Source organism: Xanthomonas sp. NCPPB 2864 (assembly GCF_056675615.1).
The window spans coordinates 109,545-160,900 of the sequence record NZ_JBWWVS010000009.1 but is presented as its reverse complement, the minus strand read 5'-3'; the positions used below and the strand labels follow the sequence as shown (position 1 = coordinate 160,900).

The window sequence follows — 51,356 nt, the reverse complement described above, 5'->3', positions numbered from 1 at the left end:
GCGGGGGCGTTGACGCTGGTTGCGCCCAATACCTACAGCGGTGGCACCACCATTGCCAGCGGCAGCCTGATCGGTACCACCACCAGCCTGCAGGGCAATATCGTCAACAATGCGACACTGGTGTTCGACCAGGCAGGCGATGGCACGTTTGCCGGCAACATCACCGGCAGCGGTACCTTGATCAAGAACGGCGCGGGCGCGTTGACGCTGGATGGTGTCAACGCCTATCTCGGTGGCACCACGATCAATGCGGGCACATTGATTGGCGATACCGACAGCTTGCAAGGCAATATCGCCAATGCCGGCGCACTGGTGTTCCAGCAGACCGCCAATGGCACCTACGCAGGGATCCTGTCGGGTACCGGCAGTTTGCTCAAGGATGGTGGGGGCACCTTGCTGGTCACCGCCAACAGCAGTGGCTTCACCGGGCCGACCACGATTGCCGCAGGAACCTTGAGTGTGGGTAATGCTGCCAATCCAGGCGCCGCATTGGGCGGGCCGGTCACGGTGGGCCCGGGCGGCACGCTTACCGGCAGCGGCAGCATCGGCGGCCTGACCTCCGGTGGTACCGTGGCGATTGGTGGCACGGCTGGCACGATCAGCGTCGGCGGCAATGCCGCGCTTGGAAATGGCTCGACCCTGCAGGTCACGCCGGGCGCAGGCGGCACGGTGACACCAATCAGCGTGGGCGGGGCGGCCACGCTGGCACCGGGCAGCACCCTGCAACTGGTGCGTGCGACCGATCTGCCGTTGTTCACCGAGATCCCGGTCATCAGCGCCGCTGGCGGGCTGACCGGGCAATTCACCAACGTCGTTTCCGACTACGCCTTCGTCACGCCGAATGTCAGCGCCAGTGCCACGGCGCTGTCGGTGTCGTTTGGCCGCAACACCGTGGCCATGGTCGATGCGGTCACCGCGCCCAACCAGCAGGCCGCCGCAGCTGCGGTGGATGGCTTGCCGACCACCAGCCCGGTCTACCAAGCGGTAGTGCGTCTGCCCGACGACCCGCAAGCGATCAGCACGGCGTTTGCCTCGCTGTCGGGCGAAAGCCATGCCAGCACGGCGACCGCTTTGCTGGATAGCCGCTTCCTGCTGAGCGGCGTCGGCAATCATCTGCGTGGCGACAGTCAGGATGCGCGGGTGGGCGATACCACGGTCTGGATCACCGGCCGTAGCCTGCCCAATCGTGTCGATGGAGATGCCAACACCGCTTCGGTGCGGCGCGAGGACAACGGCATCATGGCCGGTGCAGAACGGCGCATTGGCGAGCGCAGCGTGGTCGGTGTCGCGGTCGGTAATCAGGATATCGAAACCCGCTCGCGCGAATCCTTGGATCGTTCCGATATCGATGGCACCCATGCGGGCATCTACGCCCAGGCCGATTGGTCCGCGTTCGCTGTGCAGGCTGCGGTCGACTATGCGGACTACAGCGTGGACAGCAGCCGTCGGGTGATGTTGCCCGGCGTGCTCGAAGAGCGGCTGACCAGCAATTACGATGCAAAGGCCGTCACCGTGTCGCTGGAAGCGGCCTGGAACCTGCGCACCGGCAATGCGGTGTACAGCCCGTTTGTTGCGGCGGACTACACGCACCTGGAGACCGACGGCTTCAACGAGCGCGGCGGCATAGCCGGGCTGTCGGTGGACAGTGCCAAGGACGAGTACACCACCAGCACGGTGGGCGTACGCGGGCGTTGGCAGTTGGGTGCGGCGGCCGGGGTGTACGCCTCGGTGGGTTGGCGGCATGCGTTCGGCGACCGCGCCGTGGAGCGGTCGGCCGGCTTTGTCGGCAGCGGTTCGCAGTTCTCGGTGCAGAGCGTCACGCTGGCCAAGAACGCGGTGGTCGGCGAACTGGGCGTCAGCCTGATCACCTCGCCCAACAGCCGCATGGCGTTGTCGTTGCAGGGACTCAACGGTGATGGCCAGACCGCATACGGCGGCCAGGTCACCTGGGGCTGGAGCTTCTGATTCACCGCAGACCAAAAAGCCCCGGCATTGCCGGGGCTTTTTTTTGCCTGATGCACAGTGCTGCATGGCATCGGTGGTTACAGTGACCAAGTGCGGTCGGGTGCCGGTCGCGATCAGAACTGCCAGCGCAAGCCGACATTGGCATTGATGCTGTTGGCATCGGAACGACCGCGCTCGGCGCCCACGTTGCCATAGATGGAGAAGGCATCGTTGAGCTGGTAACGCACGCCCACCGAGGCACGCGCCGACTGCTTGGACACCGGCTCGCCGGCCACGTTGAAGCGCGCTTCCGGCAGACCAGTGAACCAGGCGGTGAAGTCCGAGTTCGGATTGCCGAGCAGCGAACGGTAGGCGATCAAGCCATCGAAGCCCCACTTGCCGCGCACCAGATGACCGCGCACACCCACCTCGCCATAGCCGGCACGCAACGTGTCGCTGTTGGCGCTCAACCCCAGCCCGGTGGCCGAGGCTTCGCTGAAGGCATCCTGGGTCTGGCTGACCACGCCTGCGGCAATGAACGGCGACAGCCCTGCCTGCGGCATCAGGCCGACTTCGGCACGCAGCGACCAGTTGGTGTCGTGGCGGCGATCCTGCAGGCGCTCGCCGATGCTGCCGGCCTGCACCGTGCGTTCGGTGTCCACATTGCTCATGCCGTAGGAACCGATCCCGGACACATACGCCTGACCGATCGGCTGATACAGATACGCGGTCATCGCGTAACGGTCCGAGCGCAGGCGGCTGGCCGATGCGTCGATGTGCGCACGGTCCTGCCCCGAACTCAGCGCCGCACCCACGATGGTGCCGGCGCTGCCCATCGGCAGATCCACGCCGACGGTGGTGGCCTGCTGGGTGTAATCGGCCGAGTCGAAACCCTTGCCGCCCAGTTCGCCGTCCAGATAGCTGCCCTGCATCCAGGTGGTCAGCGTGGTGGTGTCGGCCAGGTAGGGCAGGCGATCGGCCGCCACGCGTGCATCGTTGAGTGCCGACTGGAAGCCCAGCGTGCGCTCGATGCCGTGTACCTGGCCGGCCAGGGTCGGCAGCGATGCGGCAACCTGCGCATCGTTGGCGGCCAGCAGCGCGCCGGTAGCGCTGATCAGGCCACCCAGGTTATCCGTATCGCCGGAGGCCACACGCGTATCCAGCACCTTGACCAGCGTATCGGCCTGCGTGGCACCGTTGATCACCGACTGCGGCGCACCGGCCGCCTGCGCGCTGGCAGCGGAGGCATTGCGGGTCAACGTGGCGGTGACGGTGGTGGGGTCGTAGGCGAGCGAAGCAGTCCAGAAGAAGTTGTTGGCGTACTGCACCCGATCGAAGCTGCCCTGCAACGTGCCGGCCTTGACGATCTTCTCGCTGCTGCCGACGTTGTAGCCAGCCGCTTCCGGCAGCAACAGCAGGTTGCCCTTCAGGCTGGCCTGGCCGGTGACGGTCAAGCCCTTGCCCAATTCGATGGCGGTGGTGCCGGTGTTGTTGGCCAGGCTGTAGCCGCCGTTGATGACACCGCCGCGCGATTCGAACGTGGCCGAGTTGAGCACAATGACATCCGAACGCAGGCTGCCGGACAGTGCGAGCACGCCGTCGCTGACGCTGGTGCCGCCGGTGTAGGTGTTGTTGCCGCTGAGCGTGAGCCTGCCGGCGCCGTTCTTGGTCAGGCTGCCGGCGCCGGAGATGTCATTGCTGAAGGTACTGTCGTAGCCGGAGGTCACATTCGCCGCCCAGTTGCTGGCGAACTGGCCCGGGCCCTTGATCGCCTTGGCCGCATTGACCAGGCCGAAGCCGTACAGCGCATCCACGCCGGGGTCGCCCAGGTCAGTGGCGGTGGTCAGCAGGGTCTGCTGCAGGTTGGAAGCGCTCATCCACGGATACACGCCCAGCACCTGCGCCGCGATGCCGCTTACAGCGGCCGTGGAGAACGAGGTGCCGGCGATCTGGCCCTGCAGCTCGGTGCCGGCCAGCGCGGGTGCGAAGTAGCTGCCCGGCGCCACCAGGCACCACTGTGCGGCGGCGCCGCAATGGTTGGAATAGCTGGTCAGGCCGGCGGCATTGCCGGCGCTGTCGATGTTGACCGCGCCCACGGCCAGCCAGTTGTTGCGCAGGCCGGCTTCCTGCACCGGCGTCGCCGCCGGGTAGGAGGCTTCTGCCGCGCCTTCGTTGCCGGTGGCGGCTACGATCAGCGCATCGGCTTGAACCAGCGGGGTCAGCGCATACTTCCAGGCCAGTGCGGCATTGGCACTGCTGGCTGCATCTGCGTACGAGGCGCCGATCGACAGATTGGCGATGCGCACGCCGGCTGCCGCCAGGTCCACCGCCGCGCGGCGGGTCTGCTGGGTACCGCAGGAGTTTTCGGCGCAGATGCGCGCATAGAACAGGTCCGCATCCGGCGCGACACCGCCGGCGAAGCCGTCCTGGGCGGTGCCCAGCACCAATGCCGAGACGACGGTGCCGTGGCCGCGCAACGCGTTCGATGCGGATTCCGGGGTGCCGGGGGTGTCGGTGTAATCGTTGGAGGTATCGACCTTGCCGCTGATCGGCGCGTAGCTGCCATAGAGGTTGTCGTCCAGCACCGCCAGCTTGACGCCCTGACCCTTGGCGCCGGCCTGTTGTGCCAGATCCGCATTGGTCGGCACCAGCAGGTTGCTGGCCAGGCCCTGGTAGCGGGCGGGGGCAGGTGCCGGCGTCGGCGCGGTGTTCGGCAGCGGGTCGGCCGCGGTGGTGTCCGGCGTCGTTGGAGTCGTTGGAGTCGTGGGCGTGGGCGTGGTGGGCGCTGGGGGAGTGGACGGCGTCGGGGCGACCACCGTGGTCTGCGGTGGGTCACTGCGGACATTGCCGCCACCGCCACCGCCGCCACAGGCAGTCAGGACAAGGCAGGAGGCGATCGTGGTTGCGAGTAGCGAGCGATTCATGGGTTGGTCGATTCCGGTAATTAGCGCGCCGCAACTGCAAAATTTCTAAAATTTGGCGCAGACGATTCCAGCACCGGGAAAAGCCGGTGTGGCGTTGGATTTCACGCGTTATTCACTTTATCCGCCGCGAATCTGTCCCCTCAGATAAGCGCTCCGGATAACACGGTGATGCGCCGATGCATCGAACCATGTGCTTGCGAGATTGTTTAACGGCGCTACCGGTAAACTCTAAAACATGAACGGACAGTTGCTATTCAGAGAAAAACATCCCGCATAGGGTTTTACGATTTAGTCCATAGCCAAAACAGATTAAAAAGCGCCTTATCAGGCTCGACTGCAAGGAAATGTCATAGCGAACGCGACAATAAGTCGTCACGAATCTCCGGGGGCGGTAATCCTAAATGCGATGACCATCGCAGGTAATCAGGAAATGCGTCGAAGATGTCGGTAAATTGCCCACACGGTGTAGCGGATTCGACTGTAAGTTAGCAGCTCTAACGGACTCTTCTGTATCAGGCCTGATCGGATGAGTTTTATCGCAGTGACATCGAAGTTATATTAAATTTTTTGCTGCAGAACGAATATATCCACCGCATTTATATCGACCAAAAGCGAGCGAACCCTGCCATTATGCTCAATTCCCCGCTTTTCCTGCATGAAATGCGCAAAGGGACATGCTCGAAGAAACGCTGGATATTCAGTGTGCCGAATGAAACGTCGAGACAGGCACGTCCTCGCTTCAGGCCATCAAGCTGAATGCTGGGAGAATATTCAAGCCGATCTTTTTGGGGGAAGAACCAACATTCGGCGTGCCCCTACAGCCGATTACTCTGATTCTGTTCTTATCGACGCCGCTGCGTGCGCCACACAAGGTGCGACATCGGTGTCATCGCGGCATGGCCGAGCCTGTTCAGGCCGCAGCGGTTCTGTCGGGAGTGCGCCGCTGGCGCTGCGCTAGCGTCTGCATAAATTGTTCAAGTTGCCGCGCCGCCAAATTTGGGCATCACAGCTATGCTCGAGCCCGATGAGTACCCACTGCACCGAAAGAATGTCCACGGAAGGCACCGACCAGGGCCTGCCGTACCGCGTGGTCGCTCGACAGCTCGGGCATCGGCGCATCGTGTTGGAGACCTTGCAGGTCTGTGGGCATCCCGTACCGCTGCCGGCCGCGCCCACCTTCGGCTCGCTGCAGACCGCGCTGGAGATCGGCACCAGGCTGGCCGAGCAATACATCGGCCAGTTGATCGTCAAGCAGGCCGGTGGGCGGCCGGGGCTGGCGGCTGGCCCGGCGCCGCTTTAGCGGGGCCCGATCGGTTTCGACGTGCTGCCGTGGGAAGCCGCATTCGCGCCGGCAGCACGCGCTGCGGTTGTCGAACCCCGCCGCAGGCTCATTGGGCCCTGGCTTTGGCCAGTGCCGCCTTGGCGCGTGTGCCGGCGGCCGCACCGACGCGCTTGTCCAGCACCTTGGCCAGTTCGTGCAGCTGCGCCTCGGTCACGCCGATGTTCAAGCCGATCTTCAAATGCGACTGCAGTTGCGCCTCCACGCCTTCCAGGGCGGCGAGCACGCTGATCGTGGCCAGTTCACGGCTCACCCAATCCAGGTTGTCGCGGGCAAAGATGTTGCCGAACAGATGCGTCTTGAGGTACTGATCGATTGCCGGCGCAAACGCAAACAACGGCCCGGTCACCGGCGCACCGGCCAGACGGGTCTGGTTGGCGGTGCCCAGCGCCAGCAGCGCATCGCCGCTCGGTACCGGGCCGGGCTCGTGTCCCGGCGCATCGGCGATGCCGCGCTGCTTGCGTGCATCGACGACCTGCATCAGCGCGGCCAGTGCATTGAGGCTGCGCGGAAACCCGGCATATGCATACAGTTGGACCAGTACCTCCTTGCAGTCGCTGATGCTCAAGCCAGCATCGAGGCCCGCCTCCAATGCGGTGTTCAAGCGGTCGATATCGCCGGTGGCCGCAAACGCGGCAATCGGCGCAATGGCCTGCTGGCTGGGCGACAAGGTGGCGTGTGTCGTCATGGACGTGATCTCCGAAGGATGTGCTGCCGCGGGGGAGGGGGCAACAGAGAGCAGGGCAACTGCGCCCAACAACAGCGCAGCCATGGGGAGCGCGGCGCAGCGCGCTCGCGCATGGCATCGCATCTCTCCACCGATCTAGGGGCAAGGCAACGCGAATCCAAGCATCCACTGCCGGACCGTGCGATGCAGATGGCGCCCCAGCTGCGCGCACACCATGTCGAATCGAACGCACCACGCTTGCGTTTTTCATCGCCGTCTCCTTGCCATACGTACCGACAAGCAGCATGAGGCAGATGCAACGCCGCTCCATCCATCCAGCTTGCATGGTCCTATGAATGGCGCTCATCACTGCAAACGCGCATTGGAATTCAAGCCATCCTGGATGCGTACTGCTGTGCGATCGAAAACGCAGTTGGTGCCGGAGAAGTTCTTCCGCGCCAGCCGATTGCTAAGGTTTTCATCTGTCTGTTCCTCCGGTGGATGGAGCCCAGCGTAGAGAGCGTCCTGGAGCACGCACATCTTTCTATGAAATAGGGTCATGGCAGCGGTCCAGCGGTCGCTCGGCAGGATGAGTGGTTTGGGGTCCCGATGCTTGTCCGTGCAGCCCATCGCGCAGAGAAGACCCAGCATCACCGCGCTCATCACGTGGCAGCTGGCAGCATCGGGGCACGTTTCACCAACGCGCCCAATGAGTCCGCCATGAATTCAACTGCCATGCCCGCCCGATCCTGGGCCATCCATCCGTTCCATGCAGCCGTGCTCGGCGGTGTGTGGCCGCTGTTTCTCGGTGCCTTGCTGAGCGACTACGCTTACTGGAGCAGTCATCAGATCCAGTGGGCCAACTTTGCTGCGTGGCTGCTGATCGGCGCGATGGTATTGACCACCATCGCCTTGCTGTGCGCGATCGTCGGCTTCGTTCGCGGAAGCCGCAACCTGATCTATGTAATTGCGCTCGGTGCCGCATGGATTGTCGGCTTCTTCGACGCCCTGCATCATGCACGCGATGCCTGGGCCATCATGCCGGCGGCACTGGTGTTTTCTGCGATTGCGACCGCATTCGCGCTCGTTGCAACCTGGGCGGGGCTATCCAGCCTGCGCGTGGGAGGTGCCCGATGAAGCGTCATATCGTTACCGTCCTGTCGGTTTCCATTCTCGCCGCTGTACTCGCTTCCTGCGGCAAGGCGCCCGAGCTCAAACAACACGGCGCCAGTCCCGAGCTGCCTGCGCCGGATCGCGGCCTGCTGCCCGACATGACCATCGCCGAGCCGGCAGCCTGGGGCGAGCGCAAGCCCACCGTGCCCGCGGGTTACCGCATCACTGCAATCGCCACCGGTCTGGGCATCCCACGCCAGACGCTGGTATTGCCCAATGGCGACATCCTGGTCGCCGAAGGCCGCGGCGGCAATGCACCCAACCTCAAGCCCAAGGACGTGATTGCAGGTGCGATCAAGGCCAAGGGCAACACCTCGGTCAAGAGCGGCAACCGGCTGACGCTGCTGCGCGACGCCGATGGCGACGGCACCTACGAACTGAAGACCGTATTTGCCGACAAGCTCAATGCGCCGTATGGCCTGGCGCTGATCGGCAACGCGCTGTACGTGGCAAATCAGGACGCGCTGGTGCGTTTTGATTATCAGCAAGGGCAGACCAAGGCCAGCGCTGCGCCCAGCAAGGTCACCGACTTGCCGTCGGCCATCAACCATCACTGGACCAAGGCCCTGACCGCCAGTGCCGATGGACGCTATCTGTATGTTGCGATCGGCTCCAACAGCAACATCACCGAGCGCGGCATGATTGCCGAAGTCGACCGCGCCCAGGTCTGGCAGGTGGATCCGGCAACCGGCGCCCACAAGAGCTATGCCACCGGGCTGCGCAATCCCACGGCACTGGCGATCCAGCCCGGCAGTGGCGCACTGTGGGCGGTAGTCAACGAGCGCGACGAGATCGGCCCGAATCTGGTGCCCGACTACCTCACCTCGGTACGTGAAGGCGGCTTCTATGGCTGGCCCTACAGCTACTGGGGCAAGAACGTGGACACGCGGGTCATGCCGCAGGATCCGCAGAAGGTCGCCTCGGCCATCGTGCCCGACTACGCGCTGGGCTCGCATGTCGCCGCACTCGGTGTCGCGTTTTCGGCGGCCACGATGGGAACGCAGTTTGCCGACGGTGTGTTCGTCGGTGAGCACGGCAGCTGGAATCGCGACCCGCCAGTGGGCTACAAGGTGGTGTTCGTGCCGTTCCGCGATGGCCGCCCGGCGGGCGACCCGATCGACTTCGTCTCCGGTTTCCATGGCGACGATGGCCTGACCCGCGGCCGCCCGGTCGGTGTCACGCTCGATCCACGTGGTGCATTGATCGTCGCGGACGACCTGGCCAATACGATCTGGCGAGTGACGCCGGATGCGGCGCCTGTCGCGCCGCAAGCGGCTGCACAGTAAGCCTGCCTGTCTACCCGGTTCTGCAAAGGACCGGGCAGTATTTGATGTGTTACCTGCGCCGGGGTGCGGGGCAGGGCTACCTGTAGGCCTTATCGGGAACAACCCAACTTTTCAGAGGCGCCGGTCTTCAAGGCACGAGCCTCTGTTGGCCGTCTATCAGCATCGCGATTGATCGGCCTCGAATGCAACTGTTAGGGATGTGCGTCGATGAATACCGAGCGCAGCATCGTCTTGGCGGACCAGCACAAGGGATAGGCATCGCCGTCCCGTTGACATACAGTGCCGGCCCCGCGTCGACCTGGACGACGCAGGCATCAGTGCGATGGACCTCTGGTGAGCCAATCGGCTAGACGCAATCACCAAGGCAAGAACAGACGGACCACGCTCTGCCGATCACCCGAGGCTTGTTGTTGATGTTGTTCAGATGTTCGGTAGTTGTTGTCGTGGCGCTCTTCGCTTCACCTCTTATCGCAGCGGAGTTGGTCGGCCGGGCAACCGTGACCGATGGCGACACCATCACTGTCGCGCAGAAACGTATCCGCCTGTGGGGCATCGATGCACCGGAAAGCGCGCAGCAATGCACCAGCAACGCTGGCAGCGCATGGCCTTGCGGCCGACGTTCGGCTGCCGCACTGGATGGCTACCTGCTCGACAAGACGGTTCGCTGCCAACCCAAGGACACCGATCGCTATGGACGGATCGTGGCCGAATGCTATGTGCAGGGGCAGTCGGTCAACCGCTGGATGGTGCAATCCGGTTGGGCGGTGGCCTACCGCGAGTACGCCACCGCGTTCGTTGCCGACGAGCGCAACGCGCAGCAACAACGGCGCAGCCTCTGGGCCGGCAGCTTTCAGATGCCTGCTGATTACCGACGCGGCAAGCGCACGCAATCGGCACAGCGGGCTCAGGCCGCAGTGCAGACGCAAACGCCTGCGCACTGCGCCATCAAGGGCAATATTTCCAGCAAGGGCAGCAAGATCTTCCATATGCCCGGGCAACGCGATTACACGCGGACCAGCATCTCACCTGCCAAGGGCGAGCGTTTTTTCTGCACAAGCCAGGAAGCAATCAATGCAGGCTGGCGGCGCGCGGCGCGCTGATGGCTGGCAAGGTGTGCGATTTAGCGTCGAGCAGCTGATCGCGACGCTTGTCGATCCTGCTGGGGTGTTTTGGTCAATCGACCCAGCGCGGCGCAATCACCACACCTGAGACATGCACATGCGCCGCAAGCTGTGAGCTGCGTGCTGACCGTCGCGCCAAGAGGGGCTGACAAAACATAGCCAACGTTCGTCGGTGCTATGGACGAGGGACTCTGAACCCCAAGCGTATGAGTGATGCCGATCCCGAGCACCGGCCGGGCCCGCCTGACGGCCGCGCAGTAGTTCTGTTGGCCGCTCTAATGCCCGACAAAAGCCTCAATATTCTGCACCAGGCTGCGGCGTGTGTAGGGCTTGCTTAAAAACGTCGTCCGGCTGGGTAAGCCATTGGGGGAATGCCCCAGACCCGATGTCAGGATCGCCGGCAGATTGTTGCCATCCGCGCGCAGATACGAAATCAGGCCGTATCCATCCAATAGCCCCGGCATCTGCAGATCGGTAAAAACCAGTGCAATCGCCGGGTGCTTATCGATATGCTCCAGCGCGCCCTGCGCATCGGTTGCGGTGACGACCGCATAACCGCTCTCGGTCAGCAGCAGCGTGGCCAACTCGAGCGTGTCAGCATCGTCCTCGACGACAAGAATCAGTTTTTCGTTTGTAGAGCCCATAAAGCAGGTTTTCTGAGGATGCATGCATCACACTACGTTTCCCACGCGAAAAACACGTGATCGATTTGAGAACCATGAACAGCACGCAGGACTTTCCCGACCATCGCTACCGACAGGTCGTCGAGCTGTCACTGGATTCCATCAAGGAAATTGCCTTGGACGGACGCGTCAGGTTCGTCAACGCGCATGGTCTGGCGCGTGTGGCGTTTGTCGATGCCGCCTCTGTGGTGGGTCTGCCCTGGGTGTCGTTATGGCCGAAGCGATTCAGGCCGCGCGTGCGGCGGGCGCTCGCTGCTGCCGAGCGCGGCGAGTCGCAGCAGTTCGAAACCGAAGGTACGAATGCAGACGGGCAGCTCCAGAGCTGGTTGGTGTCGACAAGCCCGCTGCGTAACGCGGATGGCCGGATCGAGGGCGTGCTGGCGGTCAATCGCGACATCACCGAACGCCGGCAGTCGCAACTGGCGCTACGCACGCTCAACCAGACGCTGCAGGCCCGCACCGAGTCTGCAATCCATCACGTTGAGCCTGCTGCAGCGGCGACGCACGACCAAGTACGTGCAGAGGCGCAGTCTCCAAGCATCGAGGTCGAGCTGGATATTGCACGTGCTGCGCAGCGCCTGGCAGAGCGCGTGGCCGAGCGAGCGCAGGAGGGTGACGCTGTGGGGCAACTGTTGGCCGGTGTCGTTCACGACCTGAACAACGTGCTGCAAACTGCAGGCGCTGCCATCGATGTGGTTCAGTCGCGCGGCGCCCTTGGCGAAGCGGATCAGAAGATTTTGCGCATGGCAGAGACCGCTCTGCAGCAGGGCTCAGTCATGGCGCAACGCCTGCTGGGCTTCGCGCGCAAGCATCCTTATGCTCCCGAACGCGTCGAGCTCAATGCGCTAGTCGCGCGCCTGCTGCCCCTGCTTCAACAGGCGGCAGGCGCTGCGGTATCGGTCGAGTGGGAGACCACGACTTGCGACAGTGCCGTATTGGCGGATCCACACACGCTGGAACGGGCCTTGTTGAACCTGGTGATCAATGCGCGCGATGTCTGCGCGGTGCTTGGCAGGGTCTGCATCACGGTGGCGACGCGGACGCTAGCAGATGTGGATGCTGCCGGTCGTCGCGCCGGCGATTATGTCACCCTCTCTGTCCAGGACAATGGCAGCGGCATTGCACCGGAGATCCGCGATCAGCTGTTCGACGCCTACTTCACCACCAAGCCGGCAGGCAAGGGCACCGGGCTGGGCTTGGCACAAGTGGATGGGGCGGTCAGGCAGGCCGACGGCTATATTGAAGTGCAGTCGATGCCAGGGCAGGGCGCCTGTTTCACGCTTGGCTTCCCGGCAGCGGAGCCGACTGGTTGCTGACATCAGCGGTGACGGCGGCGCCTAGATACTTTCGAGAATACCTAGCGGCGTCACGGTGCATCTGCCCATCCATTGTCTGGCGTAGTGGTGCGCGGCAAGTTGCGTGTCGAATCGCATCTCGCGCCTGTGCCCATACAAGGTGATCCCATCGTCGAACGACACCAGAATCTCCGGGAAGAAGACGCCGTCCAACGGAACCGTATGTGCAGTCAATCGATAACGACCAATCTGCCGGAACATCGTGGAGTCCATCATGACCTCGGTAGCGGTAATGGCCGGCGTGAAGCGATTGCATTAAGTCGAGGAGCAATTGCACCTTGATCGCTATGTTTTCGATTTGCAAGCAGCGCGGATAATGATCTGCAGGTAGCCTTGAATCGGAAGAGCACAATCGCGGTGGTTTATGCACAGCCCGCTTATGCAAATAAATGCGGGCTCCAATGTCGCGATTGCTTGTCGCGCCGAAACGATCGAGCAACGGCAGTGGCGGGGTTATCTGCGATGTTTCCACGGGGCGTTCGTCTCCAGCACCGGCCATCACTACGTGTGCTTGTTGCTGGACACATCTGACGATGTACCCGATGGCTAGACCTGACTCTCCAGTACCGGCTCGCCAGCGAGGACGGCAATCTCCAGTCGGGTCAGGTGGTCGCTGAATCCGCCGCTCGCGCGGGCGATGCGGCGAGCGCTGGTATTGACGACCGGCTTGACCAGGCGGGCAATCTGCATGCCTGCGCGCTCCAGCGCCGAAACCAGCGCCACGTCTTCGCTGCACTTGAGCGCAGAAAAACCACCGGCGGCCACGTACGCAGCCACACTCATGCCAAGATTGGCACCATGCACATGCGGATGCCCGTCGCGACGGATTTCCTTGGCCAGGAAGGCTTGCCGTGTTTCGGGACGGAAATCGTGCCAGTCGGTCACCTCCACCACGCCGCAGAACACATCCGCCGCGCAATCGAGCTGTGCCGAAAGCCAGTCCGGCGGCACGCAGGTGTCGGCGTCGGTAAACGCAAGCCAGCGTGCCCCGCGCGCAATCGCGGCCGATGCCGCCGCTGCACGGGCAATGCCGACACCACCTGCGGTAGCGACGGTTCTTGCGCCGTGCGCGCGTGCGATGGCGCCGGTGCCGTCACTGCAGCGATCGAGTGCGACATGGATTTCCACGCGCTCTCCAACCAGGTGAGGATGCGCGGCTGCAACCAGAATGGACTGCAGGCACTTGCCGATCAGATCCGCTTCGTTATGCGCCGGAATGGTGACCGCGATCATCGCAGCTGCTCCTGTTGCGCAATCGACGGCCCGGACATCCAGGCCTGCAACACGAAGTCCGCATCCTGGTAACAGCACAGCGTGTCCATCGCCAATGCCTGGTTCAGCGCGCTGTGGACCTGCTCGGCGCTGCGCAACGCGCCATCGAAGTCGTGCCGCCAGTGACATGCCACAAGGCAGCCGTTGGCGGTGAGCGAGCGGGCGAACAACGCCACGGTTTTTTCGAAAGCCGCGGCGTTCAGGTAATAACCCACCTCACTGAAGACGATCAGGTCGAACAGCCCCTCCGGCCAGTCCGACGGATGCGCCGCCTGCTGCAGCGTGACCGCAGGCAGCGCCTGCAGCCGCACGCTCGCCAGCTCGACCGCCTGCTGCGACAGATCCGTCGCCAGCAGCGTGTCACAGCGCTGCGCCAGCTGCGCGGTTAGCTCGCCATTGGAACAGCCAAATTCCCAGCTACGCGCGAACCTCGGATAGGGCAGGGCACCGAGCAGGATGTCGCGCTTGCGCTGCTCGTACCAGCGCGAGCGATAACCGAACGGGTCTGCATCGGCGTACATCTGCTCAAAATGCTCAACGCTCAGCGCGGTCATCGGACGAAGACCTCGAACGGCCGCGCAAAGCGCTCCAGCACCGGCGGCGGCAGAATCGGCTCTGCAACGGGTGGCGTGCAGTGGCCCAACTGGGTGGCAAAGCACGCAATGGCGCGCTGCTTGGCACTCAGCACTGCGGGCGATAGATCGAAGCGCACGGCAGCGCCATCGGCAAATACCCCATCTTCCGGACGCGACCAATGCCACGCCCATACCGGATATTGCAGACGCCGCGCCGACTGCGCCTTGCACGCGGCATGGGTCGCACGCGATGCGGCTTCATGATCCGGATGGCCATCGCGCTCCCAGGTCACCAGCACGGTGTCATGCGCAGTGATCAGATCGCCGAGGACATGCGCCATGCGCGCTTCGCATGCCGCCAGCGCGCCATCGCCCAGTGCGAGGTGGGTCGATGCGCCAGGCAATACACCCAACTGCTGCACGGCGGCATCCAGTTCAAGGCGCCGCGCCGGGCCCAGCACCTGCGGCTGCCAGCCGGGTTCGTCGGGGTAGGCCTGCTCCCCATCGGTCAGCGCGACGATCATTACCGGTACGCCTGCGGTACGCGCAGCGGCGATCAACCCGCCACATCCAAGCACCTCATCGTCCGGGTGCGGTGCCACCACCACCAGGCGCTGGCTACCTTGCATCAGTTGCGACAGCGTGACGCGTGGCAGCTCGCTCAGGTACGGCGCGGAGCGCCATGCTGTTTCCGGCGTGCCTGTGCCCTCGATGGGCTGCCCGGCTAGATCTTCCAAGGCAATGTCTCCTGTTGGCATAACTCGCCCAGCGCCTGCAGGTCGCGTTCTGCGTGATGCTGCCGAATAAACACCGACAGGTCGGCGCAACGCTGCGCATGTGCGCGGTTGCCGCACAGCGGGCCTGGCCCCAACGCACGCGCGACCCGATCCAGCGTGTCGCGCGCCACCGCTTCGACCACGCTGCGTACCTGCAGGACGCCACGCAGATGTGCCTGTTCCGGCTGCGCGTCGATGCGCGTTGCCAGCTGACGCAACAACGCAGCTGCAGATGCCAGGCCTGTATCGATGGCGCCCAGATGCGCGGCGGCATGCGGATCCTTACTCACACGCGCAGAGGCACGCAGCACATCGGCAACCGCAACGGTGGCGCCGAACCAGCACGCGGCGATGCCCGCACCGCCGTGCCAGAATCCAGGTCGGGTCAGGTACGCATCACCTGCGCCAATCTGCCGCGCTGGCGTATCGGAGAAGCGAACATTGGCCGTCTCGATGCCTTGCATGCCGACTGCCTGCCACGCACTGCTGTCGATCTGAATGCCGGGCTGATCCAGCGCCACGGCAAACAGGCAACTGGCGCCTGCATGGCGCGTCGTCACCAGCGCATGCGTCACTTGCGCCGCACCCGAACACCATGCCTTGGTGCCGTTAAGCACTTGTCCGGAAAAACGCATATCCGAGCCGGGCGGCTCGGCCGCCCACACCGCCCAACGCTGGGTCTGCGTGATGAGGTCCACCCCCAGATCGGCACAGATGGCTTGCGCGTCGTAATGCGCTTCCAGGAACTTGGCCGCGCACAGGTCGTCTGCCGCGATATCGGCAAGCGTCTGCCAGCGCTCCAGGGTGCGACCACGCCCGGGAAGCGGCAGCGTCGGATGTATGTGTAGCCACTTGTCCGCAATCGACTGCTTGAGTCCGTCGGTGCGGGCTGAGTCGGTGTGCGATGCAAAGGCAAGGGTGTGCGATGAAATACGTGCGCTCATCGGGCCACGCTAAGCAGCGCACGGTGCAAGGGGTGTGACGCGTGACAACGGTTCTCGAGGTGAGAAGCGAACAGAAGCGCAGGGATATCACTGCAACTTGCTGCGCAAATCGATACTCAGAAAACAACCGCGGCCCTGCCGCAGCCCGACGACGCGAGCGCACTCTCGGATCTGGATGGCGCTGCGCCCACCGCCGATTGGACGGTGCATGCCGGCGCGTCGATCCTGGTGCGGCCCGACGGCCGCATCGCCTTCTGCAGCCATGCCGATGCGCCGGAACGTCTGCACGCGGACTGCAGGCATGTCTTCGGCCCGGCGACAGAGGGCGCTGCAAGTTACGCCTGCCGTGATCGGCTTCTCCCACCGCACGATGACGCTGCGCAGGACGGTACAACGGGAACGCTGCTCCCGCTTTGCTAGGATGCGCGCACATGCTATCCAGGAGGCCAAGCGCATGACGCCCACAGTGTTTCCAGAGCCCGAGCTGTTCCTGCCGCAGCGCGGCGAGCCCGCGTTGCGGTGGGGAGTGCTGGGGCCTGGAGCGATCGCCTCGGCGTTCGTGAGCGCGCTGCGCCGCCATACCGGGCAACAACCATTTGCAGTGGCCTCGCGCACGCGTGCGCGTGCCGAGGCCTTTGCGAGCACCTGGGCGATGCAGCGCGCCTATGACAGCTACGAGGCGCTGGTCGAGGACCGCGATGTCGACATCGTCTATATCGCCACACCGCACAGCGAACATCTGCAGCAGGGCTTGCTGGCGCTGCGCGCGGGCAAGCATGTGTTGATCGAAAAGCCCATGACCACCTGCGCCGACGATGCGCGCGTGCTGGTGCAGGAGGCGCGGCAGCGCGGTCTGTTCCTGATGGAAGCCATGTGGAGCCGCTACCTGCCGCATACCTCGGTGCTGCGGAAACTGCTGGCCGATGGCGCGTTGGGCGAGCTTCGCCATGTGTTCGCCGATCTGAGCCAACGCGGCCCTGACGATGCGACGCACCGCCAGCGCAATCCTGCGCTCGGCGGCGGCGCGCTGCTGGACCTGGGTGTGTATGCGGTGCAGTTCTCTTCAATGATCCTGGGTGCACCGACCGCGATCACGACCACCGGCGCGCTGACCGACACCGGCGTGGATGCCTTCTCGACCATGGTGCTGTCGCATGGCGGCACCGCGCAATCCACGCTGATCAGTTCCATCTTGGCCCGCAGCAGTTCCACCGCCTATGTCACCGGCAGCCAGGGCCGCATCGACCTTGCCGGCGAATTCCACAATCCGACCACGCTGAGCCTGGTCGGCAACGACCACGCCAGCATGCCCGCAGTGTGGATGGATCCAACCGGGATCAGCGGCTACGCGGGCCTGTCGTGGCAAGCGACAGCCGCGGCGCGTTACATCGGGGAAGGGCGCAAGGAATCTCCACTCCATCCGCTGGATGAAGTGATCCAGATCATGACCACCCTGGATGCGGCGCGGGCACAGCTGGGATAGCGGGTAAGACGTCTGCAGCAGCCAAGGCGCGTTGGCAGAAGCGGCGTACGACCAGGCACCTGTTCACCGCCGCATCGCCAATGCAGCAGGTATTGCAGCTGATGCGAGCCCGCCTGTCTGCAAGCTGCGCAGGCGAGCGACGATCAACGCGTAGCGCGCAGCAATGCGGTTTTTCACTAACAGGAAGGGATCGACGCTCTTCAAGCGCCGCCCGACGCGCAGGGCCGGCCGCAGCAAAAACAAAGCCCCGCGTCTGCGGGGCCTTGTGGTGATCTATGTGCGCGATGCGCGATGGACGCGCTTCGGCACTGCCAGGCGCGTTTTGTTGGCCGCGCTTAGGGCAGATCGCATTTGATTTTCGCGTCCACATAATAGGGCTTTGGGACGTCCGGGTTCTTGCTGGTCCTCTCGAACACCACCTCGAACGAATCCAGATCCACGGTACCGTTGCGCGACTTGCATGCGTCCTGCAATTTCTGCTTTACCGCCGCGATACCCGCGTCGCGATTGGCGCCATCGGCGCTATTGGTCAGATTGGCGATCTCGGCAAATGCAGGCGAACTCAGACCCAGCAGGCAACCGACAGCCATAAGCGTGTGCAGCTTCTTCATACAGTCTCCTTTGCGATGTCTATGATCTTCCGGGGGCATGGACGACAACGGCGATCGATATTCAGCGCAACAGAGCGCCGCGTGCGGTCCAGCCCGGCGCAGCATAGGCCGGGCGGGTTAAGGCCTCGTGCACGTGCCGTACCTGCGGTAATGGAGCGCTTTGGCGCATGGGTCGGTTGCAGATGCGCTCAGCGCTCAAACGCAAACGGCCCGGACGAGCCGGGCCGTTTGCGATGCCGCAGATCAGAACTCCTGCCAGTCGCTTGCATCGTGCGAGGTGCCTGCAGCCACTGCGCGTTTCGCTGCAGGTGCCTGGCGTGGCAAGCTTTTGACGGCGGCGGGCCGGCCGGCAATCTCGCTGAGCTTGGCCGCAACCGGCGGTGCCGGCCGCGTGGTGCGCGTGCTGCCCTCGCTGATCTTGAACACCGATACCGCCTGCGTCAGCTGCACGGCCTGCTCTTCCATCGAGCGTGCGGCGGCGGTGGCTTCTTCCACCAGTGCGGCGTTCTGCTGCGTGGTTTCGTCCATCTGCGTCACGGTGGTATTGACCTGCTCGATACCGGCCGACTGTTCCTGCGACGCCGCGGAAATCTCGCCCATGATGTCGGTCACGCGCTGCACGCTGGCTACGATCTCGGCCATCGTGGCGCCTGCGGTATGCACCAAGGTCGAGCCTTCGGCGACCCGCTCGACCGAATCGTCGATCAGGCTCTTGATCTCCTTCGCCGCAGCGGTGGAGCGCTGGGCCAGGGTGCGGACTTCCGATGCCACCACCGCAAAGCCGCGGCCCTGTTCGCCGGCACGTGCCGCTTCCACCGCCGCATTCAAGGCCAGGATGTTGGTCTGGAACGAGATCCCGTCGATGACGGAGATGATGTCGGCAATCTTCTTGGACGAGGCCTCGATACCGGCCATGGTGCCCACCACCTTGCTCACGATCTCGCCGCCCTGCGATGCCACGCCTGCCGCACCGATCGCCAGTTGATTGGCCTGACGGGCGTGTTCGGCATTCTGGCGCACGGTGGAGGTCAGCTCTTCCATCGACGCGGCGGTTTCTTCCAGATTGGCGGCCTGCTGTTCGGTACGCTGCGACAGGTCCTGATTGCCTGCAGCGATTTCGCTGGCGGCAGAATTGATCGACACGGCCGAGTGCTGGATACGGCCGACAATCTCGGCCAACTGCGCGGCAGTGGCGTTGGCATCATCACGCATCTGCGCGAACACGCCCTTGAAGTCGCCGGTCATCCGCGCGGTGAGGTCGCCTGCGGCGATGGACTGCAGCAGCGACGACAGCGATTGCAGGTTGCCGTCGGCAGTGGCCATCAACTGGTTGAGGCTATCGACCATCACATGGAAGTCGTACTGGAAACGCTCGGCATCGCCGCGTGCGCTGAAGTCGCCGTTGGCTGCGGATTGCGCCAGCTGCTTGATCTCGCGGTTCATCGCAGACAGGTTGGCCTTTACCTCGTCCATGGTCTGCGTCAGCACCGCCTTCTCGCCGGGCAGGCGGTCCATGCTCTCGCTGAGGTCGCCGATGGCGTAGCGCCCCATGATGCGTGCCAGGTTGGTCTGCACCGCCAGATGCGACGCCACCAGCGTATTGGTGTCCTTGGCCATGCGGCCGTAGTCGCCAGGAAACGCCGCAGCATCGATGCGGAAACTGGTCTGGCCATCATCGTGTCGCCTGGCCATGTCGCTCTGCGCGTCGAGCAAGGATTGCAACTGCTTCTGCATGCCACGCATGGCACGCAACAGGCGGCCGGTTTCATCCTTGGCGTCGCTTTCCACGTCGTTGTCCAGCTGGCCGTTGGCAATCGCCTCTGCGGCGTTGGTGGCGCGTGCAAGGGGCTGGGTCAGGCTGCGGGTGATGAGCCAGGCGAGCAGGCTGCTGATCACCACCACGGCAACGCCACCGAAGATGATCAGCAGCTTGCCGCGATTCATCGACGCTACCGCATCGGCATAGGCTTGCTGGCTCTGGCCTTCCTGACGGGTCACCAGTTCGCGGATCTTGTCCTGCCACGCCATCGTCGCCGGGCGTGCCTTTTCGCTGAGCAAGGCTTGCGCAGGCGCGTTGTCGTTTTGAGCGGCAAGCGCCATGACCTGGTCGTTGATCTTGCCCGAGATGGCGCGTCGCGCGTCCATCTCGGCGCGAATCTTGCGACCTTCCTCGGAGCTGGGCAGCGTATCGAGCTTGGCCCGCAGGTCGTTGTAGCGCTGGCGCTGCGCCTTGATGGTGGCCAGCGCTTCGTTGTTGAGTTCGTCGCTGGTGGCCATGGCATAGGTGCCCAGCGCGATCAGGATCGATGAGTTGGCATCCAGCATGCCGTTGCCGATCTGGATCTTGGCCATGCGGTCAAGCACGATGAAATCGAATTGCTGTCGTGCTTTGGCCATGGTGACCAGGCCGGTTGCCACCAGCAGGCCCGACAACAGAATCAGGATGCCGAAGGCGACGCCGAGACGGCGCCCGACGTTATAGCGTTGCAAATAGGCGGTCATGCGGGTCGTCCTGATGTCCAGTGGGTGGCACCGGCGGCAGGTCGCGTGATGTTCGCGTGAATGCCTCGGCAACGTGATAACGACGCAAAAATCGGAAACTTGAACCAATCATCCCGGCTCGTATTTAGCGTGCGTTTTATTCACGCCGGTCAGGAAAAAACCGACTGGCAGCGCGACGACGTCAGCACGATACTGAAGACGCTGCTCGCATCCGCGCTGCTCTTGATGTCTGGTCTGTGCCGATTGACAGGCAGCCGCTGCATGAATGACCCATCTGATCATTCCGTCGTCGGCGGCGCGCGATGCAGCGTCCAGCGCAAGCGTTGCTGGCGCGATGCGCATCGATCTGCCGCTGCGTCGCCTGGCCGGCATCTTGTGTCTGCACGCAGTGTCGGCAAAGGCGAACTCGCAAGGACGTCGGCAACGTTGCCGGCACGTCGGAAGAAACGTGCCAGTGCGGTTGCAACGGTTGGCACCATCGTCGCTGGTGTCAGGCATGCGCGCTGGCCGGTGTCTCGATACGTTGGTCAGTCGGCGCTTCCGCTCCGGATGTCATGTGGTGCCATCACCGGCTCACTCCGCCACCACGTCCCAAGCGCGATCATGGTCGGCATGAACAGCAGTCAGATCACCGCGCGAACGATCACGGTCACCCCGGCAAGCACCGCATCAGCCGGCAGCGAGGTGGTAGTGCAGTTGTCGGCCAGCCCGGACCCGCGCTGGCAGGCGTGTTTCCATTTCGTCGTGCAAGGCCGCGATGGCTTCTTCCTGCAGGGCAGGCCGGTGTTCGACAACGCAAGCTTTCACGGGATCTTGCAGGCCGGGCAAGCCGAGGCCTTCCGCCAGGAGCTGCCGGATGTGTTGGTATCGGCCAGCTTGCTCGCGCGTGCCCAGGTGAACAAGGACGCAGCGCGATAAGCGTGCTGCTTCAGCAGTAGGAAGTGCTCAGAGAGTCGTGTTCGGTGGCGGGTACTTGGTGACCAGCCCGAAATAGCGGTGGTACGGCGAGGCTGCTTGTATGCACGACCGCCGGGCATCCATACGCCGTGAACAACATCGCTACTGCACAGCTCGAACGCTGCTGCACGTGGCACCTAGCACTACAGATCGAGCGCCATATCCCAGCGCTCCAGTCCGGGCGCATAGCCATCCACCGTCACTTGCTGCACCACAAAGCCGAAGCGGGCGTAGAACAGCCGGGTATGTTGACTGGTATCCAACAGGACACGCCGGACATCCGGCATCTGGCGCAATGCTTCAAGCCGGGCCAGGAGCAACTGCGTCCCCACGCCGCAACGGTGCAAACGCGGGTGGACCATGCCCCAGCACAAGCTCGCCGTGGTGCCATCGGCGCCGATCGCGTAGCCGGCGGCGCCAGCGACAGCATTGCCGCGCTCCAGTAGCTGGTAGTGCCACGCCGCGGCGTGATGGCTCAGGAAGCTGGCGAAGTCGGCACGTTCACCGGCGCTGAAGAACACCGGCACATTCGCATCGAAGAGCGCCATGCAGGCGTCGAAGTCCCGAGGTTGATACGGCCGAATCGTGTCCATCTGCATAGTCTGCCTCAGACGCGCAGATGCCATGCAGCGGCGTGACATCCTGCCCCGTGACCGCCACGCCTGCCACGCCACCTGCGCTCAGGCCCGGGCTGTCGCCTCGCGCACGAAGTCTGCATAGGTGCGCAGCGGACGCCCCAGCATGGCCTGCAGTTTTTCCACCGTGCCGTCGGCCGCCCGCATACCGTGGGTCTGGATGCCGGCCATCATCAGGCGCATGTCGTAGGCCAGCCAGGAGGGGCCGTAGGCGGCCATCTGCGCTTCGAAGGCATCCACGTCGTCGCCTGCGTAGGCGATCTCGCGCCCAAGCGCCGCACTCCAGACCTTCGCGGCGGAAGGGCCCGTCATTGCATGCGGGCCGACCAGTTCGAGCGTGACACGCTCAAGTGCGGCGGGTGCGCGGTCGCGGCGCAGCAACTCGGCAACCGCGATGTCTGCAATGTCGCGCGCATCGATCATGGCCACTCCTGTCGAGCCGATCGGCATCGGGTAGACGGCGTACTGTTGAATCGTCTGCTGGATCATCGCTTCGTTCTGCATGAAATACGCCGGGCGCAGAATCGTGGCAGCGATGTCGAGGCTTTCGATCATGCGCTCGACCGTGTGCTTGCCGGTGAAGTGCGGCACGTTGGTATACCTGTCGGCATGGATCACCGACAGGTAGACGATGCGCTCGATCCCTGCTTCCTTGGCAAGATTCAAGGCGATCAGCGCCTGCGTCACTTCGTCGGGAGTGACCGCATTCAACAGGAACAGTGTGCGCACCGACGACAACGCGGCGCGCATCGACGCGACGTCGGTGAGGTCTGCAACCACTTCGGTGACACCGGTCGGGAAAGCGCGCTTGCCGGGTTGGCGAACCAGTGCCTTGACCTCGGCGCCTGCGTCGGCCAGGCCCTGGGTGATCAGAGAACCGATGGTGCCAGTGGCACCGGAAACGAGAATGCTCATGTGAATCTCCTGCTATGGATGGAAGAGGTGTCAGTGCGACATATCCGCTGCGCTTGGCGTTGCGGTGACGAGACGATAGGTCGTTGCATCGCCAATACGAAGAGGCCAAGATGTAGACGCCTGGTTTCAAATCTGGAACACCATGGATCTCAATGCATTGATCGATTTCGCGCTGGTCGCGGCGAACCAGGGCCTGGGAAAGGCGAGCCGTGCCAGCGGCAGATCCAAGGCGACCCTGTCGCGTCGCATCGCCGAGCTGGAGGAGCAACTGGGAGTGCGACTGGTCGAGCGCAGCGCACGTGGCCTCAGGCTCACCGATGCCGGGCAGCTGCTGATGGAGCGCACCGAAGTGCCGTTGAGCGAGGTGGCCGAGGCCATGTCAGCCGCACGCGAGGGGCTCTCGAGCCCGCGTGGGCGCTTGCGGGTGGCATCGCCGGTGCTGTTCTCGCAACTGGCGATGGGACGGATCGGCGCAGAGTTCTGCGCGGCCTATCCGGAGATCACGCTGGAGGTGGTGGCCGAGGACCGCACGGTCGATCTGGTGGAAGAGCAGTTCGATGTGGCCATCCGCATCAACCCCAGCCCGGACAGCAGCTTGGTCGGGCGCTGCTTCGCCAGGGATCGGCTGGTGGTCGTGGCCGCCCCCGGCATCGCCATGCCGACCGGCGGCGCGGTTACATCACTGCCCGCCGTGGTGATGTCGAGCTTTCAGCCGACCACATGGACGCTCGATGACGGGCGTCTGGTCCTGGAACCCATTCCACGACTGCGGTTTTCCTCGTTCCTGATGGTCCGCGACGCGGCGATAGCAGGCGGTGGCATCGCGCTCATTCCGCAGTCGATCGCCTGGAACCAGCTCGCGCGTGGCGAACTGGTGCAGTGGGGCACCATCGCTGGCGCGGAGCCGGCGCTGTGGGTGTTGCACACGTCCAGGCGCCTGGCTGCCCCGAAGGTGCGCGCCTTCGTGGACTTCATGTGCGAGAGGTATCCGGACGCCTCGCTTGTGCTCAAGGGGTAGGGCGCTGCCTCCAGCTTGTGCGCGCCAGCCTGCGCGCCGGCCTGCGTGGACGCGTTATCGCCTGGAAAGATCCATCACCGAGGTGCAGACAGCGCTGTGAAAGCGCTGGATCGATCAACCGATCAACACATGGATGGCAGGCGCGTTTGCGCGTCCTCGAACACGCCGGTACGGGCACGCGCCGCCGCGTCGTGACGTCGGTAGAACCGCCTCGCGCTCAGGGATGCATGCCGCAATGAGGCAAGCCCTCCCTTGCACAGCTGACCACTGCAGATGCCCAGCCAGCCGCGCGCCGAGCACCCGGTTCCCTCACACGCGCAAGAGCCGCCTGGCCAGGCTGCGGCCGGGCGCGGCGTCGGCGTGGTCGCCGCCAGCGCCCAGGATCGGGCGGCGCAGATGGGGCGGCGGCAGGCAGATCAGCACGCACGGCGTCTTTGCCAGTGCCGACTGCAGCGAGGAACGCCAGACGCCACGGCGGACGACGGCGTCGTGTTCGACCACCAGCACATCGGCGCAGGCGCGTTTGAGCAGGCCGGCGATCTCGCGCCGCGGATTGCCGACGGCCACGTGGATGCGCACGCGCAGGTCCTCGTCGGGCAGCTGCTGGACCAGGTCGCCGAGCCAGCTGGCAGCCGCGTCTTCGCTCAGCGGCTTGTCGTTGAACAGGCTGTCCACCAGCAGGCCTTCGCTGACTTCTGGCACGACGTGCAGCAGATGCAGGTCGGCGCCGCGGCGACGCGCCAGGGCCGCGGCATCGCGCAGCGATTCCAGGCTGGTTTCGCGGCCGGTGATCCAGCAGGCGACGTGACCGCCGACAGCGCCATCGCGCGGGATCGCATCGGCATAGGGCAGGGTGAGCATGGGCGTGGCCACGCGTTGCAGCACCCGCGCGCGCAGCGACACATGCAGCGGGCGCGGCAGGCCGGTGCGCTCGGACGGCGGCATGATCAGCAGCGCGTCGTCGCGGCTGCGGCAGAACGAGACGATGCCGGCGGCGGCCGGGCCGCCGGCAAGTGCACGCTCGCAGCCCGGGTAATTGGAAGCCTCGGCAAAGAACGCATCCAGCGACTGCTGGGCCTGCGCACGCTTGCCCTTGGCGTGCACGTGCAGGATGGTCAAGCGTGCGCGCAGGCGGTCCACCAGTTGCGCCACGGTCGGGATGGCGGCATGGCAGGTCTCGGAAAAATTGGTGGCAAAGATCAGGTGGGCGGGGGTGGTCTGCATGGCTGGCTCCGTGGTCAGTAGATGAAACCGTCGATGGCGCGCACTTCGCGCAGCGATACGCGCTGGCCCAGCATTTCGCGCAGGGTGAGTTCGATGCCGCGCGACAGTGCGGTCATCGGGGTGTCGTGCACGGTGTTCTCGAACGGGTCCTCGATGGCGCTGCTGGCGCTGTCGATGGCGATCAGGGTGAAGCTGATCAGTACCGAGGCGATCGGCATGGCCAGGCCCATGCCGGCGATCAGGCCCAGCGGCACCAGCCAGCAATACATGTTCACCAGCGTGCGCGGCAGCGAGGAGAACTGCCGCGGCAGCGGGGTGTTCTTGATGCGCTCGCAGGCGCCCTGGATATTGGCCAGCGTGGTGAGGTTGGCGTCCAGCGACGACCAGCGCAGGCTGTCGAGCATGCCCCAGTCGCGCGCCTGCTGCAGTTGCTGGCCCAGCCGCAGGGTCAGCGCGTTGGGGATGTTGGCGTAGCCGCGCAGGTCGTCGGCGCGTGCCTGGCCGAGCAGCCCGGCCAACTCGGGAAACGGGTTCTGCCGGCGCAGGTGACAGCGCAAGGCGTGCACGAAGGCGACCTGGTGCACCACGATATCGTCGCGCAGTGCGGCCTGGCGCGGGTCGGCCGGGTCCACATCCAGCGCGGTCAGGGCCTGGCGTGCGATGGCGCGCGAGGTGTTCACCAGCGCGCCCCAGAGTTGGCGCGCTTCCCACCAGCGGCCATAGGCCGCATTGGCGCGGAACGCCAGGAAGATGGTGAGCGCCGAGCCGAGCTGGGCCAGCGGCAAGGCTTCGATCGACAGCCACTGCCAGCCGAAGAAAGTGTAGAGCACGGCCACGGCGCAGTCGAACGCCAGCAACACCAGCAGGCGCTTGTAGGTCTTGGGCCAGATGCGTCGCAACGGAAACGTATCGCGGGTGATCATGGGAGAGGCAACATCGACGTGGGGTGGATGCATTACACCCAGCCTCCACGGTCGTGTCTGCCATCCTTGCGCCAGCGTTGGACAGTGCGCGCACCGTCCGAACGATGCGGCCGGCCTATCTTTCGATAGGGTGAAATCCGCAGCCCTGGCCACGATGCTGTGGCATCAACCACCGCAACAGAGGAGCGGCATTGCAGCGCAGGGGCATGGGTAGCCAATGGACAGACTGAGACTGCCATTCAAGTGGCGCGGGCAGGTGGTCAAGCTCAATCGCGGCCCGACGCTATGGGCGTCGCTGGCGATGCTGGCCTCGCTGGTGTGGGCGGAGTGGTACTCGCACCTGGGCGTATCGCTGGGGCTGCTGTACATCCTGCCGGTGGTGCTGGCGGCCACGGTGCTATCGCGGCGCGACATCGTCATCGCGGCGATCGCCTGCGCGGTGCTGCGCGGCCTGTTCGTCACCGACGAAACCCCGGTCGAACAGGCGCTGCGCTTTTTCATGGCGACGGTTGCCTATGCCGGCTGCGGGTTGCTCGTGGCCGAAATCAGCCGCACCCGCCGAGTGATCCTGGCCCATTACGTGCAGCTGCGCGCCGAACAGCGGCTGCGCCGGCGGCTGGAGCGGCAATTGCGGCTGCTTGCCGAGAGCAGCCCGGCGGCATTGCTGACCGTGGCCGGCGACGGCCGCATCGTGGCGGCCAACCGCGCCGCGCACGAGATCCTGGACATGGCCGAGGAGTGCGGGCTGGAAGGCCGCGCGGTGCGCGAGTTCCTGCCGCTGCTGGACGATGCGCTGAGCATGAGCGCCAACCTGGATGGCATGCGCACCTCCGCCAGCACCTGGGGTTGCCGCAGCGACGGCACCCGCTTTCCGGCCACCACCTGGTTCTCGGTCTACGAAGACAGCGCCGAGCGTCACCTGGCCGCGATCCTGGTCGACACCAGCGAGGAAGTACGCGCACGCGAATCGGCGCACTTCGACGATGTGCTGAAGAACAATCGCCTGCTGGCCGGCGCGGTGTCGCACGAGATCCGCAACCTGTGTTCGGCGGCGGGTGTGGTCACCTCCAACCTGGCGCGGCATCCGGCCATTGGCGCAGATCCGGATCTGGCCGCGCTGCGCAGCCTGGTGGCGGCACTGATGGAGCTGGCGTCCTTCAATCTGCGTCGGCAGCTGCCCGACGACGCGCATGAAACGCGGCTGCAGACGCTGTGCAGCGAGCTGGATGTGATCATCCGTTCGGACTGGGAGGACGTCGAGGGCCAACTGGTGATCCAGATCGCGGCCGACTTCCCCTCGGTGCACGGCGACCGCCATGCATTGCTGCAGGTGCTGCTCAATCTGGCGCGCAATTCGCTGCGCGCGGTGCAGGCGCTGCCACCGCAACGCCGCCAGTTGATCGTCAGTGCGCGCCTGGAGCAGGAGCGCGCGGTGCTGAGCGTGCGCGACACCGGGCCCGGCATTGCCGAGCCGAGCCGCCTGTTCCAGCCGTTCCGCAGCGACAGCGATGGCTCCGGGCTGGGGCTGTACATCTCGCGTGCGCTGATGGCCAACCAGGGCGGTCTGCTGCGTTACGCGCCCGGCGGCGAAGGCGCCTGTTTCGAGCTGCATCTGCCGCTGGCGCACGCAGCATATGCGGAGGCGCTGGATGGATGAGTCGCGGCGCGCACCGGTGCGCCTCTATCTGCTGGACGACCACACGCTGTTCCGCGAGGGCCTGCTGCGCCTGCTCGGTGCCGACGCCCGTTTCGAGGTGGTCGGGCAGTCCGGCGCATTGGCGCAGGCCATCGTACAGATCGCCTCGCTGATGCCGGACGTGGTCATCCTCGACTACGACATGGGCGAGTACAACGCGCTGGACTACATGCGGCGCCAGGCCGAGCAGGCGCGCCGTCCGGCCACGCTGGTCGTCACCGCCGGCCTGCCCGAGCGCGACGCACTGGCCTTGATCCGGCTCGGCGTGTCCGGTATCTGCCGCAAGGATGTCTCCACCGATGAACTGATCGACAGCATCCATGCGGTGGCGATGGGCCGTGTGCTGATCGACCAGCGTTATCTGCAATCGCTGGTCGCCCAGGGCACCCAGGAAAGCCGGCCCAGTTTTACCGACCGTGAGCGCGAAGTACTGCGTGGCCTGCTGCGCGGGCAGTCAAACAAGTTGATCGCACGCCAGCTCGGCAGTTCGGAAAGCGCGATCAAGGCCACCTTCCAGCAGCTGTTCAACAAGCTCGACGTGCGCTCGCGCAGCCAGTTGGTGATGGTGATCCTGCAGGATTATCGCGATCTGGTGTGAGGTGTCGTGGTCCATTGAAGCCATCGGGCGAGCGATGCAGATGCAGATGCAGATGCTTGTCCGCTGAACCCGATGCAGTTGCAACGGCACGCTGGCAGATAGGGCGTGCGACAAGCCCGCATGTGTGACGCTGATCTGCCGCCTTGCAGGCATGCCGATCGGGATGCGATGGGTGGTGTTCCCGGACAAGCGACGAGCCTCACGTCATCACACGATGTCGGACTCATCTGCACGAGGCATGGACAAAGCGCCGGTCATCATGCGCGCCTGATGGAGAGAGGTGTTACATGGCGAAGCCGACGCTGTTCTTCCTGCACGCTCTTGGGTCCAGCAGCAACGAGTGGTCTGGGGTGATCCAGCTACTGGAGGCGCGCTTCGATTGTGTGGCGCTCGATATTCCCGGCTTTGGAGACGCGCCGCCGCTGCAGCATGTCGACACCGCCGCACTGGTTGCCTGGTTTGTCGACGAGGTGATCCGGCGGCAACCGACCTGCTGGTTTGTGATCGGACACAGCATGGGCGGAAAGATCGCCACCCTGGCAGCGGCGCAGGCGCGCGATGGCGTGGCCGGGCTTGCCGGCCTGGCCGGCGTGATCCTGGTCGCGGCGTCGCCGCCAGCGCCGGAGCCGATGGAGGAGTCACGCCGGCAGACCATGCTGGCCTGGTTCGAAAAGGGCCATCCCACCGGGCAAGAGGCCGAGCAGTTCATCGACGACAACTGTGCGGCGAGGTTGCCTGCGCCTGTGAGGGACGCGGCTGTAAACGATGTGCTGCGAACCAGTGCAAAAGCATGGATCGCCTGGCTCTCATACGCCAGTCGTGAGGACTGCAGCGCGCAGGCCGGCTGCATGCACGTGCCGGCGTTGATCCTCGCCGGCAGCGAGGATGGCGACCTCGGCGAAGCCGCGCAAACCGCGCTGAACGCGCCGCATTATCACGCTGCGCGTCTTGCCGTCGTGGCCGATGCCGCGCACCTGATCCCCTACGAACAACCGCAACACCTGGCGCAGCTGATCGCAGCGCATGTGGAGCGCAGCATGGACACGTGCCTGCCCGATGACTTCGTCAGGCTGCTCAATGCAGACCGGGTTGCCCCGCGCATGCGCAAGCTGCTGCTCAGCCGGCACGCTGGCCCACCCGCAAATGCGCAAGGCGTGCTGAGCCAGCATCAACTGGAGATACTCGGCGCAGTCGTTGCGCGCGTATTGGATGGGGAAAGCGATGCGCGCGCGATTGCACGGCGGATCGACGTCCAGCTTGCCGAAGGCGCAGGAGATGGTTGGCGCCATGCCGCGTTGCCACCCGATCGGCTGGCAATGCCGCTGGGGCTCGACACGCTCGACGCGCTGAGCAACGGCTTCGCTGGCCTGCCTACGGAAACCCAGGACCATTGGCTGCGCGAGGTGTCGCGCGCGACGGCTGGCGATTCCTCGGCACATGGGCTGGATGCAGCGCAGCTGGCGCACTGGTTCGAGGATGTGCGCGCCGAAGCCGTGCGGACCTGGGTCAGCCTTCCCGCCACGATGGCCGCATTGGGATACGACGGCTTTGCGGTTGGCGGTGTCGGTATCGACAGCCTGGGCTATCCGCACACTGCAGCCGACCGGCAGGAAGCCTGGCAGCTTCCCGCCGAAGGCCTGCGATGAGCCGGGGCATCAACGACGCTGCGGTCGATGTGGTGGTGGTAGGCAGCGGAGCGGGCGGCGGCCCGCTGGCCGCACGGCTTGCACAGGCAGGTCTGTCGGTGGTGGTGCTGGAGGCGGGTGCGGCCTTCAGCCCTGCCTCCCATCTGCCCGATGAGCTGACCACCGGCATCTACTGGATGGAGGAGCGCCTGAGCGGCGGGCAGACGCCCACCGCATTCGGCGCCAACAATTCCGGTTCTGGCCTGGGTGGTTCGACCCTGCACTGGGGCGCCTTCTGCCCGCGTCCGGACAAGCGCGATCTGAGCCTGTCGACGCACACCGGGCAGCGCAGCATGGACTGGCCGATCGCGCATGAAGAGCTGCTGTCCTATATCCGCCGCGTGGAGGAGTTCATCGGCGTCTCCGGGCCGGCGCACTATCCGTGGGATCCCGAGCGCAACTACGCCTATGCGCCGCCGCAGCGCAATGCGTCGGCCAACGCAATGGAGCGCGGTTGCCGCACGCTCGGCATCACCGCCACCGACGCGCCTGCCGCGTTGGTGACCAGGGCGCATGCGCAGCCGCACTACGGCATGCGCGCGGCCTGCAACAATTGCGGCGCCTGTCATCAAGGTTGCAGCAATGGCGCCAAGGTGAGCGTCGATACCACCTGGCTGCCGCTGGCGCGCGCGCACGGTGCCCAGTTGCGACCCGGCTGCCGGGTCATCGATATCGAGCGCGATGCGCGTGGCATGGTCAGCGCGGTGGTCTATCAACAGGACGGACGCGAACTGCGCCAGCGGTGCGCAAGCGTGTTCCTATGCGCAGGCGGCGTGGAAACACCGCGCTTGCTGCTCAACCTGGGGCTGGCCAACTCCAGCGGTCAGGTCGGGCGCAATTTCATGGCGCATGTGGCCACCCAGGTGTGGGGGGAGTTCGATGCGGACATGCGCATGAACCGCGGCTACCCCTCGTCGCTGATCACCGAGGATATGCTGCGCCCGACCAATGCCGATTTCATCGGCGGCTATCTGGTGCAGAGCCTGGGCGTGCAGCCGATCACCCTGGCCAACACTCTGGCACGTGGCGCAGGCCTGTGGGGGAGGGAGCTCGTCTCGACCATGGCGCGCTACAACCGCCTGGCCGGCATCGGCATCAATGGCGAATGCCTGCCGCAAGATGCCAACCGGCTAAGCCTGTCCGACGAGTGCGATGCTTTCGGCCAGCGCAAGGCGCGTATCGACTTCAGCTACGGGCCCAACGAACGCGCGATCGATGCCCACGCCCGCGCATCGCTGCACGCAATCTGGGAGGCGGCGGGCGCTCAACGCATTTTCGCCGCCGCCCGCTCCGCACACACATTGGGTACCTGCCGCATGGGCGCCGATCCGGAGCAGGCCGTGGTCGACCCGGACGGCCGCGCATTCGACATCGCCAACCTCTACATCTGCGACAACTCGATTTTTCCAAGTGCGCTGGCAGCCAATCCTGCGCTGACGCAGATGGCACTTGGCCTGCGCACGGCGGAGCGTTTTCTCGCCCGCTAGTTGCGTGCATACCACCACCTCTCTCTACCACCAGGAGTTCAGCATGGATCTCGGAATCAAAAATCGGATCGCCCTCATCAGTGGCGGCGACTCGGGAATGGGCAAGGAGACTGCGCGGCAGCTGCTCGAAGCTGGCGTGCGCGTGGCGATCACCGATCTTCCGGACGGCACGCTCGACCAGGCAGTGGCCGAGCTATCGGGCCTGGGGCAGATCATCGCCATCGAGGGCGACGTCACGCGCGAGCAGGACGTCGCCGCCATCTGGACGCAGGTGCGAGAACAACTGGGCGACCCCGACATCTACATCAACGCAGCGGGCGTCACCGGCGCAACCGGCGACTTCCTGGAGGTCAGCGACGCCGGCTGGCTTGGAACGCTGGACATCAACCTGATGGGCGCAGTGCGCATGTGCCGCCAGGCCATCCCCGCGATGCGCCGCAATCAATGGGGCCGGATCGTGCTGTTCGCCTCCGAGGATGCCGTGCAGCCTTACGTGGACGAGCTGGCCTACTGCGCATCGAAGGCAGGAATCCTCAGCCTGGCCAAGGGCCTGTCCAAGGCCTACGGGCCGGACAACGTGCTGGTCAATACGGTGTCGCCCGCCTTCATCGCAACCCCGATGACCGACAAGATGATGCAAAAGCGCGCCAGCGAAAACGGAACCACGTTCGAGCAGGCGATCGAATCGTTCCTGGACGAAGAGCGTCCCGGCATGGTGCTCAAGCGACGTGGCCGCCCGGAAGAAGTGGCCTCGGCGGTTGCCTTCCTGTGCTCCGAGCGCGCCAGCTTCATCAACGGCGCCGGGATCCGGGTGGATTCGGGATCGGTCTTTACTATCGCGGGTTGAGGCGGGCTTCGTTCCGAGATGCGGTGAGCTACTAAGCTGCCGCGTCCTTTCTCTGCGCCCGGTACCAGGTGCAGAGAAGTGAGTGCATGCGTAACCGGCTGCAGGAACACTGCAGGCGGTTGCCCAGGAAACCAGCTCGTTTCAGCGGAGTGGGGCGCCAACGTTTGCGGCGACGCGCTGACCACAGGCTTGGCAACCGCCTGCGCTGCACAAGCCGCGCAAGTTCCCTCGATACCCATCCCACGCCGTATCGCAGGCATTCTTTTCGGCATGGTAGGAGACGCTACTTTCTGCTTCTCGCTGCGGCATCGCTCTCACCGGCCGCCGCCAACGCTTTCGGCGCGAACTGATACCCCATCGAGCGCCAGGACGATGCGATGCCCAGGTCGTAGCCATAGACCAGGGTGACGTGGATCGCCGACATGGCGGCCGCCTTCTTGTCATTGGCGAGGACGACTTTGGCAATGTGCTCCGCCAACGCTTTGTCGTCGATGCGCCGTTCGGACAGGTTGACCTGCACAACCACAGATTCGACATTCGGCGTGCCGAACACCGTGTTGTGCACGACGCGCGCGGACTGCACGCCCGGCTCGGCACTGACGGCTTCATGGGCCGCCAGCAAGTCCTTGAAGTAGTCGCTCTGCGCCAGTTGCCCGGTAAACGCCGGAACTGCTGCGGCTGCGATCATCAACACAGCGACCACCACCAAGTGCACACGCCACACCGGCATCGGCCTGACAGCGGCGAGCGGTGTCTGCGCGGTCACCACCGTGCTTCCCACAGCAACGACGGCCGCGACGATTCAACAGATACAGATAAAGGTCCGTCTCCGACCAAAAACGGGCTTGGCTAAGGAGTACAGCCTGGGGGAATGTGGCTATCGATTAGGGATGTTTATCGGGGGTAGGGAAGAGCAGCTTTCGATCCAAAGCGGAAACTTGGTACGGAAAGCGCGATGCTTGTTTCGCAGCGGAGCACGTAGCCTGCACCGAACACTGCCAAGTCTGCGGAGTGCATGGGTGCTGTCGTTCAATACCTCTTTTGTACGATGGCCGCTTGCCTCCGTCGCGATTACAGCCGAAGCCTACGGTTCAACGGAGGGTTCACGAAAGATCGCCGTCGCCGGGAGCATTTCCGGGCAGATGCGACCCGCAAGGTCAGTCGAACGGGCTGCCCAAAGGTTGAGGTGAAAGCGCATAGGTAGGTGAGGAATTGGGGTTGGATCCCAATTGAAGCGCTCATGAACGATCCGGCCGTCGACGCTCCATGCTATGTACCCTGGCCGCCACTCTATCGCGTAACGATGAAACGAGTCAGCAGCATCGAAGCCGAGGTCGATGCGGCAAGGACTGCCTCGGTATCCAAAGCTCATCCTCGCCCCGTCGTCGCCGGGGTTAAAGTAGACGTTTACCAGCAATCGGCGCGTGTCATCCCCTACGAACTCAAGATCGATTTCCTGCCGCGGATTATCTCGATGCAGGAAAAAGCCCGTCACTAGCCCTGCACCGGCAGCTGGGCGGATATCTGCCTCGAATCGTCCGTATAAAAAGTCATTCGGGGTGGCGAGTGCTCCCGAACGGTATCGGCGGCCGCTCTCGCCTGGTTCGCTCAGCGTCAGCTGGACTTCGCCGTCATGATGAGCGACGGACTTGGGCGAGAACCAAGCCAAACTTCCAGGAAAGGTTCCTAAGGTCGCGTGAAATCCTGATAAGAGGCTCAGCTCCTTCGCCGACCAATACTGCGCTGCAACGAAAGGAGAAGCGTGGGGTCGCTGAGAGCTTGGACTCCATTTGCTTGACGGCGGGAGAATCCATGGCGACGAGTCCATAGGGTTGAGCGTGAATGAGCGAGAGTTACTTGCGCGGTCGCCATGCCGCCGGCTGTCTCGAAACACCCCCTGTTCTCTCGTTGCCCCAATAGGGAATGCATCAACCGGAATTTCGAGAGCTAACAGTTCGCAGAGTGCTCGCCAGCGCTCGCGACCCTCACCATTGACCAAGCACAACGCAGTACACAAGGGGCCCAGTGGCTCGAAATCTCGACGCTCCGGCGCATCAGAGTCAAGAACAAACCTAGCATCCGCACGCTCCAGCGCGGCATGCAGCGCTGTAGGTGTGAGTGGAGCGTCGACTATTGCATCGAACTCAGCCCAAAGACGCACAAGTGCCTCTTCGCTAAGAGTGTCCTCGCCTCTCTTGAAAACGAGCACCCGAAGGCCCAACATCGAAAGTGCCATCGCCAACCCCTCGTGCTCACCTCGCGCGCTCCAAGCGAGCACTGGACCAACATGTTGCCGAGTGATGGCAAGAGGGCCGGAACCCACATCAACGATTCCGGCCCGCGCTAGATATGGCAGCACTGAATAGGAATTGGCTGACTCGCTGTCAGCCCTTTGCAGAATCGCAGGCGAAGCGAGCGCAAGCGCGTCGATTTCGGCAAAACGAAAGTTCATCCACATGTCGACCGGTCCGACGACGGGCATAGCTCTAAGTAATGCCTCGGCTCCTTCGCGGGACAGGACGTAGCCAGACAGGAACCAAAGACCCCTAACTGGACGGAAGAGCATGGAACTGACCTCTATACGCTCCGCGGTTCCACCAGCATCTTCGTAAGACAAGTAGAGAAGATGCGGACCGCCGCTTGATCCGCGGCGCCTTAGAGCCTCCTCCCACCCCTTCGCGATCGCCTTGGCGGCGCCAAAGGCGAAGTAGACATCGTCCTCCAATATCAGCGAGAAGCCGGTAGGCTCGTTAGCAATTGCCTTCCAAACCTCAATGTGAGAACGAGCCACAGCTACCTCTTGACGCGTCATGAGGATGGCCTGCTCTGGCGCGAAGCAGTTCGCTAACCGCGCGTCCGGCTGTACGTGCAACTGGTCTCCAACTCGGTAGACCGCGTCGACATCGGAGGTCGCGGCCACGGCACGGCCATCTCGAGCATCGATCGCGCGGATGCGGCGTGTGATTGAACAAAGCGGCACGCTTTCTCGTGTAATAAATCTATCAAGCTCGCGAAGGGACCGCTTGAGTCTCAGCGGCTGCCGGTCCAAGTTGATGAGGAAGATCTTGCTGATGCGATCGTCGCCTGAACCAAACGCAGCTATGCGAGAGCGCGGCAACGCCGTAACCAAGGCGTCTCGAATCTGAAACCATAGTCGGCGAGCGAGTCCGGAGACCTTCTGGAGATTCAAGTTATTCTCAGAGCCGTGCTGGTTAAAATGGGTTTACGTTGCGCCAGTTGCGTTCGTCTTTCCGGTATGACAGTTCCCACCGAGTCTCCGCAATGCTCTCCCAATCGAGCAGCAGCCTGAAATCTAGTTCACGATCTTCTAGGAGCAGACTGCGGGAATGCGCTGCTAACGCCGCTGTCAGGTTTCCAGGCCCCGTCGTCGACTGAATCTCTAGCCGTTCTTGGCTGCCAATTAGCCGCGCAGTTGCACGACTTAGGGCACGACACAGCACGGGATGCTCGGGAGGGGCGGCAATAGGATCGTTATTGACGTAAAAGATTCGTTCGCTAGTTCGACAATCTGCTCGCCAGATCTCGGCTGAAGGAATCATCGATCTAGATCGAAGGTCGTAACACAGTGGCTGAACTTTGAGAGTCCGATCTTGAAAGAGTTCCTTCCAGTCATCCCCATGCAGCACGTCGTCAGCATCTACGTAGAGGCCGCCCTCGGCGATCAAGGCGCACATGCGCAAATAGTCGCATCGCATGGCAGGGTGATGGCATCGCGCAAACGCCGTTTGCTCGGCAGATCCGTAATTGCGTTCAATGTAAGCTGCCGCCGAGTCATCGTTGAACATCGAGAATCGGAAACCTTCTGAACCCAAACGCTGCCAACTGCTAAGGCACGCGCTGACATCCTCAGGCACAGAAGTATCGTCATGCCAGTACTGGATCAAGTGGAAAGGTATCGTCTCGCTAAGGCTCGCATCAAGTCCGCGTCGGTCCGTACCGACAATCTGTTGCTCGATTAGCTTCCGGGTGAAATCGGAACGAAGGTCATCGCGTTCCTCGAAGCCTTCTGGAGGAACAGTTAAGCTTCTCTCCAAACTCCGTGGCTGCGACCCCCCGGCGCCGTTGCGCCCTGAGATCATGGCCGCGAGGCACCAGCTAGGTAAGACATTGCGCTTCTCGAATCTCTCGACAAATACGCCAAGCCCTCAACCACAAATCCATCGAGGCTGTTCTCGCTAGCGTATTTGTCAAGGTCGCTCATTCCGTTTAGCGCGCCCTTACCGTTGAAGTTGAGAGAGGTATTGCAGAGCACGCCATAGCCGGTGCGCGCCTTGAACGCGAGAAGAAGCTCGTAAAGGGGGCGATTTCTCTCGGCCGTTACTGTCTGAACTCGCGCGGATCCGTTCGCGTGGGTGATAGCATCCAAAGCTTCGGTAGCGACACTGTAGGTGTAAAGCATGTGCGGACTTTCTTGATCGCATCCAAACAGCATCTTGGAGTCCTCGCTCAGGCACACTGGCGCTACTGGACGAAAGCTCTCCCTCCGCTTGATCTGATTCAGGCGCGCTGTGGTTGAGCGCTTGAAGGGCGCAGCTAAGATCGAGCGATTTCCGAGAGCGCGGGGCCCAATCTCATATCGGCCGCTTACCCAGCCGAGAATGAGGCCACTTGCCAGCAACTCCGCAACGTCAGCGGAGTTCACAGGGAAGATCTCATAGCGTGCCGGAGACGGGCAACTATCCATACGGAAACCAAGACCGCTGTATACGTCCCAAGCGATCTTTGGCTCTCCCGTGAACTTTAGTTGAGCATCGATCGCAGTACCGATGGCCGCGCCTGAGTCGTTCGCTACCGGCGGCACGAAGACGTCGGTGAAGCATCCGGAATTCCTCCACTTTGTGTTCCAGTCGCAATTGAGCCCGCAACCACCGGAGATGATCAGCGGTCGCTTCTCTGTCAAATTGGCCCTAGCGAAATTTAGGAAAGTATCGAAAATCGCATCGCTATAGATGCCCGCAAAGTTGCGGAACTCAGGGTCTTCAAGACCCGCATTGAGATGCGGAGCGATGGACAGCTCCTCATAGTCGCTCAACTTTCTATAGGTGCCGCCAAGAAGAAAGCGCATTAAGTTGCCTTCCTCCATGGTCGGAACGGAGCGTGTGGAAAACGACGCAAGCGCCATGAGCTTTCCAGCATCAGAAGGACGCGGAAAGTGTCCGTCCTTTGGAAAACTGGGGTCCGCCAAGCCATACAGGAGAGCGTACCGATTCCCCGGCGAAGTCAGTGGCTCGCCGATTTTGGTGATTCTGAGGTCGGAGTCGAGCGAATAGAACGCGCCAATGGAACCTTCCCAGACCAGCGCGTAGCACGGAGTTCCCTTAGGAATAGGCGACATGCCAAATGCACAAAGAATGTGCGCCCGCTCATGTGTCGATGAGAAGTAGCGAACATCCTGTTTAAGGAATCGCCTGCTTCCAACGATTGTATTGGCATCGGTGATGCCAAGATAACCCGCATTTACGCGTGAGCCGTTGAGGAACTCTTCATGATCTCGAGCCCACCAACCGCTGACGCAGATTGTGTCCGGGATCCCATCCAGCTCACCGATGCCTTGCATGACATCTAGATTGGAAAGTGCTGCGTACCGATCATTCGAATCCTTCTCGGCTTCGAGCGAGAAGACCAGCTGGCCGTCTTCGATCAGCGCTACTGCTCCATCATGCCCGAGGTTGGTTGCCAAGATTCTCATAGATGCTTAACTCGGCAGTGCTAAGGGTGAACGATTCTGACAGGTTATTGTCCGTACGTGGCCCGCCTAACGCGCATGACTGGACACATGTCCATTGACTGAGGACGAAACTGGCCGACCGCTTCCAGCCTCCGCCGGACATCCAAATCAACCAAGCGAACTTACGTTGGTGGGCTGGAAGAAGACATCGGCGGGGTAAGGGATTAGGAAGCTTTATCGGGGGTAGGGAAGGGAGGCCGATTCAGAGTGCCGTTGGCGAACAATCAGGGGTTCCCCACATGTGACCAGCCGCGCTCGCCAATAGAACGGGTACATCCTCCTGCTCCATCACCGCTGGCGGGAACGATTCCATTATCTGCGCAAGCTCTGCCCAGCCGGCCTGCCGGGCACTGCGCACCATATCCTGACGCATGCTGTCTTCGGCCGGATCGGTAGATGCCAAGTCGGACGGGTCCATAAGCCAAGGCAGCAGAGGCCTTGGCGCCAGCGTGGAAGCTATGACCGCCGCGATCCGGAATCCGCCGACGTCGATGTCGCCCGTCTTTGAGCGCGATGCGATCATCAATGTCTTGGCCGCATCATCCGGCCCGCCGACAGTTGCTGGCGCGATGCCCAGCCGATAGTAAGCGCGGTAGTAAGCGCGGTTGTCGCGATCAATATCGGTCAGGATGGCCAGCCGCAGCACCTGATCGGCGTCCAGATCCGCTACCCGACGGTGCCAACCGCGTAGGATCTTGTTGAACCAGCATATGCGCACCACTGAAGACCGGGCACATGCTGAGAGATCGATCGTGCGCGTCAGGAGTCCATGCAGGCCGAGCAGCAGCTAGCTACGCGCCGGCTGAGCGCCAATTTGAGCAAGCGCTAGAACGCGCACAAGGCAATGTTTCCGTCACGATCCAGCAGGCACGCGCTGATGCGCTTGAGGCACAACTGGTCAAATTGAAAGATCTGCCCGCAGCACTCGAAGCAGCCTGGCAGCAACATTTTGGACGGAGTCAGCCCAAGCATCCAAAACCCGTGCGCTCTAGGCAAAGTTGCGGCAAAGCGGCTCCCTGATCCCACGCAAGCCATGGTGCCGTGCTGACTGTGCGGAGAGCACCCAGACGTCACTTAAGATCGTGTCTCGCAGGAGGGAAAAAGCCCTTCAAAATCAATGAGGAGCATGATCCAAACAAAAAGGACACGAATTAAGAAAACTGGCAGCAAGGTTTGATCCAAAGCCAGATCCAGCGTAGTCGTGCACGCATCGCCCGATACGCAATTTCGCATAATGTATAGACGGTGAGCGTTATGTCCGCCGCATTGACCGTGAAAGCGTGATGTATTTCACGTAGCGCAGCTGCTTCAGCTCGGCCCGGCAGGGCAGCGCCAATGCAGACCAGAACAGCTACAGCCGTTCCTGCTAAACGCTTTGAAAGCGCTGCCCACGCTTTGCCTGCCTTTCCGTCGCTCCTGATTGCCCGTACTGCGACTAGCCATTCGCTAGGGTCGTCTCCTGCCATCTCTGCGAGGATGACAATGAGTTCTTCGTCCGGATACGCGTCGCCGTTGCGCCACTGACTTACAACTTGTCGAGATCGTTTCAGCTCGTTAGCTATAGCGGTATCCGACGTGAGGCCGCGTTTTGCCCGCGCCTTGTCCATGAGTGTTGCAACTATTGCCACGTCAATACCCTCCCGATGAACGGTAGCTAGGGGCCGACGTACGGCACCTTGCTGTCTGATAAACGTTGGACACGTGTCCGACGTTTACTTTACAATTCCACCTGTCTGATAAACATCGGACAGCCCGCCCCCGGCCCCGCCCGGTGCCGGTGTGGCGGGATCTACCGGGCACCGGGCAGGGGGCAGCACCATGAAAGACTTTCTTAAGTTCGTCGCCGGTGGTTGGGCGTTTGGCGCTGTCGTCTCCGCGCTGATCGTCGCGTATCACTACCTCGCGTCTCCCTGGGATGACGTTGCAGCGGTTTTCCTGTGCGCAACGGGCGTAGGCGTTATGGCTTATCTCGCTCACTTTTTTTCGCCCGGTGAGTTCTGATGGCACGGCCCACCGATACCGAACGCGGCGCACGCATTGCGCTGGACTACGTTGAATCAAAGCTTATTCAACGCGATTTATTCCCGACCCGCCGCGCGCCGTCTTTAAAGTTCTGGCGCGAAATAAAAGCGATTGCGCTTGAACACCTTGCCGAATGCAAGGCATTACGCGAGGCCCGCGCATGAACCCGGGCGAATTGAAATTCTGGCAGCTGATCGAGCTGAAAAAGAAAGCCGAAACCGACGACGAACGCGCCGAGCTAGACCGACTGATAGAGGAACGCATCAGGTGGGTAGGCTCGGGGCAGGGCGATGAGCCATGAAGACGCAGCCGTCCAGGCTAGCCCATTACCCGAACAGCCCTTGCTATCAGTGCGGGGGAGCGCAGTTTCAGACGTTGAACGCGTGGGATGCGAAGTTGACGGTCTGCACCGATTGCGGCGTGCTGATCTCGAAGCGCAGGGATATGCAGAGCTCTTACAGCGCATGCAGTGGCAACAGTTCTGGACCCTCACCTTTCGAATCGAAGAAGCCGGCCGCACCGGTGGTGTCCACGAAGAAAAGGCTGACAAAGCGTTCCGATTCTTTGCAGCAAGCATCAACCGCAGCATTTATGGGCCGGCCTGGTCAAAGAGACCGCATCGCGGCATCCAGTGGGCACGGGGGCAAGAGTTCCACAAAGACGGTCGATTGCATTTCCACGCCGTCGCAGCTGCACCTACCGATGATTTAAACCGGCTAATGAGCCGCTACGAGTGGCATGAATTTTGGTTCAAGGAATTCGGACGTAATCGCATAGAGGCACCACGCAGCCAGCTGGATATAACCGGCTACGTGTCGAAGTACGTAACGAAAGGGGGAGTGGTGGACGTGTCGAAGAACTTCGGCGCCTGGACACCACCGCCGATCGACTACACGCGCCGCCCTGTGCAGCCCGAATTCGATCAAACAACTCGCAAGGGGAGTATCGACGCATTGAACCGGGGTGTAGGGGCAGGGCCCCTACGGACTGGTCAACGAAACCGCCGGTGATCGTTCACCGGGACGTGCAACACAGCCCCCGGTCTGGGAGGCACCGAAGCCGCAGCCTGTTCGCCTACGAGCAACCAGCACGGCAACGTCAGGAATCCACCCCTGGAGACCCGCCTTTGCTCGCAGGCGACCTAAAGCGACCGGTAGGCAGACACCGTGACAGTCAGCCCCGAGCGGCAGATGCAACGCAACGCGCACGGTCATCGCTACGGCACCGCCACCCCCCGGCACGGGGGGTAAGGGGGGCCTTAGCTTGACCCCACAGTACCGCCCGAATTTCGCAGTAACCCAACCGACGCAAGCCCAATCAACAGAGAGAACGAAGACCATGAGCAACGCACCGAAGATCACGATCAACAGCGCCGTCGAAACCCGCACCGTCACCACCTCGAAGGGCATGCCGAAGGCCATTTACAGCCAGCGCGCCACGCTCGAAACCGAAGCTATGCGCATCCAGATCGAAGTTGAGTGCGACGGTCCCGATAAGGGCTACGCGGTCGGCACGGTCAAGGAATGGGATTTGGTCACCGATCTGGTGCCGGGCCGTTTTGGTGTCGAACTGGCGCGTCGCATGACGCTGGTCGATCCGCAGGCCGGCAAGCCTGCTCAGCGGCAGGCAGCGTAAGGCAGGCGGGCAGGGAGGCTAGGCAATGGCAAAGGTCCTGACCTGCACGCAATACAACGATTCAACGCAGCAATGCGAGGTCCAAGCCTGGATAGATCAAACGGACTGGACGACACCACTTCCCACTATCGAACAGGCCGCGATGGTGGGTGGAGCGTACTTCATCGGCCTGATGTCCCTCGCAGTCGTTAAAGGACTGCTCAATCCAAAATCCATAGAGGAATAGCGTCAATGCACAAGAACATTTCCACCATCGTCACCAAGGCCAAGTCCGCTGCTTCCAACGCCAAGACGGCCGCACTCGTTGGCAGCACCGCACTCATGGCAATGCCCGGCTTCGCCTTCGCTTCCGGCGGCGGCGATTTCGATGGTGGCGAGATCATCAGCAAGGTCGTTACGTACACCGCTGTCGGTGTCAGCATCCTGGCCGCGTTTGCACTCGGCCGCTGGACCCTTCGCGCCCTGGGCCTGATCGGCGGCAAGTGAGCCAATCAGCGGCATAGCAGGGGAGGGGAAACCCTCCCTTTTTCAATTTGGGGGATGCAATGGAAGGTCTAATTGTGTTGGTGTTCCTGATTCACGCAGCACATGTCTCTGCGTCAGGCTGGAACTGATGCGCGGCCTTGGTGGGTATTTCGCACGTGCGGTTGTGCGTCGAGTTGCATACGCACTGGTCGCCATAGTGTTTGCCGCCTTGCTGCAGATGTGTGCGGCGCCTTCTGCACGGGCTGCTGATTGCCCACAAGGCGGTAAGGTGTGCGATCAGGGTATTGCGTATGCAATGTGCGCATCAGCTATTGAGCGCACCAAGACGTATCTCCAGGCACAGGGATGGGCGCCTAGCCAGATACGGGTAGAGCAGAACTGTTTGGCCTCGGGAGCTGGTGAGGGAAGTAGCTATGTGTGTGTTGTATCTGCGAACGGGGGCACTCGGTGCCATAACGCAGATGGTGATCAGGGTTCCTATAACTTCTATTACGGTAGTCAGACCTGTGCGCAGCGCAACTCTACGAAGCTGACCGATGCTATCGGCTATACCCCGCCTTCAACCTGTGTAGGTGGCTGCGAAGTGCAGGGCACGTCATATAGTCAGGCACAGGGACCTGTCAAGGTTTACGGCATGAAAGACCGTACCTATAACGGCGATGTTTGTGCTCCCACCAAGCCTACTAACGACATTGGTGAAACCACCAAAGAGCAGGACGAGGCCAAGACGCCAAAAGCACCTGAGTGCACCGCGCTTGGTTCCGGTCAGACGGGTTGCGTCAAACCAAATGGCGACTACTGTGCGACAGCATCGAGCGGCAAAACGTTCTGCTGGACGCCAACGGAGACCGGCAAGAAGAATGATGTAACTGATGCCCAGGTCAAATCGCCCAAGGGCGATCCGGTGACACCGCCTCCGATTCCACCGCCAGACGGTGATTGGCAGCGCAAGGAAGGGCACCAGCAGACTACGTGTGTCAACAACACGTGCACGACCTATAACGTGACCAACTACAGCAGTGTGCCTGCCGGCACCTCTAAGAATTCAAGTGGCGATAACAGCGCTGATGGAACGGGCAACACGTCGGGCAACGGCTCGCAGAGTGGCGACAGCGAGAAGGATAACGACGATAAAGACAGCGCCACTGATAGTGGTAATTGCAGCACCCCACCAATTTGTGTGGGCGATACGCTGAAGTGTCTCCAGTTGAAATTCACTTGGAAAATCGAGTGCAACACGCAGGCGAGTGAAGTCACCAAGGGCGATACGTGCGCCGAGGGCGACGTGCCGGTTTGTGCCGGCAAATCTTGCAAAGCCGAAGCTTATGCCGGCGTTTTGCAGCAGTGGAAGCAGCGCTGCGCAATGGAGGCACTGGGGCAGGGCATGGCGTCACGTGCGGCCGGGATCAGTAACGGCGATGACGCCGGCGTTGTTGAGGGCATTTGGGGCGGTGAAGAGGGCGGCAGCGGCTTGAAGCTGCGTCAGGACCTCATCAACGTCGGCGGCAACGGTAGTGCGGGGTTGCTGCCTGATGTCGAGATTGAAGGTCAGCGGTGGGTGATCCCGGCCGGTTTCTTTGACGCAATCGCGGCAGTAAAGATGGTCATCATTGCTATGTGTACAGTGATCGCGATGTTCGTGGTTGGGAGGAACATCTGATGTTCGATTGGGCCCGCGATTTTGCGAACAGTTTTTTTGAGAACGCCGCCGATGCGGTGCACAAGCTGGTCAAGCTCAAGGCTGCAATCTGGTTGGGTCGGCTGCTATCGGCGCTCGGTCTCGGCTTCGCCGCGCAGCATTTCATCTACAACCCGATCATCGAATACGCACAGAACGCTTGGTCATCCGTGCCTGCCGGCATCGCAACGTGGGTGCACGCGCTTGGGATCGACGCCGGCGTGTCCATCATTCTGAGCGCATACGGCATTCGCGGCGCTGAGCGCATCTTTATTCAACGTAGGAACCAAGCGACATGATCGGCGACACCGCGTCTATTTCACTGCTGACCGGCTTGCCAGGATCTGGCAAGAGCTTGCGCATCATCCAGGCCATCCGCTATCTCATGGATAAGGGTGCGCACGTCTACGTCTGTAACATCGACGGCATCGCCGTCCCTGGCACTACGCCTTGGGCGGACCCGCACAATTGGCAGGAGCTACCCGCTGGGTGCATTCTCTTCGTTGATGAGGCGCAGCATTTTTTCCCGGCACGGCGCGGCGGTGATCCGGTAGAGACTATCAAGGCAATGTCCACGATTCGACACGACGGTGTGCGTTTGGTTCTGGCCACGCAGCAACCCAACTACCTCGATACGTATCTGCGCGGATTGGTCGGTTATCACGAACATCTGCTACGTCAGAGCGGCAAGCAGAAGACCTTTATTTTCCGCAACAGTCAGATCATCGAAGAGGTGCGGTCGCCGTTGCCGCGCATTAAAAAACTCTACGACTACGAAGTGTGGAAACAGCCAACAGAGTGCTTCAAGTTCTACAAGTCGGCTGAGGTCCACACGATGAAGTATCAGATGCCGGCATTGGTGAAAAAGGCATTGATGATTCTGCCTGTTGCCGCGTTGTTGGCCGGCGGTGGGTGGTACGTCGTGTATCAAGACACAATGTTCGCGAAGAAAGCAGACGCTGCGCCCGCCAATAAGACGGCCCCTGTGGGGCCGTCGCTGGCGGGCACTGCGTCTGCGGGTGCAGCTGCTCGTCCTAAGGTCAACAGCGCAGAAGACTATGTTGGGCAGTTGGTGCCACTGGTTGCCGATGTTCCTTGGTCGGCACCTGCTTACGTTGATCGGCCTGTGGTGTCCGATCCGCATGTGTATTGCATGGCAACTGAGAACAGCTGTCGATGCGTCACCGAGCAGAATTCTCGTGTTGTGATGCGCGATGACGTCTGCCGTGACATAGCGCGTTGGGGCGAGCCATATAACCCGTATAAGCCGCCCCATAGTCCGGCGCAGAAGCAGCAGGACCCCGTGGTTGCAGAAGCCACGCAGCTTAAGCCCCAGGTGCCGGAGCAGAGCGGGGCGGTGTCATCGTCCGTGCAAAGGGCGACTCGCTCCTTGGGCAGCTTCCCCGAATCGCCTGGGTATCAGACGAGCACTTACACCGCACCCACGACCAGGGATCTGTGATGAGCAGTAGTGCGCGCGAGCTATTGAAGTGGATCGCCCTTGTCTGCATGACATTTGACCACGTGGCCAAGGTCTTCTATGACGGTTACGTGCCCGTGTTGTCGGAGCTAGGGCGGATTGCGTTTCCGCTCTTCGCATTGGTCATGGCATACAACCTGGCGCAGCCCGGCGCTGATGTAGCCAAGTCGGTGCGGCGTCTTTGCTGGTGGGGCGTGCTTGCGCAACCGTTCCACGCATGGGCGTTCGGCTACTGGGTGCCGGTGAACGTCCTTCTCGCGTTCGCCCTGGCCGCGGCGGCCGTCTGGGCCATCCAGCGCGGCCGCTGGGTGCTGCTGACGCTCTGTGCAGCGCCGGCGCCGTTGTTCGTCGACTACCAATGGACCGGCATTGCGCTGGTCGTGGCAGGCTGGGCTTATTATGCGAAATCGGTGCGTAGCCCGTGGCCGGTCGTGGTGGCCATCGCTGCGCTGTGCTGGTTCAATGGCAGCCTGTGGGCTGTGCTGGCCGTTCCGATCATCGCTTTCGCGGAGCTGGCCACTACGCGCGGTGTCGTCGTTCCTCGCACGCGTGTGGCGTTCTACGGCTACTACGTCGGCCACCTGTTCTTGCTCGCGTTCCTGGCCACGCTGCCGGCGTTTCAGCAGCACGTCTCGTAGGTAGATCACGTTGTCTCCTGCAGAAATGCGAGAGCCTGGAACCCTTGTGGCAGTAGGCGTTTCCGGTGCATCTCGCCGGCATTGCCGCTCGGTGGCCATCAGCAAAGACCACTCACGCGCGATGCAGCAGGTGAGCGACCAGAACCGCATATCGCACGGCTCGATGGTTTTGCCCTCAGGCGTAAAGAAGTGGTGGCCCTGGAAACCAAAACCGGCCCAAGGGCCGGCAAGGTCTACGCGGTCGTAGGTGTCGATCACGCTGCGATTTCCGTATCAGAAGGACCACGAGACGGTAGCAACGACGTAAGCCAGATCCAGAGTGAGCGCGCCCGCGATTGCAGCGCACGCCACGCCTTTTCGCATAATGTATATTATGTCAGATCCAACTCAGTGGCCGGCTACCTCACAGCCCCATTGTCTTCCTGCAGCTCCCGCTTGAACGGCACATCCGGCGGCGGTCTGGCTGTTGCCGGTTGATCGTTGAGGTTCGGGTCGCTCAGGCCGCAGCCGCCGCCGAACTGCAGCAACGACACCACGCAACTGATCTTGGTGGTCGTGCCCGGGATCGGGATTTCGATCTTCTTCAGGCCGCGCCGCACCCATTCCTGCAGCAGCGACTGGTTCGGCATCCAGTACTTGTCCAGCGAGGTCGGCGTGTAGCCGTACGGCGGACGTTTGAGCCAGGTGCCGCCCTGGGCGATCTGGTCGCGGGTCCAGGTATCGGTTTCGCTGCCCGGCGGTCCGCGATCACCGGCGCCGTTGCCGGCATCGCCGGCTCCGGCGGCGACGTGAACGCTGCCGTCTGCGTTGAACATGCCGTTGCGTGCTCCATTGGCGCCTGTGGTTTCGCCGGCGCGACGATGGTCGGATTTGCTCCAGTCGTCCGCGTTGGCCGCGACATCCCAGCCGCCGCTGCGGTCTGCTGGCGCCGGGCCGGCATTGCTGGTCGCCGGCTTGGCTGAGGATGCGGCTGCCGCCGTGGTGCTGCTGGGTTGCGCCGATCGCGCCGAATTCGCCTGTGCCTGATTGGGCTGCGTGGAGGCCGCCGATGGCTGGGTTGCTGCAGCTACCGACGTCGACGATGTCGGCGCTGGAGTCGCCGGCGTCTGCTGGGATGGCGCGGCCGGTGCCGGCTGGGGCGTCGGGTCCGGCACGCTTGGCAATTCGGCCGTTCGAATGGCCACCTCAGGCATGCGCACCGTCGGTGTGATCTCGCGGCTGCGCACCGATGGCGCAACGACCTGGGGCCGGTCCGGCACGACGACTTCCCGCTCGCGCACCGTCGGTGCGTTGGCAGTGCGCATCGCGACGGTCGCGGCGGGACGCTGCAATTCGCGCAGCTGCGGCTGCTCGGTCACGGTCTGGATATCGCGCTGACGCACCTCGATCTGCGGTGCGGCCGGCGCGACCGGACGCGGCGCCACCGTGATCGTCGGCGGTGGCGGCACGACAAAGTCGTTCGTGGCCACCGGTGTTTCGGTGACCTGTAGCGGCGATTCGATCGTCACCGGCGGCACCGGTACGGTCACGCGTGGCACCTCCGGCGCTATCGGTTCGCTGGCAGCGGCAGCCACCGGTTCCGGCGCGATGTCCTGGGCCTGGGCTGTGCTTGAAGGAGGGTCGACGGACTCGACAGGCGCAGGCGCCAACGGCGCTGCGCTTGGCCTGCCGGTCGCAGCGGATGCACTGGATTGTGACGCCGAAGCCGCATCGCCCGAGGCGGCCTGCGCAGCGTCAGCGGGCTGCCCTTGCCCACCGCCCTGCTCTGCCGCACCGTCGCCGATGAAGGTCATGCGCACCCGTGATTCGTCGCCGGTCTGGGTGTCATCCGGCGCCCAGCGCACCGTGACGACCCAAATGAGCAGTGCGATGAAGCCAAGATGGATCAACAGGCTGCCGAGCAGCGCCAGCCAGTGCTGTGGTCGCTGGTCTTTCGGTCGCGGCTCCCAGTGCTGCCACCACAGGCTGCGAAATGCCTGGAACGGCGACAACAACGCCACGCCAGCACCTGCAGGCGGCGCTGGCCGTGCCAGCAGCACGCCCATCACCTGGTCATCGTCGAACGCAGCCGCCGGCCCGATGCGACTGCTCATCCAGGTTGCCCAGCCGTAAGGCAGGCCGGTGCGCCGATCCAGGATGAGCTTGCCCGGCATGCGCGCGCGCAGTGCCTGCAGCAGATCGGCGGCCGTGGTCACCGGTGGCGGGGAATCAGGCCGCGCTGTCGCGCGGGATATACGGCGCGTCGCCGGTGGCGTGGTCGGTCGCGTCGCGCACCGCAATCACGCCGGGCACGCGCCCCATCAGGGTTTTCTCGATGCCCTGCTTCAAGGTCACATCGGCCATGCCGCAGCCGTGGCAACCGCCGCCGAAGCGCAGCAGCACGACACCCTCTGCCGAGACCTCCTGCACCGCCACGCGGCCGCCATGCGATGCCAGCTGGGGATTGATCTCGTTCTCCACCACCCAGCGCACGCGCTCCACCATCGATGCGGACTCGGCCGGCGCTTCGCCCTTGATCTTGGGTGCCTTGATGGTGAGCTGCTGGTTGCCGGTGGACTGGGTGACGTAGTCGATCTCGGCGCCATCCACCCAGGGCACGCTGGCGGCGACGATATATAAGGTGAAGCCGTCGCAGTCGATCGCCCATTCGTCGCCGCTCAGGTCCGCCGGTTCGGCGAACTCCAGCCGGGCGTCGGCGCGCGGGGTGCCCGCATCCACTGCGCTCAGGCGCACGCCCATGCCGGGCACGCCCTCGCGTTCGATGAGCTTGCGGAAATAGGTTTGGGCTTTGTCGGATATCTGGATCATGCGGGTTATTCTACCGCCCAATGCGCCTGCGCTCATGGAACACCGTGATCCTGAGTGAACGCGCTGTCCGCCACCCCTGCGAGACTGTCATGACCGATCTGATTCCCCTGGAACAGGCCCATTGCCTGCCGCGCAAGGGCAGCGACCACAAGCTTGGCGAAGCGCGTCTGGCTGAACTGCTGCCGCAGGTGCCGGGCTGGGAGCTGGCCGAAGTGGGCACGGCGATTACCCGCACATTCCGCTTTGCCGACTATTACCGCACGCTAGCCTTCGTCAACGCGCTGGCCTGGATTGCCCACCGCGAGGACCACCACCCCGACCTGGGCGTGCATTACGACCGCGTGGTGGTGCGCTATTCCACCCACGACGTGGGCGGCTTGAGCGAAAACGACTTCATCTGTGCGGCCAAGGCCGCCCAGCTTTACGATCAAGGAGCCACCCCATGACCCTGTCTCGCGCCGCCCTCGCCGGCCTGTTCCTTGCCGTCGGCATCAGCGGGTGTGGCAAGTCGTCGCAGCAGCCCACCGCACCGGCGGTGGCACCGACCGAACTGGCCGCCTTGAAGACCCCGCCGCCGGAATACTCGCCGCAGCTGGCCTGTGCCGGCATCGGCGGCACCTCCGTGCTCCGGGTCGTGGTCGGTGTCGAAGGCACCCCGACCGACGTCTCGGTATCGCAAAGCAGCGGTCAGCCGGTGCTGGACGAAGCCGCACAAAAACGTGTGCGCGAGTGGAAATTCCGGGCCGCCACGCGCAATGGCCAGGCAGTGCCGCAGACGATCCAGGTGCCGGTCGCGTTCAAGCCGCCGGTGCCGCGCCCGGACGAATGCTTCGCCATCGAAGAGCGTGCGCGTCGAGGCGGCTAAGCCGCCTTTGATGTAGTGCGCGCAGAAGCGCGGCCGCGCCGGCCCGCAACACGCAAGGCTGAGCACGGCGAACGGCCTGCATCAGCTCCAGCTACCCACGGTGCGCGCCTCATGCCAGCGTGCACGCGTCAGGGTTATCGCGCCAGACACCACGCCTTCGTCATCCAGGCATGGCCATCCTGCAGCCGCAGTGTGGCCATGCGCAAAGTGCGCAGCAGCAGTCGCCACGCTCCCCGCCGAGTACGTTCTATTCCACGAGGTCGTGCGTCACATGCTCGAAGTGTCATCCCACAATGTCTGGACCGCGTTTGCGGTCACGCTGGCCGCTGGCCTGGCGACCGGACTCGGCAGCCTGATGGTCGTGTTCTCCAAGAAGCCCAACCCGCGCCTGCTGGCGTTCGGGCTGGCATTTGCCGGCGGCGCGATGGTGTATGTGTCGCTGTCGGAGATTCTCAACAAGTCGATCGCCTCGTTCTCCAACGCCTACAACGACAAGCTCGGCTTCACCTTCGGCACGCTGGCGTTTCTGGCCGGCATGCTGCTGATCATGGTGATCGACCGCCTGGTGCCCAACCCGCACCAGAGTCTGTCCAGCGATGATCCGCTGTTCCGCGACGATAACCGTGCCTATATCCGCCGGGTCGGCTTGATGACCGCCATCGCCATCACCGCGCACAATTTCCCAGAAGGCCTGGCGACCTTCTTCGCCACACTGGAAAGCCCCGCGGTCGGCATGCCGCTCGCGTTCGCCATCGCCATCCACAACATTCCCGAGGGCATCGCCATTGCGGTGCCGGTGTACTTCGCCACCCGCAACAAGTTCTACGCCTTTGGCGCCAGCCTGCTCAGCGGACTGGCCGAGCCGATCGGCGCCGGCATCGGCTATCTGGCCTTGTCCAGCGTGCTGTCAGAAGCGGTGTTCGGCACGGTCTTCGGCCTGATTTCCGGGGTGATGGTGTTCCTGGCGCTGGACGAATTGTTGCCGGCGGCCAAGCGCTACGCGCAGGGCCACGAGACGGTCTACGGCCTGGTGGCCGGCATGGGCACACTGGCGATCAGCCTGGTGTTGTTCCGCTTCGCCACGCCTTAACGCCCGGCCGAACCGCAGCCGCAGTGCCGGCACGACCATCGGCTCGACCGCCAGGACACGTCGGCGACGCGCTGGCGGCCACGACCGGGATGTCAGCGACGCTGCGGCGCAACTGCGGCCTCAGCGCCCCAGCCGGTCTAATGCCTCGGCCAGTTCCGGCGCCAGCGGCGCGCTCAACACATAGGGCGTCTTGCCGGCATCCAGCGCAAATTCCAACGAAGCGGCGTGCAGGAACAGGCGCTTCAGGCCGAGCTGGTCGCGCAGG

The 51,356-nt window shown here is 63.2% G+C and carries 51 protein-coding genes and 2 pseudogenes (1 of these 53 only partly in view); 29 read left to right on the top strand and 24 right to left on the bottom strand.

Annotated features, from left to right (window positions below; translation table 11 throughout):
- The coding region (locus tag AC1KVE_RS17655) for an autotransporter outer membrane beta-barrel domain-containing protein (RefSeq protein ID WP_481092789.1) at positions 1-1,965 on the top strand (1,965 nt) is incomplete at its 5' end.
- Positions 1,966-2,078: 113 nt separating this feature from the next.
- Here AC1KVE_RS17655 and AC1KVE_RS17650 read toward each other — a convergent pair.
- On the bottom strand, positions 2,079-4,868 hold the full coding sequence (locus AC1KVE_RS17650; protein ID WP_481092790.1) for a S8 family peptidase: 2,790 nt from the start codon (positions 4,866-4,868) through the stop codon (positions 2,079-2,081).
- A gap of 1,024 nt (positions 4,869-5,892) precedes the next feature.
- On the opposite strand from AC1KVE_RS17650, the gene AC1KVE_RS17645 reads away from it, so the two are divergent.
- Positions 5,893-6,168, top strand: a complete 276-nt coding sequence (locus AC1KVE_RS17645) for a hypothetical protein (RefSeq protein ID WP_024940668.1) — start codon at positions 5,893-5,895, stop codon at positions 6,166-6,168.
- Between the two features lie 88 nt (positions 6,169-6,256).
- Here AC1KVE_RS17645 and AC1KVE_RS17640 read toward each other — a convergent pair whose 3' ends face one another.
- Entirely contained in the window at positions 6,257-6,895 is a 639-nt protein-coding gene (locus tag AC1KVE_RS17640; protein ID WP_481092791.1) for a carboxymuconolactone decarboxylase family protein, read from the bottom strand.
- Between the two features lie 699 nt (positions 6,896-7,594).
- Between AC1KVE_RS17640 and AC1KVE_RS17635 the strand changes: the two genes are divergently transcribed.
- From AC1KVE_RS17635 to AC1KVE_RS17625, 3 genes are all read left to right on the top strand, one after another.
- On the top strand, positions 7,595-8,011 hold the full coding sequence (locus tag AC1KVE_RS17635) for a hypothetical protein (RefSeq protein ID WP_054592712.1): 417 nt from the start codon (positions 7,595-7,597) through the stop codon (positions 8,009-8,011).
- Positions 8,008-9,333, top strand: coding sequence for a PQQ-dependent sugar dehydrogenase (locus tag AC1KVE_RS17630; RefSeq protein WP_481092792.1), 1,326 nt, complete (start codon positions 8,008-8,010; stop codon positions 9,331-9,333). Before AC1KVE_RS17635 ends, AC1KVE_RS17630 begins: the two co-directional genes overlap by 4 nt.
- Before the next feature lie 413 nt (positions 9,334-9,746).
- The gene (locus AC1KVE_RS17625) at positions 9,747-10,433 is read left to right on the top strand and encodes a thermonuclease family protein (RefSeq protein ID WP_481092793.1); all 687 of its coding nucleotides are present in this window, start codon (positions 9,747-9,749) and stop codon (positions 10,431-10,433) included.
- A gap of 296 nt (positions 10,434-10,729) precedes the next feature.
- On the opposite strand, the gene AC1KVE_RS17620 is transcribed toward AC1KVE_RS17625, so the two are convergent.
- Positions 10,730-11,122 (bottom strand): response regulator, encoded by a 393-nt coding sequence (locus tag AC1KVE_RS17620; RefSeq protein ID WP_372358761.1) that lies wholly within the window; start codon positions 11,120-11,122, stop codon positions 10,730-10,732.
- Positions 11,123-11,172: 50 nt separating this feature from the next.
- On the opposite strand from AC1KVE_RS17620, the gene AC1KVE_RS17615 reads away from it, so the two are divergent.
- Complete coding sequence (locus tag AC1KVE_RS17615) at positions 11,173-12,453, top strand: two-component system sensor histidine kinase NtrB (RefSeq protein ID WP_481092794.1); 1,281 nt, start codon at positions 11,173-11,175, stop codon at positions 12,451-12,453.
- A 21-nt stretch (positions 12,454-12,474) separates the two neighbouring features.
- Here the strand turns inward: AC1KVE_RS17615 and AC1KVE_RS17610 are convergent, their stop codons facing one another.
- The 5 genes from AC1KVE_RS17610 to AC1KVE_RS17590 form a co-directional block, all read right to left on the bottom strand.
- Positions 12,475-12,693: a hypothetical protein gene (locus AC1KVE_RS17610; RefSeq protein WP_226427841.1), complete on the bottom strand. Its 219-nt coding sequence runs from the start codon at positions 12,691-12,693 to the stop codon at positions 12,475-12,477.
- Between the two features lie 345 nt (positions 12,694-13,038).
- Positions 13,039-13,725, bottom strand: a complete 687-nt coding sequence (locus AC1KVE_RS17605) for a glycosyltransferase family 2 protein (protein WP_481092821.1) — start codon at positions 13,723-13,725, stop codon at positions 13,039-13,041.
- Entirely contained in the window at positions 13,722-14,318 is a 597-nt protein-coding gene (locus AC1KVE_RS17600; protein WP_435015096.1) for a class I SAM-dependent DNA methyltransferase, read from the bottom strand. The genes AC1KVE_RS17605 and AC1KVE_RS17600 overlap by 4 nt, the downstream gene beginning before the upstream one ends.
- Positions 14,315-15,076: a PIG-L deacetylase family protein gene (locus AC1KVE_RS17595; RefSeq protein WP_481092795.1), complete on the bottom strand. Its 762-nt coding sequence runs from the start codon at positions 15,074-15,076 to the stop codon at positions 14,315-14,317. The genes AC1KVE_RS17600 and AC1KVE_RS17595 overlap by 4 nt, the downstream gene beginning before the upstream one ends.
- The gene (locus AC1KVE_RS17590) at positions 15,064-16,059 is read right to left on the bottom strand and encodes an acyl-CoA dehydrogenase family protein (protein WP_205408479.1); all 996 of its coding nucleotides are present in this window, start codon (positions 16,057-16,059) and stop codon (positions 15,064-15,066) included. The genes AC1KVE_RS17595 and AC1KVE_RS17590 overlap by 13 nt, the downstream gene beginning before the upstream one ends.
- 84 nt (positions 16,060-16,143) lie before the next feature.
- Here AC1KVE_RS17590 and AC1KVE_RS17585 point away from each other — a divergent pair, with 84 nt between their 5' ends.
- Together AC1KVE_RS17585 and AC1KVE_RS17580 are read left to right on the top strand one after the other, a co-directional pair.
- On the top strand, positions 16,144-16,479 hold the full coding sequence (locus AC1KVE_RS17585) for a hypothetical protein (RefSeq protein ID WP_481093081.1): 336 nt from the start codon (positions 16,144-16,146) through the stop codon (positions 16,477-16,479).
- A 34-nt stretch (positions 16,480-16,513) separates the two neighbouring features.
- A complete protein-coding gene (locus AC1KVE_RS17580; RefSeq protein ID WP_481092796.1) occupies positions 16,514-17,542 on the top strand; it encodes a Gfo/Idh/MocA family protein in 1,029 nt (342 codons plus the stop codon).
- 335 nt (positions 17,543-17,877) lie between these two features.
- On the opposite strand, the gene AC1KVE_RS17575 is transcribed toward AC1KVE_RS17580, so the two are convergent.
- Together AC1KVE_RS17575 and AC1KVE_RS17570 are read right to left on the bottom strand one after the other, a co-directional pair.
- Positions 17,878-18,153, bottom strand: a complete 276-nt coding sequence (locus AC1KVE_RS17575) for a hypothetical protein (RefSeq protein ID WP_024939953.1) — start codon at positions 18,151-18,153, stop codon at positions 17,878-17,880.
- Between the two features lie 243 nt (positions 18,154-18,396).
- Positions 18,397-20,655, bottom strand: coding sequence for a methyl-accepting chemotaxis protein (locus AC1KVE_RS17570; RefSeq protein ID WP_481092797.1), 2,259 nt, complete (start codon positions 20,653-20,655; stop codon positions 18,397-18,399).
- Positions 20,656-21,267: 612 nt separating this feature from the next.
- On the opposite strand from AC1KVE_RS17570, the gene AC1KVE_RS17565 reads away from it, so the two are divergent.
- On the top strand, positions 21,268-21,573 hold the full coding sequence (locus AC1KVE_RS17565; protein ID WP_167709893.1) for a hypothetical protein: 306 nt from the start codon (positions 21,268-21,270) through the stop codon (positions 21,571-21,573).
- Positions 21,574-21,755: 182 nt separating this feature from the next.
- Here the strand turns inward: AC1KVE_RS17565 and AC1KVE_RS17560 are convergent, their stop codons facing one another.
- Together AC1KVE_RS17560 and AC1KVE_RS17555 are read right to left on the bottom strand one after the other, a co-directional pair.
- Positions 21,756-22,205, bottom strand: coding sequence for a GNAT family N-acetyltransferase (locus tag AC1KVE_RS17560; RefSeq protein WP_481093080.1), 450 nt, complete (start codon positions 22,203-22,205; stop codon positions 21,756-21,758).
- A gap of 87 nt (positions 22,206-22,292) precedes the next feature.
- Positions 22,293-23,162, bottom strand: coding sequence for an NmrA family NAD(P)-binding protein (locus tag AC1KVE_RS17555; RefSeq protein ID WP_481092798.1), 870 nt, complete (start codon positions 23,160-23,162; stop codon positions 22,293-22,295).
- A gap of 142 nt (positions 23,163-23,304) precedes the next feature.
- Here AC1KVE_RS17555 and AC1KVE_RS17550 point away from each other — a divergent pair, with 142 nt between their 5' ends.
- Positions 23,305-24,180, top strand: coding sequence for a LysR family transcriptional regulator (locus AC1KVE_RS17550; protein WP_481092799.1), 876 nt, complete (start codon positions 23,305-23,307; stop codon positions 24,178-24,180).
- Between the two features lie 309 nt (positions 24,181-24,489).
- On the opposite strand, the gene AC1KVE_RS17545 is transcribed toward AC1KVE_RS17550, so the two are convergent.
- Positions 24,490-25,404 carry a universal stress protein gene (locus tag AC1KVE_RS17545; RefSeq protein ID WP_481092800.1) on the bottom strand — a complete coding sequence of 305 codons (915 nt, stop codon included), beginning with the start codon at positions 25,402-25,404 and terminating at the stop codon, positions 24,490-24,492.
- A 14-nt stretch (positions 25,405-25,418) separates the two neighbouring features.
- Positions 25,419-26,360 carry a bestrophin family protein gene (locus AC1KVE_RS17540; protein WP_481092801.1) on the bottom strand — a complete coding sequence of 314 codons (942 nt, stop codon included), beginning with the start codon at positions 26,358-26,360 and terminating at the stop codon, positions 25,419-25,421.
- Positions 26,361-26,544: 184 nt separating this feature from the next.
- Here AC1KVE_RS17540 and AC1KVE_RS17535 point away from each other — a divergent pair, with 184 nt between their 5' ends.
- The 5 genes from AC1KVE_RS17535 to AC1KVE_RS17515 all read left to right on the top strand — a co-directional run bounded on the left by AC1KVE_RS17535 (position 26,545) and on the right by AC1KVE_RS17515 (position 32,640).
- The gene (locus tag AC1KVE_RS17535; RefSeq protein WP_481092802.1) at positions 26,545-27,984 is read left to right on the top strand and encodes an ATP-binding protein; all 1,440 of its coding nucleotides are present in this window, start codon (positions 26,545-26,547) and stop codon (positions 27,982-27,984) included.
- Positions 27,977-28,621: a LuxR C-terminal-related transcriptional regulator gene (locus AC1KVE_RS17530; protein WP_065031359.1), complete on the top strand. Its 645-nt coding sequence runs from the start codon at positions 27,977-27,979 to the stop codon at positions 28,619-28,621. The genes AC1KVE_RS17535 and AC1KVE_RS17530 overlap by 8 nt, the downstream gene beginning before the upstream one ends.
- Before the next feature lie 287 nt (positions 28,622-28,908).
- Complete coding sequence (locus AC1KVE_RS17525) at positions 28,909-30,267, top strand: alpha/beta hydrolase (RefSeq protein ID WP_481092823.1); 1,359 nt, start codon at positions 28,909-28,911, stop codon at positions 30,265-30,267.
- A complete protein-coding gene (locus AC1KVE_RS17520; RefSeq protein ID WP_481092803.1) occupies positions 30,264-31,793 on the top strand; it encodes a GMC family oxidoreductase in 1,530 nt (509 codons plus the stop codon). The genes AC1KVE_RS17525 and AC1KVE_RS17520 overlap by 4 nt, the downstream gene beginning before the upstream one ends.
- A gap of 43 nt (positions 31,794-31,836) precedes the next feature.
- The gene (locus tag AC1KVE_RS17515; RefSeq protein WP_481092804.1) at positions 31,837-32,640 is read left to right on the top strand and encodes an SDR family NAD(P)-dependent oxidoreductase; all 804 of its coding nucleotides are present in this window, start codon (positions 31,837-31,839) and stop codon (positions 32,638-32,640) included.
- Positions 32,641-32,923: 283 nt separating this feature from the next.
- Here the strand turns inward: AC1KVE_RS17515 and AC1KVE_RS17510 are convergent.
- The 6 genes and pseudogenes from AC1KVE_RS17510 to AC1KVE_RS17485 form a co-directional block, all read right to left on the bottom strand.
- Positions 32,924-33,461: pseudogene (locus AC1KVE_RS17510) on the bottom strand (RDD family protein); the annotation flags it as partial.
- A 263-nt stretch (positions 33,462-33,724) separates the two neighbouring features.
- Positions 33,725-35,830 (bottom strand): family 16 glycosylhydrolase, encoded by a 2,106-nt coding sequence (locus AC1KVE_RS17505; protein ID WP_481092805.1) that lies wholly within the window; start codon positions 35,828-35,830, stop codon positions 33,725-33,727.
- Between the two features lie 22 nt (positions 35,831-35,852).
- Positions 35,853-36,545 (bottom strand): glycosyltransferase, encoded by a 693-nt coding sequence (locus AC1KVE_RS17500; protein WP_481092806.1) that lies wholly within the window; start codon positions 36,543-36,545, stop codon positions 35,853-35,855.
- Between the two features lie 191 nt (positions 36,546-36,736).
- On the bottom strand, positions 36,737-38,341 hold the full coding sequence (locus AC1KVE_RS17495) for a carbamoyltransferase C-terminal domain-containing protein (RefSeq protein ID WP_481092807.1): 1,605 nt from the start codon (positions 38,339-38,341) through the stop codon (positions 36,737-36,739).
- A 250-nt stretch (positions 38,342-38,591) separates the two neighbouring features.
- The gene (locus AC1KVE_RS17490) at positions 38,592-39,035 is read right to left on the bottom strand and encodes a hypothetical protein (protein ID WP_481092808.1); all 444 of its coding nucleotides are present in this window, start codon (positions 39,033-39,035) and stop codon (positions 38,592-38,594) included.
- A 505-nt stretch (positions 39,036-39,540) separates the two neighbouring features.
- Entirely contained in the window at positions 39,541-39,996 is a 456-nt protein-coding gene (locus AC1KVE_RS17485) for a DUF3693 domain-containing protein (RefSeq protein WP_481092809.1), read from the bottom strand.
- Between the two features lie 211 nt (positions 39,997-40,207).
- Here AC1KVE_RS17485 and AC1KVE_RS17480 point away from each other — a divergent pair, with 211 nt between their 5' ends.
- The 11 genes from AC1KVE_RS17480 to AC1KVE_RS17430 all read left to right on the top strand — a co-directional run bounded on the left by AC1KVE_RS17480 (position 40,208) and on the right by AC1KVE_RS17430 (position 46,328).
- Positions 40,208-40,390: a hypothetical protein gene (locus AC1KVE_RS17480; RefSeq protein WP_127170437.1), complete on the top strand. Its 183-nt coding sequence runs from the start codon at positions 40,208-40,210 to the stop codon at positions 40,388-40,390.
- Positions 40,390-40,575, top strand: coding sequence for a hypothetical protein (locus AC1KVE_RS17475; RefSeq protein WP_481092810.1), 186 nt, complete (start codon positions 40,390-40,392; stop codon positions 40,573-40,575). Before AC1KVE_RS17480 ends, AC1KVE_RS17475 begins: the two co-directional genes overlap by 1 nt.
- Positions 40,572-40,712 carry a hypothetical protein gene (locus AC1KVE_RS17470; protein WP_164738694.1) on the top strand — a complete coding sequence of 47 codons (141 nt, stop codon included), beginning with the start codon at positions 40,572-40,574 and terminating at the stop codon, positions 40,710-40,712. Before AC1KVE_RS17475 ends, AC1KVE_RS17470 begins: the two co-directional genes overlap by 4 nt.
- A complete protein-coding gene (locus AC1KVE_RS17465; protein ID WP_481092811.1) occupies positions 40,702-41,421 on the top strand; it encodes a rolling circle replication-associated protein in 720 nt (239 codons plus the stop codon). Before AC1KVE_RS17470 ends, AC1KVE_RS17465 begins: the two co-directional genes overlap by 11 nt.
- A gap of 328 nt (positions 41,422-41,749) precedes the next feature.
- Positions 41,750-42,046: a hypothetical protein gene (locus AC1KVE_RS17460; RefSeq protein ID WP_046933840.1), complete on the top strand. Its 297-nt coding sequence runs from the start codon at positions 41,750-41,752 to the stop codon at positions 42,044-42,046.
- 25 nt (positions 42,047-42,071) lie between these two features.
- Complete coding sequence (locus AC1KVE_RS17455; RefSeq protein ID WP_481092812.1) at positions 42,072-42,272, top strand: hypothetical protein; 201 nt, start codon at positions 42,072-42,074, stop codon at positions 42,270-42,272.
- Between the two features lie 5 nt (positions 42,273-42,277).
- A complete protein-coding gene (locus AC1KVE_RS17450) occupies positions 42,278-42,532 on the top strand; it encodes a hypothetical protein (protein WP_481092813.1) in 255 nt (84 codons plus the stop codon).
- A 127-nt stretch (positions 42,533-42,659) separates the two neighbouring features.
- Positions 42,660-44,192, top strand: coding sequence for an A coat protein (locus AC1KVE_RS17445; RefSeq protein ID WP_481092814.1), 1,533 nt, complete (start codon positions 42,660-42,662; stop codon positions 44,190-44,192).
- Positions 44,192-44,509, top strand: a complete 318-nt coding sequence (locus AC1KVE_RS17440) for a DUF2523 family protein (protein ID WP_481092815.1) — start codon at positions 44,192-44,194, stop codon at positions 44,507-44,509. Before AC1KVE_RS17445 ends, AC1KVE_RS17440 begins: the two co-directional genes overlap by 1 nt.
- Positions 44,506-45,672 carry a zonular occludens toxin domain-containing protein gene (locus AC1KVE_RS17435; protein ID WP_481092816.1) on the top strand — a complete coding sequence of 389 codons (1,167 nt, stop codon included), beginning with the start codon at positions 44,506-44,508 and terminating at the stop codon, positions 45,670-45,672. Before AC1KVE_RS17440 ends, AC1KVE_RS17435 begins: the two co-directional genes overlap by 4 nt.
- Positions 45,672-46,328, top strand: coding sequence for a TraX family protein (locus AC1KVE_RS17430; RefSeq protein WP_481092817.1), 657 nt, complete (start codon positions 45,672-45,674; stop codon positions 46,326-46,328). The genes AC1KVE_RS17435 and AC1KVE_RS17430 overlap by 1 nt, the downstream gene beginning before the upstream one ends.
- Here AC1KVE_RS17430 and AC1KVE_RS17425 read toward each other — a convergent pair.
- The 3 genes and pseudogenes from AC1KVE_RS17425 to AC1KVE_RS17415 all read right to left on the bottom strand — a co-directional run.
- Positions 46,236-46,586: pseudogene (locus tag AC1KVE_RS17425) on the bottom strand (DUF3653 domain-containing protein); the annotation flags it as partial. The gene AC1KVE_RS17430 and the pseudogene AC1KVE_RS17425 sit on opposite strands and share 93 nt — an antisense overlap.
- A 140-nt stretch (positions 46,587-46,726) precedes the next feature.
- Positions 46,727-48,523: a transmembrane repetitive protein gene (locus tag AC1KVE_RS17420; protein ID WP_478204415.1), complete on the bottom strand. Its 1,797-nt coding sequence runs from the start codon at positions 48,521-48,523 to the stop codon at positions 46,727-46,729.
- Between the two features lie 13 nt (positions 48,524-48,536).
- On the bottom strand, positions 48,537-49,136 hold the full coding sequence (locus tag AC1KVE_RS17415; protein ID WP_024938663.1) for an NfuA family Fe-S biogenesis protein: 600 nt from the start codon (positions 49,134-49,136) through the stop codon (positions 48,537-48,539).
- A gap of 89 nt (positions 49,137-49,225) precedes the next feature.
- Here AC1KVE_RS17415 and AC1KVE_RS17410 point away from each other — a divergent pair, with 89 nt between their 5' ends.
- The 3 genes from AC1KVE_RS17410 (at position 49,226) to zupT (ending at position 51,091) form a co-directional block, all read left to right on the top strand.
- The gene (locus AC1KVE_RS17410; protein ID WP_024938664.1) at positions 49,226-49,582 is read left to right on the top strand and encodes a 4a-hydroxytetrahydrobiopterin dehydratase; all 357 of its coding nucleotides are present in this window, start codon (positions 49,226-49,228) and stop codon (positions 49,580-49,582) included.
- Positions 49,579-50,001 carry an energy transducer TonB gene (locus tag AC1KVE_RS17405; protein WP_039527161.1) on the top strand — a complete coding sequence of 141 codons (423 nt, stop codon included), beginning with the start codon at positions 49,579-49,581 and terminating at the stop codon, positions 49,999-50,001. Before AC1KVE_RS17410 ends, AC1KVE_RS17405 begins: the two co-directional genes overlap by 4 nt.
- 271 nt (positions 50,002-50,272) lie before the next feature.
- Entirely contained in the window at positions 50,273-51,091 is an 819-nt protein-coding gene (zupT, locus tag AC1KVE_RS17400; RefSeq protein WP_016904561.1) for a zinc transporter ZupT, read from the top strand.
- Between the two features lie 120 nt (positions 51,092-51,211).
- Here the strand turns inward: zupT and AC1KVE_RS17395 are convergent, their stop codons facing one another.
- Positions 51,212-51,356 carry the final stretch of an RluA family pseudouridine synthase gene (locus AC1KVE_RS17395; RefSeq protein ID WP_046342788.1) on the bottom strand. It continues 842 nt past the right edge of the window, so only the last 145 of its 987 coding nucleotides appear in the window; its start codon lies beyond the right edge, outside the window; its stop codon occupies positions 51,212-51,214.

Excerpts from the sequence above, each read along its gene's own strand:
- AC1KVE_RS17515 (WP_481092804.1), top strand. The coding sequence starts at position 31,837 with ATGGATCTCGGAATCAAAAATCGGATCGCCCTCATCAGTGGCGGCGAC.
- AC1KVE_RS17565 (WP_167709893.1), top strand. The coding sequence starts at position 21,268 with ATGAACAGCAGTCAGATCACCGCGCGAACGATCACGGTCACCCCGGCA.
- AC1KVE_RS17445 (WP_481092814.1), top strand. The coding sequence starts at position 42,660 with ATGCGCGGCCTTGGTGGGTATTTCGCACGTGCGGTTGTGCGTCGAGTT.
- AC1KVE_RS17540 (WP_481092801.1), bottom strand. The coding sequence starts at position 26,360 with ATGCATCCACCCCACGTCGATGTTGCCTCTCCCATGATCACCCGCGAT.
- AC1KVE_RS17480 (WP_127170437.1), top strand. The coding sequence starts at position 40,208 with ATGAAAGACTTTCTTAAGTTCGTCGCCGGTGGTTGGGCGTTTGGCGCT.
- zupT (WP_016904561.1), top strand. The coding sequence starts at position 50,273 with ATGCTCGAAGTGTCATCCCACAATGTCTGGACCGCGTTTGCGGTCACG.
- AC1KVE_RS17550 (WP_481092799.1), top strand. The coding sequence starts at position 23,305 with ATGGATCTCAATGCATTGATCGATTTCGCGCTGGTCGCGGCGAACCAG.
- AC1KVE_RS17650 (WP_481092790.1), bottom strand. The coding sequence starts at position 4,868 with ATGAATCGCTCGCTACTCGCAACCACGATCGCCTCCTGCCTTGTCCTG.
- AC1KVE_RS17455 (WP_481092812.1), top strand. The coding sequence starts at position 42,072 with ATGGCAAAGGTCCTGACCTGCACGCAATACAACGATTCAACGCAGCAA.
- AC1KVE_RS17475 (WP_481092810.1), top strand. The coding sequence starts at position 40,390 with ATGGCACGGCCCACCGATACCGAACGCGGCGCACGCATTGCGCTGGAC.
- AC1KVE_RS17405 (WP_039527161.1), top strand. The coding sequence starts at position 49,579 with ATGACCCTGTCTCGCGCCGCCCTCGCCGGCCTGTTCCTTGCCGTCGGC.
- AC1KVE_RS17465 (WP_481092811.1), top strand. The coding sequence starts at position 40,702 with ATGAGCCATGAAGACGCAGCCGTCCAGGCTAGCCCATTACCCGAACAG.
- AC1KVE_RS17635 (WP_054592712.1), top strand. The coding sequence starts at position 7,595 with ATGAATTCAACTGCCATGCCCGCCCGATCCTGGGCCATCCATCCGTTC.
- AC1KVE_RS17625 (WP_481092793.1), top strand. The coding sequence starts at position 9,747 with ATGTTGTTCAGATGTTCGGTAGTTGTTGTCGTGGCGCTCTTCGCTTCA.
- AC1KVE_RS17545 (WP_481092800.1), bottom strand. The coding sequence starts at position 25,404 with ATGCAGACCACCCCCGCCCACCTGATCTTTGCCACCAATTTTTCCGAG.
- AC1KVE_RS17570 (WP_481092797.1), bottom strand. The coding sequence starts at position 20,655 with ATGACCGCCTATTTGCAACGCTATAACGTCGGGCGCCGTCTCGGCGTC.
- AC1KVE_RS17525 (WP_481092823.1), top strand. The coding sequence starts at position 28,909 with ATGGCGAAGCCGACGCTGTTCTTCCTGCACGCTCTTGGGTCCAGCAGC.
- AC1KVE_RS17630 (WP_481092792.1), top strand. The coding sequence starts at position 8,008 with ATGAAGCGTCATATCGTTACCGTCCTGTCGGTTTCCATTCTCGCCGCT.
- AC1KVE_RS17605 (WP_481092821.1), bottom strand. The coding sequence starts at position 13,725 with ATGATCGCGGTCACCATTCCGGCGCATAACGAAGCGGATCTGATCGGC.
- AC1KVE_RS17440 (WP_481092815.1), top strand. The coding sequence starts at position 44,192 with ATGTTCGATTGGGCCCGCGATTTTGCGAACAGTTTTTTTGAGAACGCC.
- AC1KVE_RS17530 (WP_065031359.1), top strand. The coding sequence starts at position 27,977 with ATGGATGAGTCGCGGCGCGCACCGGTGCGCCTCTATCTGCTGGACGAC.
- AC1KVE_RS17645 (WP_024940668.1), top strand. The coding sequence starts at position 5,893 with ATGAGTACCCACTGCACCGAAAGAATGTCCACGGAAGGCACCGACCAG.
- AC1KVE_RS17485 (WP_481092809.1), bottom strand. The coding sequence starts at position 39,996 with ATGGACAAGGCGCGGGCAAAACGCGGCCTCACGTCGGATACCGCTATA.
- AC1KVE_RS17470 (WP_164738694.1), top strand. The coding sequence starts at position 40,572 with ATGAACCCGGGCGAATTGAAATTCTGGCAGCTGATCGAGCTGAAAAAG.
- AC1KVE_RS17415 (WP_024938663.1), bottom strand. The coding sequence starts at position 49,136 with ATGATCCAGATATCCGACAAAGCCCAAACCTATTTCCGCAAGCTCATC.
- AC1KVE_RS17615 (WP_481092794.1), top strand. The coding sequence starts at position 11,173 with ATGAACAGCACGCAGGACTTTCCCGACCATCGCTACCGACAGGTCGTC.
- AC1KVE_RS17520 (WP_481092803.1), top strand. The coding sequence starts at position 30,264 with ATGAGCCGGGGCATCAACGACGCTGCGGTCGATGTGGTGGTGGTAGGC.
- AC1KVE_RS17640 (WP_481092791.1), bottom strand. The coding sequence starts at position 6,895 with ATGACGACACACGCCACCTTGTCGCCCAGCCAGCAGGCCATTGCGCCG.
- AC1KVE_RS17535 (WP_481092802.1), top strand. The coding sequence starts at position 26,545 with ATGGACAGACTGAGACTGCCATTCAAGTGGCGCGGGCAGGTGGTCAAG.
- AC1KVE_RS17560 (WP_481093080.1), bottom strand. The coding sequence starts at position 22,205 with ATGGACACGATTCGGCCGTATCAACCTCGGGACTTCGACGCCTGCATG.
- AC1KVE_RS17410 (WP_024938664.1), top strand. The coding sequence starts at position 49,226 with ATGACCGATCTGATTCCCCTGGAACAGGCCCATTGCCTGCCGCGCAAG.
- AC1KVE_RS17575 (WP_024939953.1), bottom strand. The coding sequence starts at position 18,153 with ATGAAGAAGCTGCACACGCTTATGGCTGTCGGTTGCCTGCTGGGTCTG.
- AC1KVE_RS17435 (WP_481092816.1), top strand. The coding sequence starts at position 44,506 with ATGATCGGCGACACCGCGTCTATTTCACTGCTGACCGGCTTGCCAGGA.
- AC1KVE_RS17590 (WP_205408479.1), bottom strand. The coding sequence starts at position 16,059 with ATGAGCGCACGTATTTCATCGCACACCCTTGCCTTTGCATCGCACACC.
- AC1KVE_RS17460 (WP_046933840.1), top strand. The coding sequence starts at position 41,750 with ATGAGCAACGCACCGAAGATCACGATCAACAGCGCCGTCGAAACCCGC.
- AC1KVE_RS17450 (WP_481092813.1), top strand. The coding sequence starts at position 42,278 with ATGCACAAGAACATTTCCACCATCGTCACCAAGGCCAAGTCCGCTGCT.
- AC1KVE_RS17610 (WP_226427841.1), bottom strand. The coding sequence starts at position 12,693 with ATGTTCCGGCAGATTGGTCGTTATCGATTGACTGCACATACGGTTCCG.
- AC1KVE_RS17620 (WP_372358761.1), bottom strand. The coding sequence starts at position 11,122 with ATGCATCCTCAGAAAACCTGCTTTATGGGCTCTACAAACGAAAAACTG.
- AC1KVE_RS17600 (WP_435015096.1), bottom strand. The coding sequence starts at position 14,318 with ATGACCGCGCTGAGCGTTGAGCATTTTGAGCAGATGTACGCCGATGCA.
- AC1KVE_RS17430 (WP_481092817.1), top strand. The coding sequence starts at position 45,672 with ATGAGCAGTAGTGCGCGCGAGCTATTGAAGTGGATCGCCCTTGTCTGC.
- AC1KVE_RS17580 (WP_481092796.1), top strand. The coding sequence starts at position 16,514 with ATGACGCCCACAGTGTTTCCAGAGCCCGAGCTGTTCCTGCCGCAGCGC.
- AC1KVE_RS17555 (WP_481092798.1), bottom strand. The coding sequence starts at position 23,162 with ATGAGCATTCTCGTTTCCGGTGCCACTGGCACCATCGGTTCTCTGATC.